A 56124-nucleotide genomic window follows, 5' to 3' on the forward strand; every position below is an offset into this window, starting at 1 on the left:
GACGTTTGCGCCCTTCGCCGCCGGCGTGGCGCTCGCGTGGCTTGTCACGCGCAAAGACCGCGGCTGGCTGATCTGGCTGATCACGATTGTCACGGGGCTCGTGATCTGGGGCTTCTACCGCGGCAAACTGCCCCACTGGTCGTTCGTCCTCGTCGCCTCATCCATGTCCGCGCTGCTCATGCTGGGCTGGCGCGGCGTGGTGAAGCTGGTCGCATCCCGCTAGAAGGACGAGCCCCAGTTGTAGAGGGGATCGCCGGAGATCAGGCCGTTGAAGAACCAGATGACGTAGTTGATCAGGTCGCCTGCGATGTCGAGTGCGCTGGAAAGCATGGTGAGAGCCTTTCTGTGGTGTTCTTAGAGTGGACTGATCGGATGCTTCTTCGGAAGATCCGTCAGGTGCTTCGTGGAAAGCTGGCGCAATGCGCGTCGAAGCGTGATTCTAGTTTCGGACGGCTGGATCATCGAATCGATGTAGCCCCGCTCCGCCGCGACGTACGGTGACGTCATGTTCTCATCGTAGAAATCCATGAACATCTTCTTCATCGCGGCGCGCTGGGCCGGGTCCTCGACGGAGGCCAGCTGCCTTCCCTGAATCATCACCACGGCCGCCGCGGAACCCATCACCGCGATCTGGGCGGTGGGCCAGGCCAGGTTGATGTCCCCGGTGAGGTTCTTCGACCCCATCACGGCGTACGCGCCGCCGTAGGCCTTGCGCACAATCAGCGAGATCTTGGGCACCGTGGAGTTGGCCACCGCGTACCCGAACTTCGCGCCGCGGTGGATCAGGCCCACCTTCTCCTGGTCCACGCCCGGCAGGTAGCCGGGGGTGTCCACCACGAAAATCAGCGGGATGTTGTACGCGTCGCAGACGTGGATGAAACGCGCCCCCTTGTCGGCGGCATCCGCGTCGATGCAGCCCGCGAAGTGCATGGGGTTGTTCGCCACGAATCCGACCGTGCGGCCGTCGATACGCCCGAAGGCGCAGATGAGGTTCTCGGCGTAGTTGGCCTGGATTTCGACCAAGTCCTCGTCGTCGGCGAGCTGGACCAGCAGGTCCATCATGTCGTAGCCCGCGTTGATGTCGTCCGGCATGAACTCGTCCAGCGCGGAGTCATCCAGCTCGTCGTCCGCCGGCGCCCACGCGGTGGGCGCCTCGTCGAAGGTGGAGGTGGGCAGCAGGGACAGCAGCTCGCGCACGTAGTCGAACGCCTCCTCCTCCGTGGCCACCACCGCGGAGACGTTGCCGTTGCGCTCCTGCTGGGCGGCTCCGCCGAGCTCGGCGGAGCTGATGTCCTCGCCCGTGACCTCGCGGATCACGGCGGGTCCCGTGACGTACATCTCGGCCTGCCCGTCCACGGCGACCACGAAGTCGGTGGTCACGGGCGCGTAGACGGCGCCGCCCGCGGACTTGCCCAGCATGATGGAGATCTGCGGGGAGCGCCCGCTCAGCGGAAGCTGGCGGCGCGCGATCTCGGAATACATGGCCAGGGACGTCACGGCGTCCTGGATGCGGGCACCGCCGGAATCCTGAATACCGATGACGGGGCAGCCGATCTTGATCGCCATCTCCATCACCTCGGTCACCTTCCGGCCGAAGGTCACGCCCACGGAGCCGCCGTAGACGGTCTTGTCGTGGGCGTAGATGGCCACGGGGCGGCCGTCGACACGCCCGTAGCCCGTGACCACGCCGTCGGAGTACACGGCGTCCGGGTCGCCCGGGGTGCGGGCGAGCGCGCCGATCTCGACGAAGCTTCCCTCATCGAGCAGCGCCGCGATGCGCTGGCGCGGCGTGGTCTGCCCCGCATCATCGCGCCTCTTGCGGGACTTCTCCGACCCCGGGTCCTGCGCCTTTTCCAGGCGCGCGCGCAGGTCGGCGAGCTTAGCGGCGGTTGACATTGTCGATCCATTCATTCATGTGCTTGCCCACGATGCCGATCGCGGGCTCGTCCACCACGGCGAGGTGGTCGCCGGGCAGGTGAACAATTTCCAGGTCGTCCACGATATCGCCCCAGCCCCCGTCCTCGTCAATGTGGGCGTAGGCCGGCTCGAGCATGATGGCCCCGTCGTGCATGCGTTCCGCGCGGAACAGCAGGACGGGCACGCTCACCCCCGCCCAGCGGGAGAAGTCCAGGTTGGCCAGGATCTGGTTGTCCACGAAGGAGGCGCGCTGGTGCTCGAGCACGCCCGCCGCCAACCCGTGCTGGGAGGCGTCGGTGGTGGCCAGGAACTGACCCAGCATGTCCAGCACCGCCTCCTCGCCGGCAGATTCCAGCAAATCGTAGGGGACGGGGAAGTCGAGCCCGTACGACTCCTTGGCAAACGCCGCGTAGCGCTCCCAGCGCTGCCTCGTCGCCTCCGGGGTGTTCGGGGTCGGCTCGGACGGCTGCGTGGTGTCCAGCAGCGCGATGAACTGCACCGCGTCGTCGCCGAGCTGCCGCGCGACCTCGTAGGCCAGTGCGCCGCCGAAGGACCAGCCGGAGAGAACCACCGGGCGATCGCCCGAGAGCCGCCTGATATCGTCCACGTAGGCCGCCGCGCGCTCCTCCAGGGATCCCTCGAGGCGTTCGATGCCGTAGACGGAGACGTCGCTGTCCAGGCGGCGCGCCAGCGGCTGGTACACGGTGCTCGAGCCGCCCGCCGGGTGGAAGAGGAACACCGCCGGCTTCGTCGTGGACTCCACTTCCCGGAAGACGCGCACGTTGCCGTCGACGGGCGTTTCCAGCCCCTCGCGGACCTTGTTCGCCAGCTCCGCGAGCACGCGGGCAGAGCGCACCTCCTCGGGCGTGACCTCGATGCCGGAGCGGTCCGTCAAGTGCGCGGCGATCTCGGCCGCGACGTCCTCGCCGATCTCGGGCAGCTCGGAGGTCACACCCGCGGCCGCGGCGCCCGAGAACCTCGCCCAGGCGCCGAACACCATGCGCTCAGACGCGTCGCGCGGGGCCACTCCCACGCCGGTAGCGCCACCGGGGGCACCTCCGGTGGCCGTCGCCGCGGCGCGCGCCTTGGCTACCGCCGCCGCCGGGTCGCGGGTCTCCGAGTTGTAGGTCAGAGGCTGCGGGGCATCCGCGTTGCCCGCCACGGCCTGCTCGACGATGGAGATCACGTCGGCCACGGAGGCGTCGCGAAGCGTCTGCACCTGCAGCGGCGGAATCTGGAAGTCATTTTCCACGCGGTTTTTGATGCGCATGCCCATCAGCGAATCCAGGCCGAGGTCAATGAGCGGGAGCTCGCTGGGCAGGTCCTCCGCGTCGTAGCCCATCGTCTCCGACACAATCGCGCGCAGGCGCTGCTCCACCGACTCGCCGGACGCGGGGTCCCAGCGCACGGCTTCAACACCTTCCTCGTGGATCGGGGCCGCGCCCTCCGAGGCCGTGACCTCGGTGACCCCCTGCGGGGAGCGCGGCGAGCCGAGGTCCAGGGTTGTCGCAAAACCCTCGGCCAGCAGCGCATCGCCGGCAAACACCTTCACGCTCGTGCCGCCGACGGAGCGGGAGGCCACGGCCGTCAGCTCGCCGTGGGCCGGGAGCACGCCGTGCTCCTCGGTCGCCACCACCGTCGAGCCCGGGTTGAGGTCCTCCGCCGCGGCCTCGATGAGCTGGTGGGGGCTAAACACCTGGTCCGCCTGCACGGCGTAGGCGACGTCGCCGCCGGGCAGCGCGACCTTGGTGGACAGAAGCGACTCGGCACCGGACACCGGACGCGCCGAGGTCCAGTACTTCGTGCGCTTGAACGTCGTGGCGGGGGCGGCGAGCATCGGCCCCGGCCCGTAGAAGCCGGTGAAGTCCACGTTGGCGCCCTGGACGTACAGCTTCGCGGCGAGGTCGCGGATCGACTCCACCTCGTCGACCCTGCGCTTGGTGGTGAACAGCAGCTGCACGTCCGGCTTGCCCAGTGAGAACGCGGTGTTCATCATGCCCATCACGGCCACGGGGTTCGGGGCGATCTCCACCAGCGTGGTGTGCCCGGCGTTCAGCGCGGCCTCGGTGGCGTCCTGGAAGAAGACGGGCTGGCGGGTCATGCGCAGGAAGTACTCGTCGTTGTGCACGGTCTCACCGGCGGGGTAGACCACACCGCGGTCGACGGAGGAGTACAGCGGGACGCGCAGCGGCTGCCCGGTCAGGCCGGCGAGCTCGCCGGCGAGGTCCCCCATGATCGGGTTTAGCATGCTCGTGTGGCCGGCGCCCTTGACCTGCAGCTTGCGGGCGAACTTCTCCTCGGCCTCCAGCGCGGAGACGAGCACGTCGACGGCCTTGGACGGCCCGCCCACCGTGGTCATGCCGGGGCCGGCGTACACGGCGGGCTCCACGCCCTGGGCGTCCGGGTGGGCGGCGACGAACTCGGCGAGCTCCTCGCGGCCGAGCTCGACGACGGCCATCGCGCCCTCGGCGTCGGTGCCCGCGATCTGCTGCTCGCCCTCGATCATCAGCCGGGCGCGGTGGCAGGCGACGCGTACGGCGTCCTCGCCCGTGAGCCCGCCCGCGCCGTACGCGGCGCCCATCTCGCCCATCGACATGCCCATCGTGGCGGCCGGCGTGATGCCGAAGCTCGCCAGCAGGTCGGTCTGCGCGATCTGGATGGCGGTGATAGTGACTTGGCCGGTCTGGGTGTCGTAGGTCTGCTCGTCGTCCTCGATCAGCTCGATCATGGACCAGCCGGCCTCGAACTTCACCACCTCGTCCAGCTGCTTCATGCGGCGGCGGAAGAGCGGGGACAGCTCGAGCAGCTTTTTCGCCATCTTCCGGTGCTGCGAGCCGAACCCGGAGTAGACGAACACCGGGCCCATCGGGGCCGGGGAATCCGCCACGGCGATCCCCGGTACGGTCTTGCCCGCGGCGACCTTGCGCAGCTTCGTCACGGCGTCGTCGACGGTGGACGCCTGCACCACCGCGGCGCTGCGGCCGTGGTTGCGCTTGGCCAGGGAGCGGGCGACGGGCACGAGGTCCGTCTCGGCGCGTCCTTCGAGGTAGTCCGCGAGGGCGGCGGCGGCGTCTCTGCGTCGCGACGGCAGGTGGCCGGAGACCGGCAGCGCCACCCCGCTGGCGTCGACAAGCTCCGCGCTCGGGCCCGTTGCCTCTGCGGCATCCCCCGTGGCGTAGTCGGCCGGGTCGAAGTCCGTCACCACGACGTGGGCGTTGGTGCCGCCGAAGCCGAAGCCGGACACGCCCGCGACCCGGCGGCCGGAGTAGCGCGGCCACTCGCGCGGGTCCTGTACCACTTCGATGTGGTCGGCGTCGAAGTCGACATACTCGTTGGGCCCGACGTAGTTCACGGACGCGGGGATGGTGTCGTGCTTGAGCGCCTCGACCACCTTGATCAGCCCCGCGGCGCCCGCCGCGGACTCGGCGTGGCCGATGTTGGACTTCGACGAACCGAGCAGCAGGGGCACGGAGTTTTCCCGCCCGCGGCCGAGCACGGCGCCGAGCGCGGTCGTCTCAATGGGGTCGCCGAGCAGCGTGCCGGTGCCGTGGGCCTCCACGAGATCCACCTGGGCGGGGTCGATGCCGGCGTCGGCGTAGGCGCGGCGCAAAACATCCATTTGCGCCTCCGGGTTGGGGGCGGTCAGGCCGTTGGAGTGCCCGTCCGAGTTGGTGGCGGAGCCCTTGATCACCGCGTAGATCGTGTCGCCGTCGGCAAGCGCGTCCTCGACGCGCTTGAGCACGAGCAGGCCGGCCGCCTCGGAACGCACGATGCCGTCGGCGTCGGAGGAGAACGAGTGGATGCGCTGGGACGGGGAAATGACGCCGAGCTCGGAGAACATCAGCGACGCCAGCGGGTTAGCCATGACGTTGACGCCGCCGGCCAGGGCCACGTCGCATTCGCCGTCGCGAAGCGCGCGCACCGCGTGATGGGCGGAGACGAGCGACGCCGAGCATGCGGTGTCGACGTTGACGGACGGGCCGCGGAAGTCGAAGACGTAGGAGATGCGGTTCGGGATGATCGACGACGCCGCCCCCGTCAGCGCGTAGGGGTGGGCCTGCGACGGATCGGAGGAGATCAACATCCCGTAGTCGTTGTTGGAGGATCCGATGAACACACCCACCGCCTCCCCGCGCAGGGAGTTTGCCGGGATGTGCGCGTCTTCCAGGGCCTCGAACGCGAGCTCGAGCATGATCCGCTGCTGCGGGTCCATGTTGACCGACTCAAGCGGGCTGAGCCCGAACATCTCGTTGTCGAAGGACGCGATGTCGCTGAGGTAACCGCCGCCGGTGTTCTCGCTCTCGAGCCGGGCGCGGACGACGGGGTCACCCAGGTACTCGGTCCACCGTTCCTCGGGCAACGGTCCCGTGGTCACCTCACCACGGGCAAGCAGCTCCCAGAACTCCTCAACGCTGTCAGCACCCGGGAACCGGCCGGCTGTGCCCACAATCGCGATGTCGCGGGCGGCCGGGGACGCGCTTGCTTCTCGACGCCCGTATGCGCGTCCCGGAGCCTGCTCCTTGGGCTCCTTGGGTGCGGTGAGGGCGGCGGCCAGCGCGCCGATCGTCGGGTACTGGTAGGCGACGGTCGGGTCGACCCGGGTGCCCAGCAGCGTCTCGAGCTCACCGGACATGATCACGGCGTCACGTGACGACAGGCCGTAGGTCTCGAGCGGTTTGACCGCGTCCACCTCTGCGGCGTCGATTCCAGTCGCCTGCGCCACCCAGGAGCGCAGCCATGTGATCAGTTCGGTTTCATTCATAGGCATTCAGCTTATCGCTCCCCTAACGCTTGAGAAATTTCTGCATGTTGACGCGGCGCGCAATCTTTCCGGACGACGAGCGCGCAATCTCGTTCGGCGCGTAGAACTCGATGACGTCGGGGGAGATTCCGTGCGTGCTGGTCACGGCCGCCCGGATCGTGTCCTCGGCGGCCAGGTCGCCATCGGCCGAGGCCTCGTCAGCGCGCTCGACGAAGAGCACGAGGCGCTCCACGTCGTCGCCGGGCACCGCGAAGGCCGCCACGGAGTCGGGCCGGACGTGATCGGTGGCCTCCATGACCGTCGCCTCGATGTCCTGCGGGTAGTGGTTGCGGCCGGCGATGACGATGAGCTCCTTGAGGCGCCCCGTGATGTAGACCTGGTCGCCGACATTCGCGCCGAGGTCGCCGGTGGCGAGCCAGCCGTCAGACGGCAGCCCCTCGCCCAGCGCCTCGTTGAGGGTGTTACCGAAGGTTTCCCGTGTCTCTTCCTCGCGGTCGAGGTAGCCGCCGGCGACGTTGGCGCCGTGGACCCAGATCTCGCCGATCGTGCCGTCTTCCACCTGGTTGTGGGTCTGCGGGTCGACGATCGCCAGATTCATCCAGGGCACTGGCCGCCCCGTGGACGCCATGGGCAGGCCCTCTGCGGACTCGACGGCCTTGCCTTGGGCGAGCTGTTCACGGTCGAAGCGGGTGAAGCTCGGCGTGTCGGCGACCGAGACGATGAGCGTGGCCTCGGCGAGGCCGTAAGCGGGACGCAGCACGGTGTCGCGCAGCCCGGCGCCGGTGAAGGCGTCCATGAACGCGTCGATGCCGGCCTGCGTGACGGACTCGGAACCGATGATGAGCCCCTCCACAGCGGACAGGTCGAGGTCGTCGTCCTCGGTGAGGCGGGCGTAGCGCGCCGTCAGATCTAGGGCGAAGTTCGGGACGACGGAGAAGATGTGCATGTCCTCCGGGTCGTCCTCACGGCGGGACAGCTGCTGGATGTAGCGCTTAGGCTGCTGAATAAAGTCGCGCGGCGCCATCAGCTCGATCTCGGTGCCCAGGACCACCAGAAGCAGGGCCACGATGATGCCCATGTCGTGGTGCAGCGGCAGCCAGATCGGGGCGCGCATCGGCTGGCTGAGCCCGACCGCGGTGTACATCTGGATCACGTTGGTCACGATGGACTCGTTGGTGAGCACGACGCCGGCCGGCATTCGGGTGGAACCCGAGGTGTACTGCAGGAACGACGTGTCCCGCGACGTATCGGTGCCCTCCGGCATCTCCAGCGGCTCCCAGGACTCGGCGAGCGAGTCGGGCAGCGATTCGACGGATAGGATGCGCGGCCGCTGCGCCGCCGGAAGATCGGCGAAGTACGCGCGGACGGCGGGGGCGCCGTCCTTGTTCGTCAACACGGTGGAGGCGCCCGAGTCCGCCAGGACGGCCCTGAGGTGTTCGCCGTGGCCCGGCTCGTTCGGGTCGTAGAGCGGGATGGGCACCTGTCCCGCGTACAGCGCGCCCACGAAGCCGAAGATGTACTCCGGCGAGTTCGAGGCGAGTATGGCGACGCGGTCGCCCGGCTGGCCCACCTGCATTAGCCGGGCGGCGACAGCCTTGACGCGGGTGTTGACCTGGCGGCGGGAGTACTCCACCAATGTGCCGTCGGCGCTTTCGGAGAAGTCCCAGTAGCGGATGTTCGTGTCGTCGAGCTTGCCCATCTGGGCGCCCATGAAGTGCAGCATCTCGGCCAGCGCCGGGATGGTGAAGTTCTGGGGCAGGACGATGTTGCCGTCTTCGTCGAGGAAACGCTGAATGATCACGCTGAGATCCATGGGACTCCTTTTACGTCGTGTGCGTCAATAGCTGTCTGATGCGGGTCGGGGTTGGTCAGCCCATTACTATATAGTTTTGCTGTTCAAATTGTTACTGATTGTTAATGACACCCCGTGCCCAATCTACCGTCCACTGCGAGGCAGTCGTACCCTCGATCACGTTCGGGTTGGAGGCGTACATGGCGTGCGTGCCGTTGGCCAGCATCAGGTCCCCCGCCCGGGCAATAAGCGTGCCAACGTCCTGGGGGGCGTCGCACACTGAGTCGTTCGGCGCGCAGATCTCGAACGCCCTGTCCGACACCTCGCCGAATCCCCCCTCCCGGGCCCCCGTCATGGTCGCCCCGGGGGTGACGGCGTTGACCACCCCCTGCAGCGGCTTCAGCGCGACCTCCGCGCCCACCCCCGGCACCTGAACGCCTGGGTTGACGCCGACGCCGTTTTCACGCCGGCCGTCCGCGATCATGACGGCGCCGAGCAGCTTCTCCGGCGGCACGGCGTGGTTGCGGGTGCCGATCTGGTTGGCGATGTCGCCGGCGATCACGGCCCCCTGGGAGAAGCCGGCGATGATGAACTTCGTGCTCGGGCACGTCGCATGAACGTACTCGAGCTCGCCGTTGGTGCGCGCGGTGCCCTCCGCGCGTGACTCGTCGTACGTCATCTCGCGGCGGCCCTGCTCGGTCTGGATGTTGCGGAACTGGGCGGTGTACGGCGTGGTCCACACCCGCACGTGACCGATGTCGTAGGACTCCTGCAGCGGACGTGTGATCGACAGCATGAAGCTGTAAGGGTTGGCCTGCGGGTTGAAGGGGTCGTCGTCCCGCGAGCTCTCCCACGTGCCGGGGATGGAGATGAACTGCACCGCCGGGCACCACTCCGGTTCCGCCGGGGGCTGGTCCTGCTGCTCCGTCGGCAGCGCGATCTGCGGCCGGGGCATGTCGGGGACCCCGTCGCCGGCCCGCCATTGCGCGATGCCGGCGGCGATGAGGACGATGACGACAATCGCCGCGCCGGCGATGAGCGGTTTGCGCACTAATACTCCTTGAGCTGCGGCTAGCGTGCGCTAGCAGAGGTGAGCGTGCGCGGTGTCGTCGATAAGCTTCGCTGCGGCGGTGGGGTCGAGATCGGTGCGTCGCTGCTCCACGAGCTGTCCGGCCACCGCGTCACGGGTGATGGTGGCACCCTGGCACACGTTAAAGCCCGTGCCTGTGAGCTGGTCTTCAACACCGTGGACGTTGATTCCCCCGTTCCTGAGGGCTTCCAGGTAGGCGGTTTCCTCCTCCGAGTAGGCGGCCGCCGTCGCGGGCATGGAGTCCACCTCTTTCGCGGGCTGGTCCGCGGGCGCGCCGGCCGGCTCGGACGAGCGCGCCGTGGTCTGGCTGCTGGCCGCGGCCGAGCTCGAGGCCGAGCTCTCAGCGCTTCCGGTGCTTACAGTGCTTGTCGACGTCTGCGTCGACGTTACCTCCGAGCTATCGACAGTGCTCGAGCCACACGCGGACACCGCCAGCCCCGCCGCCGCAATGGTGGCAGCGGCGGCGAGGGGGGCACGGTTCACAGAAATAAAACGCATGCTTCTCCTACTAGCGGGCACGTTCGACGACTCGTCCGTAGACCTCGTCCAGGGTCGCGTGCTGGAAGTCGATGGTCCTGCCGCCTGCAGGGATGTCCCTCATGTCGGTCACCGGCCAGCCCATGCGGCCCTGCTCCCAGCCGTTCTTGCCCCACTCGTCGAAGATCGCGCCGTAGTAGATCACGTGCGCGCCGGTATCGGGCGACCAGTAGATGTTGCCCTTCTCAAACTGTTGGAACGCGCCGCCCGGGATGGCGATCTCGTTGCTCTTGGGGTAGCCCAGCCCGGATGCGGCGGTGTTGACCTCGCCGTATTTCGCCCCGATCGCGCCGTGGACGATGTTGTGGCTGCCGTCCGGGTTGCGGGTGAGGTAGCCGCCCTGGAACTTCTGCACGAAGCCGCCGCCGATCTGCTGCGCCTCGGCCACCGGGTACTTCAGGTCGCCGTTTTCCCAGCCGTTTTCGCCCCAGGCCGTGAACATGTCGCCCGGGATGGCGTAGGCGCCGGTGGACGGGGTCCAGTAGATCGAGCCGTTCTGGAAGTGGACGTAGCGGCCGACGCCGTCCGGCGTGGTCATTTCCCCGGTCGTCGGGAAGCCGAGCCACCCCTGCGCGCCGCCGAGCCCGTTGTACTTGGCCAGGATGGCGCCGAAGAGTGCGTGGGCACCGGTCTCCGGAGTCCAGTACGCGGTGCCGCCGCGGAAGTCCTCGGCCTTTCCTCCAGCGAGGTCGTACTCGTTGTTCACGCAGGAGCCGATGATGCCGGACTTGGTGGCCTCGGCGATGGCGCCGATGGGCGCACAGTCCGCACCGCGGTCAGCCTCGGGCACGCCGAGCGCGTCGGCGATGTACGGCCACGCCTGCGTCATCTCGAACTGCCAGTACTCCCAGGAATGGACACCGGAGGGGCGGAAGATCGCGATCGGCTTGACGTTGGTGCGCGCGGCGTACTCCAGGAAGGTCTGGGTGGACAGGCGGGAAATCACCTCGAGCCCCACACCGGCCATGTTGGCCGGCCCCTTGGCCACGGAGTTCGGGGCGCCGAAGTCGTCCCTGCCGGAGCCGGAGGAAACGTAGACAGTCTTGCCCTCGAGGTTTTTGATACCGAGCTTCGGGTCGTGGTCGATCCAGTCCTGCGAGACCGGCGTGCCCCACATCGCCTCCGAGTCGTAGCCGCCCGCGTCCAACTGCGCGGCCTTGATGGCGGCGGGCATGCCCGCCGTGGTGGTGTCCAGGTAGCCGGAGAAGGAGCCGACGAAGTCGAACAGGTGGGGGTTGCGCTCCGCGAGGTTCATTGCGGCGGTGCCGCCCATGGAGAGGCCGGCCACCGCTCGCTTGCCGTTGGAGCGGAACTCGTTGTCCAGGACGGGGACGAGCTCCTTGGTCAGGAACGTCTCCCACTGGTAGTTCTTGCCGTTGTTGGGGCGCTGCCAGTCCGAGTAGAAGGAGGACTCGCCGCCGACGGGCAGGATGACGTTGACGTTCTTGTCGGCGTAGAACTGCTCGATGTTGGTCTCGATCGTCCACCCGTTTTCGTCGTCACGCGCGCGCAGGCCGTCGAGCGCCCAAACCTCGGGGAACGTCGCCTCCGGGTTGGAGTGCCAGTCGCGGGCGAGCAGGATCTGCACCTGCATGAGCTGCTCCGGCATCGCCGCCGACTTGATAAAGACGGCGACGCGGCGGTTGGTCAGCCACTCGATGCGGTCGACCGACACCCCGGCGGGAAGGCCCGGGATCTGCGGATTCCTGTCCACCTCGATGGGGGTGCGCTTCGGCGGGTCGGACGGGCGGATGTTGTCGGAGAATCCCGCGTTCGAGCTCAACCCCGACAGGCTGCTCTGTCCGGCCGCCGGAATCGCCGTCGCGCCGACGACCACGGCGGTCGGAATGGCGGCTGCAATAAGCCAGTTGCGTCGCGCGGCGCGGCGCGGGGAACGAAGTTCTCTCATGGGAGTCCTGCCTTAATCTTTGTCGGGGTTGTAGAAAACGTCGCATCAACGTCGCATCAACGTCGCAACGTTCCGAGGGTTCCCCTCCCCCGGAACACATACACAACGTCCATATCGGCCACAACGGTGATGTTGTTACCAAGTCGAGATTGTTACTGCGACACGAAGCTTAAGTTTAACTTGAGAGTTTATATGGAAGACACGCCGTGTGGCGGATGTTAAACACGAAAACCGGCGCCGCCCGCTGCACTTTGTTGCGCGAGGCGGCGCCGGTGATGTGGCGAGGTGGCTGTCTACTCGGGCTACCAGGCGTTCATCACGTCGAGGACGCGCGGCTTGGTCGCTTCCAGCTGGCTGCCGAACTGCTTCCAGTTGTGGATGCCGGTCGGGGTGTACACCTCAGTGAAGTTAAGGCCGGTCGCACGAGCCTTGAGCGCCCACAGTCGGGTGGTGAAATTCGAGTACGCCTCCAGCGCGACGCCCGAGGCCACATGCTGCGGGAGGTACTCGGCGTCGGCCGGGCCCGGCGTGGCCGAGCCGGCAGAGACGTAGACGTCCGTGTTGCGCAGCGTGCCCATGTTCAAGAACGGGTCGTTCTCATACCGCCGCGGATTGAGCACGGAACCGTACATCGCGTTGACGTTGAACCCGCCGGCGTCGAGCATGGCGACGCGGAACGCGGTCTGGCCGCCGGGCATCGTCGTGGCGAGGTACCCGGAAAACGAGAGCACCTGGCGGAACTGGTCGGTGTGCTTCGCGGCCAGGTTCATCGCCGCGGTCGCGCCCATGGACAGCCCCAGAATGGAGTTGTTGTTCGGCGCGACGCCGAAGTGCTGCTGCAGGTACGCCGGCAGCTCACTGGTCAGGAAGGTCTCCCACTTGTACACGACAGGGTTGTTGACGTCGTAGGTCGCCGGCGCGTTCCAATCGGCGTAGAAGGACGATTGCCCGCCGACGGGCATCACCAGGGTGATGTTGTGGTCCACGTAGGTCTGGGCCGCATTGACATCGTGCAGCCAGGCGTTGGTGTACTCCGTCGCGCGCAGCCCGTCGAGGAGGTACAGGCCGGCGTTTCCGCCGCGGGCGGCGGGCTGAATCTGCACCTGGATGTTGCGCCCCATCGCGTCCGACCACACGTCGCAGCGCTGGACCCAGTAGGCCACCGCATCCCAGTCGCACGTTCCGGTGGCGTCCGGCCGCAGCCAGTCGCGGTTGGCGGCGTGCGCCTTCGGCGCGGCGAACACCATCGAGGCGGCTACCGCGAAAATGACGAGCAGCGCCGTCGCTGTTCTTTTCATAGAAATGACCGCAGTCACAGGTCCCCCTAAGGAATTGAACACTAAAAGGTGACCATGACGTTATCAAGCCGTTGTTATCGACGCCAATGCCAGGGGGAAATCACCTTCCCTCAGGGCGCTGCCGGCCACGCAATGCGCGGGCCCTCCAAGCCGGCTTCTTCTCCCGCGTTAATCCTGTTCAGCGTTTCGGAATCCAGGTACGTCGCGGGGTCGTCGTCAAGCTCGAGGCTCCTACCCCCGGTGAGCGCAAACTTCAGGTTCGCGGCGAACCGGCCAGGGCTCATGGGCTCGCGCGAGCTCGCCAGCAGCTCGCGGATCTCCGGCGTGCGCAGCGCCGCCCTCGCCTGCACCACTTTCTCGGTGTCCACCCACACCGGCAGGGCGTCGAGTGCGGTGTCGGAGTCGGCAACCTGCCACTCCGTAGCAAGCCACTTGTCGTGACCGATCCGCCCGTCTGGGTCGCGAGGCATCCTCGCCGCCAGCGGGGTGGCCAGCCCGACGGTGTCGAGCACCCGGACGTCCAGGCCCGCGTTCATGCTCGTCATCCCCAGATTGATCCAGTACGCGGTGAGTCGCTGGTGCCGCAGATCGGAGGTGGCAGACATGCGGGGAACGTAGTACCACTGGTACTCCTCCGGGTCTTCCCCAATCAACGCCAGTTGCAGCAGCGCCGCATCCGCCCGGCGGGCCTCCTCGACCGTATCCGGCCACGTCGGCATGGCTTTCCACACAAGGAAGTCCTCCGCGTAGAGGGGGCCGTCGCCCGGCTGCTGCTTCGTGGCCCAGCTCCAGAACTCGCGCTCGTCCACAATGCCCAAGGGCTGCCCGGCGACGAGCGGCCCGCGGTCGATCGGGTGGGCCTTGGCCACCACGGCGCCCGCCCACAGCGCCGCGGCGAGGACGGCCACGCCGACCCGGCGCGTGACGGGCACGGCCATCACCGGCAGGAGCAGGGCGAACAACGGCAGCAGCAGCATCCGGCCGTGCATGAAATCGCCGCCGACGCGCAGCACATACGCCGTGTGCGCCAAACCGCAGCCCACCGCCACAAGGACGATGAGGCGCTCGCGCCCGTGGGAGCCCCACATCAGCCCGACCCCGACCGCCGCGGCCAGGGCGACCGGAACCACCAGGCCGTACGGCCCGGCGAAGTCCCACAGGTAATCGAAGCCCTGGCCCCACGCCGAGTCCCCGGCCGACTTGGCGACGGCCGTGTGGGGAGTGAGCAGGCCGTAATACCCCATCCGGAAAACCTGGTAGGCCGCGGGCACCGGCAGCGCCGCCAGCAGGATGCGCCACCACTTCCCGGGGCTCGAGGCGAGAAGAACGAGGCCGGTGACCCCGCCGTAGAGCGCCAGCTCGGGCCTGACCAGCCACGACAGGCCGCTGGCAAACGCGAGCCAGTACCCGACCTGCGTCGAGCGGACCCCGCCCTCCGGGCGGGCCCATCGCACCAGCAGCGCCCACCACGCCGCGAGCCAGAAGATGGACAGCCCCCACTCCAGCCCCGAGGTGGCGAAGTCGCGCGCCGGGGGAAGAGCGAGGTAGATCAGCACGCCGAAGGGCAGCACCGCGTCCGACCAGAACCGCCCCGCCGCCCACGTGGCCAGGACGCAGGCGGCGACGGTGAAACCCAGCGCCAGCCACATCGCCACGTCCTCGAGCCGCGCCCGGGTGACCCACGCCGCCGCTGTGATGATGTACTGCCAGAGCGTGGACGTGTTCGCCTCCACCCGCTCGCCGGCGTTGAACACCGGCCCGTTGCCGGCCAGGAGGTTGCGCACGGTGCGCAGCACGATGAGGCCGTCGTCGCTCATCCAGCGGCGCGTCCACCCGCCCCAGAACGCGAAAACGCCCGCCACCAGCATGGAAGCCAGAAGAGAGCGGCGGGCGTTGCGGTTCATTCGTGAAAGTGTAGTCAGCTCATGGCCGGGACGACGTAGACGGCCATGACGATGCAGAGAATCCACAGCACCGCCAGCAACTGCAGCACCCTGTCCTCCAGCGCGATCTCGTCGGGGGCGCCGCCGTGGCCGGAATCGACCTTGGCCGCGTAGCGCAAAATCGCGATGACGAAGGGCACCATGGAGATCTGGTACCAGAGGGAGGCCGGCCCGTCGATGGCGTTAGCCAGCTGGAAGCCCCACAGCGCGTAGGACATCACCACGGCCGTGGCGGACAGCGTCCACACAAACCGCAGGTAGGTGGCGGTGTAGCCCTCCAGCGCCTTGCGGATCTTCGCGCCGGTCTCCTGCGCCAGCAGCATCTCGGCGTAGCGCTTGCCGGACGCCATGAACAACGACCCGAAGGCCGCGACAAGCAGAAACCACTGCGACAAATCGATCCCCGCGGCCACGCCGCCTGCCATGGTGCGCAGCATGAAGCCGGAGGACACCAGCGCGATGTCAATCACCGGGATGTGCTTCCAGCCGAAGCAGTAGCCCAGCTGCAACACGATGTACACGCCTATCACCCACGCCAGGGCGGGGTTGGTGGCCAGGAAAGACAGGCCGATGGCCAGTGCGATGAGCACGGCCGCCATGCCGTAGGCCAGGTTGATCGGCAGCATGCCGGAGGCGATCGGCCGGAAGCGCTTGGTCGGGTGCTCGCGGTCCGACTCGACGTCGCGGGCGTCGTTGACCAGGTAGATGGCGGAGGCGCCTAAGCAGAACACCACGAACGCAATGAGGACGTCGACAAGCGAGCGCCCCGTGAGCTCATCCAGGCCGGCGGCGAGCGGGGCGGCCAAAACGAGGACGTTTTTCACCCACTGCTTCGGGCGCAGGCCCTTGATCATCGCGTCACCGAGGTTCTTCGGCGGGGTCTTCTTGCGCGCGACGTCCACGCCCTCGGTGTGGGGCTCGGATTTAAGGAAGGGTTCTTCCTCTATCGGCTGGGGGCTCACCGTGCTCACCGTGTCTCCTTCTCCAGGCCAATGGCCGTTTTTGCCACCCCGGCCCCGATGAGGGACCCAATCAGGGTGTCTGTCGGGTAATGCACGCCAAGCACCATACGCGAAAGCATCATTATCGGAATGCCGACATACGGCACCTTCGAGCCGGAAATATCCGCCAGGTGCACCATGGCGGCCGCCGTCGACGTCGAATGGGAGGAGGGGAAGCTCAGCCTCGACGGCGTTTTCACCCCCACCGCGATGCGCGGATCCGAGGGCCGGTTGCGGCGCACGACGCGCTTGAGCACGACGGAGGCCGCGTGCGCGAAAAATGTGCCCGCGCCCATCGCCAGCCACTTCCGCCGCTTTCGCTTGTCGACGCCCGCGCCCACCCCCGCAACCGCCAACCAGCCCAGGTCGTGCTCGCCAAAGTGGCTGAGCGCGCGCGCCGCGCGTGCAACAGGCTCGTTGAGCAGCGCCCCCTGGACGGCGACGAGGATGTCGGCCTCGAGATTCTTTTTAGGCCTGCGCATCGAAGATCTTTCCCCAGCTCTCGTGGCTCGTCAGCTCGCCCATGGCGGCCGAGTATTCGCGCTGCAGCTCGGCCCAGCGGCGCCGGATCTCCTTGTGCAGCTGCCGGGTCTGCGCCACCAGGTCGTCGGCAAGCTGCTTGTCGCGCTTGCGGAAGGCGACCCCGGTGCCGCCGGCGGTAGACACGGTCGCGGAGTCCACGCGCGAGAGGGTGAACCAGCGCGCCTCCCCGGCGGTGAGGTTGAGCTGCGGCGCCTCCCAGTGCTCACGGTCCTCGCTGTGCGCCATGTGCACCAGCGACTTCGCCACCCACGGCAGCTTCTTCAGCTTCCCCAGCCGGCCGCCGATGTTGGCGGTGGGCACGCCCGGCGCGCCGGTGGCGGCGGGCAGGTCGGCCGCGGACGCGACGACCTGGGCATCGGAATAGTTGCTGCGCACGCCCTGGATGCGTGGCAGGGAGCTCTCCAAGATGTCGAACAGCTGGTCGGGGCCGGCGAGGAAGTCCTTCATCGCCTCGATCTGGATCGCCATGGTGGAGTACTCCATGCACATGGCGTGCTTGGCGGTGGCCTTCAACATGTTGCGCTGGATGCCGCGCGGGTCGTCGGGGCCGTAGATGGCGGCGACGATCAGGCGGTTGCGGACGTGGAAGTAGGCCTGCCAGTCAATCGCGTCGTCCTTGTCGGCCCAGGCCATGTGCCAGATCGCCGCCCCCGGCCACGTCACCGTGGGGTAGCCGGCGGCCTTGGCGCGCAGGGCGTACTCGGTGTCGTCCCACTTGATGAACAACGGCAGGGGCAGCCCGAGCTCCTCTGCGACGACGCGGGGGAAGAGGTTCATCCACCAGCCGTTGTAGTCCACGTCGACGCGGCGGTGCAGTGCGCGCGAGGTGATCTTGCGCGGGTTGGCCTGCTCCTCCGGGGTGCCGAGGTACCCCAGCGGGTAGGCGGCGAAGTCGTGGTCGTAGACGGCGTGGGGGGCGGCGCCCCACATGAAAGTCGCGCGGTCCACCGCCTCGCCCGTGGTGCGCAGCTGGGCACGGTTCTGCAGGTTGAGCATCTGCCCACCCACCAGGATCGGGCTCTTCGCGTACCGCGCCGCCTGCACAGCGCGCAGGATGGAGTCGGGCTCGATGGCGATGTCGTCATCCATGTAGAGGATGTAGGGCGCATCCGTGCTGCCCACCCCCTCGTACATGATGCGGGAGTACCCCCCGGAGCCGCCCAGGTTGCCCTGCGGGAAAATCCGCAGCCGGCCGCCGAGTTTCTCCTCGGCCTCGGCGAAGTCCGGTTCATCCGACGGGTGCTGGTTTCCCTGGTCCGGCATGAGCACGTCGGTGATGGCAGCCAGAACCACCGGGTCCTCCGCGAGCGCGTGGAGCGCGTTGACGGCGTCGCGCGGGCGGTTGAACGTGGGGATTCCGACGGCGACTTTCTTGTCTTCGGGGCCCGTGGTGGAGCCGTCGGCAAGCAGCTGCGGCCCGGGAAGGTGCGGCGCGCACCAGGCGGCGTCGGTGATGGTGACATCGGTTTCGGCGGTGACGTCGAACCACAGCCAGCCGCCGTCCTCGAAGTTACGCAGCTCCAGCGGAATTTCGACGCGGCCACCCGGCGCCTCGACGCTGGTGACGGCGATGCGCTGGCCGTCCTCCTTCGAGCGGTAGACCGAGAGGGTGGCGCGGCCGTCGACCTCCATGGCCAGGACGACGCTGCCGAGCTGCGACCAGCGGCGCCAGTAGGAGGCGGGGAAGGCGTTGAAATACGTCTGCAGGGAGACCTCGGCGCCCTCCGGCACGGTCAGCGTCGTGCGGTCGGGCCACGTGACGCGGGCTTTGTTCAGCTCGCCCTCGAGAAGGTAGAGCATGCGCACGTCATGCGGCTCGCCTTTGCGGGGCATGAGGATGCGTTGGAGGACGTCGACTGCCAGTGTGTCGCTCACAAATCTCACTTTCGACTCATTGATAACGAGATACGTAGTTCAACACTACTGGCACGGCCGGACAAGACGGCGCCTCGACGCGACGGTAGCTACCTGTTCGACCGGAACGCGTTTTCGCGGCCCGAAAAACGGATTTCCGGCGTTCCGGTCGAACACGCGGGCGCGGATGCGCCGCGGCGGCATCTCCGATACGCCGCATCGCGACCCGATACCCTAGAAACTATGCCCACAACACACTTCGCTATCGGCGGCGCGCTCATTGTGGTGGCCGTCGGCTCCTTCGTCTTCCTCGACGGCTCGACCGCCGTCTTCATCGGCATCGCTTCCGCCATCGCGGGCGCGCTCTTCCTTGTCATGGGCGCGCAGGGCCCGAAACAAGACCCGGACGTCGGGCTGCCCTCGCTCGACGGGACGGTCGTTGAGCCCGATCTCTGGGCTCAGTTCGACCGCGAGCACGGCCTGGGACAGGATTTGCCCGATTTCCCCGATATCGACGACGAGCCGCGCCGCAACACGTAACTTTCGCTAGTGCCCGCGCGCCTGCTCCAGCGGCTCGCCGTTTTCAAAGTGGGGGCGCAGGTGGTTGTCGAACAGCGACAGCGCCGCGCCGATGGCCATGTGCATGTCCAGGTACTGGTAGGTACCCAGGCGCCCGCCGAACAGGACGTTGTGCTGTTCGGATTCGGCGGCGGCGAGGCGTCGGTACGCGGTGAGCTTCTCGCGGTCCTCGGGCGTGTTGATCGGGTAGTAGACCTCGTCATCCTCGCCGGCGAAGCGGGAGTACTCCTTGACAATGACGGTCTTGTGGTCGGGGTACTCGGTGCGCTCCGGGTGGAAGTGGCGGAACTCGTGGATGCGGGTGTAGGGCACGTCCGCGTCGTTATAGTTCATCACCGGGGTGCCCTGGAAGTCGCCTGTGTCCAGGACTTCCCGCTCGAAGTCGAGGGTGCGCCAGCCGAGGCGGCCCTCGGAGTAATCGAAGTAGCGGTCCAGCGGGCCGGTGTAAACCACCGGGATGCCCTGGTAGCGCTCGCGCACGTCGAACCAGTCGGTGTTCAGCTCCACGTCGATGAGCTCGTGCTCGGCCATCTTCTCCAGCCAGGCGGCGTAGCCCTCGACAGGCAGGCCCTCCCAGGTGTCGTTGAAGTAGCGGTTGTTGAAGGTGTAGCGCACCGGCAGGCGCGAGATGATCTCCGGCGGCAGGTCGGTCGGGTCGGTCTGCCACTGCTTGGCGGTGTAGTGCTTGACAAAGGCGTCGTACAGCGGCTTGCCGATCAGCGCGATGCCCCGTCCTCCAGAGTGTCGCGATAGGCAAGGAATCTCTTTAGGTTGCGAATGTAGGTGATGTCGAGGAGCTCGGCACCACCGTACCGACCGGAGTCAGCGTTGAAGTCCTCAATGACGCTGACGCAATGAGGGCACTGGTGGTGGACGAAAATTTCATCAGCATGCGTCTGCATGTGCCCGACGATACAAGGAAGTTAAACGCCGAAAATCAACCGCAGGCCGTCGCGGAGGTCCCCGACAACACGATCCGCCTCCGAAGCGGGTGCCCCCAAATTGTCGATCGTCAAGCCGTTCACCAACGCCGTGACCAGTCGCGCCTTTCGCTCAGCTTGGTCCACGTCGCCCAGTGCCTCTACGACCGTTTGCTGGAAGCCGCGGAGCACCTGACTGTAAAGGTCGGCAATCCACTCGCGCGTTGCTGACGCGGAGCCGTAGGTAACCCACATCGCCGCGTCCTCGAGACGCTCGCCGCCAAGGGGGAGAAGTTCAGATAGCCGCACCACCCAGGCCTCGAATTCATCGTCGGGCACTTCTGCCCCGACCACGCGGGCGTTCTGCCGCTGAATGGAGCGGATGAACGCGTGAGCAAGCAGGGTCTCTTTGTTCGGGGCGTGGTACTGCACGGATCCCGCCGCGAATCCGGATTGTTTGGCCACTTCGCGCACGCTGACTGCGTCAAGGCCCCGCGACGCGATGATGCGGATGGTCGCATTCGCAACGGCAGCGGACGATTCCGAGAACTGGTGGTCCAACGAGAACTTGTTCATGGTTGCACACCAGCCTAGCCCGCCGTACATTCGTAAGGGTCCCTTACGTTCGTACGACAAAGAAGGCGCCCGCTATGCAGTCCCTCCTTCCGCTCGTCGGTCTGGCCCTGCTCGACAGTTTGAGCATCGGCACCCTGGTCATCCCGTTGGCACTCATTCTCCTATGGCGAAACGTGCGCGTGCCCGCGCTCGCTGCGTACCTCCTCACCGTCGCGGCAGTGTACTTCGCCCTTGGAGTGGCCATGCTCCTGGGGTTCACCGGCCTCAGCTCGTACGTAGAACGAATCACCGACACCCCCGCTTTTCCCTGGATCACGTTGATCCTCGGCGCGATTCTGGCCGCCTATGGAATCTTCGGACCCGATCCAGTCAAACCTACGCCGGGTGAACTGCCGAAACAGCTGAACAAGCCCATTCAAACCAGCCTGCCCAAGATGGTCCTCTTGGGCTTAGGCGCTTCGCTGACAGAAGCGGCGACGATGCTGCCCTACATCGCAGCGATGGGAATCATCAGCGACTGGGATGCGCCGATGGCGGGACAAGTAGCAGCCATCGCCACATACTGCGGCGTCATGATTGTGCCGACGGTGATTCTGGCGGCGATCGCTCTCGTGGCCGGGCAGAAATTCTTCCCCCGCCTCGAGAAGGCCGTTCCCCGCCTTCAGTACGAGGCCAAGGTGACTCTGCTCTGGATCGCGGCGATCGTCGGCATCTACATGGTCGTCAACAGCGTGGGCGCGCTCCGCTAACCGCTAGTGCCCGCGCGGCTGGTCGATCTCCTTGCCGTCCTCGAAGTACGGCCGGACGTGGTTGTCGAAGACCGCGCCGATGGCCATGTGCATGTCCAGGTACTGGTAGGTGCCCAGACGGCCGCTGAAGAGGACCTTGTTGTGCGCTAGATGTGTTGCGCGGGTTTATCTAGTAACACCGTGGTGGGTTTCGAGTAATGCGATGGTGAGTATCCAGTAACGCCTTGGGGGACGATGCAGGTGACCGCGCGACTACAGGGCGCGCAGCATTGCCAGAGGAGCACGTGCCCGCGAACATGGCTGACACCCGGGGGTTGTGGACGAGTGAGTACTTCCTGCGCGAAGCCTCACGCATAGGCCCTGCCACCAAAGAGGTCATCGCGGAGCTGATCGCCCAGAAAGCGATCCCGGCACAGGCGTACCAGTCGTGCCGCAACGTGCTGACCATGGGCAAGCGCGACAAGCTCGTCTTGGAAGAAGCCTGTTGTCGCCTCATCGACGCCGGCGGTGCTCGCCGGGCGGTGAGCTACACCGCGGTGAAGAACATGATGGCCGCGGTCCGCAAAGACCAAGCCACCCGCCCCACCGGCACTACAACCCCCGCCAGGGACACCATACCAGTACGAAGCACTACTCCGGCGCCGGCTCGTGACACGCGCGGCGCCTACCTCGGCGGTGCCGCCCAGTTCAGCTTGGAAAACCTCACGAAGAAAGGCCCCACCCAATGACCCCGCCACAATCCCTCGACGCACAGGTGAACAAAGCTCGTGCATCGGCAGCTGCCAACCAGGGTCAAAACGGGGCAGCCGGGGCGCCCGTGAACCAAGCCCCCTTTAACCCCGCTGCTCCGCAGCAGTCTTCGAACTCGTGGCAACAGCCGAACCAGCAGAACGCCGGCGGCTGGAACCAGCAGCCGTCCGGCTCAGGCTCGACCAGCTGGAACCAATCGAGCCAGCAGGAAAACGGTTCCAACGACTGGGCTCGTCCTAACGCAAGCTACGACACCGACGGCTCTTCTGGTTCCGCGGATCCCGAAAAGAACCAGTGATCCGGAGCCTGTGGGCGAGAGTTTCGCTGCCGCCCCAGGGCAATCACAGGAGCGACACTCGAATCAGGCGTGCCAGAACTGAAGCGAATTGATCGGGTGAAATTGACGCGTGGGGCTGCACCTGCAGCACATAACGCGACACCAGAGCCCCCAGCAGGACAATCGAGTTCTGCACTACCGCGTCGGCGGTGCTCAGCCGAGGGTGGCCCGGATGCTGTGCCCGTAATCCGAGAAGGAGTTCTTCGGCACTGGCAAGAATTTCACGCTCGAAGTAGCCGGTTACGATTACCCTGGTGTCGTCGTCTTTCATTGCGTATCGAAACGCTGGCAGTACTCGCTCTTGAAAGGGAGACGACTCGCAATAGGCAACGAACGTGCGGGCAAGCAGTTGAGGGAACTGGCCAGGCGGGAGTTCCGGGACCGAACTTACTGAGCGCAATATCGCGGACGCGCTCAACCCATCGAGCACCGCTTCGCAAAACAACGCATCTTTGCTGCCAAAATAATAATTCACCAAAGCGTGATCCACGTCTGCTTCAGCTGCGATTGCTCGAAGCGTCGTGCCTGCATATCCATTCTGGAGAAACTGCATCCTAGCTGCATGAAGAATGAGTTCTCGACGCTCCGATGGTTCGCTCGGGCGACCGCGGCGTTTATTCACCATGCTGGAAACACTAGCTGGCGAACGGTGACACTTTCACTATGAAACCAGACCCAGATACTCCCGCAGTTGCTATGCGGAACGCGCGAGCCCGAATCCTCCAGCCTGTTTCCTTCACCTTGCCTCGAGGTTCGATAAGCGCGCTTGTCGGCCCTTCAGGATCAGGCAAGACCACGTTGATGCGCATGATCGTTGGCACGCAGGCTCGTGTCGACGGCACTGTGCACGTGCTTGGACTGCCCGCAGGTCATCGTCAACTGCGCACCAAGGTCACGTACGCAACCCAGCAAGCTAGCGTGTTCGACGAACTCTCCGTGCGAGAGAACCTTAGCTATGTCGCAGACATTTACGGGCTTCGGCGCAACCGAATCGACGGAGTGGTCGACCAGCTCGATCTGACCGCCAAGATCGACGAGCCGGTGCGCAAGCTCAGCGGTGGTCAACGCAGCCGCGTAAGTCTTGCGGTCGCCCTACTGCCAGATCCGGAACTTGTTGTCCTCGACGAGCCAACGGTCGGCCTCGACCCCATCCTGCGAGCCCAGATGTGGGACCTGTTCAAGGAGCTGGCTCACAAGGGCACCACGCTGATTATCTCGAGCCACATCCTGGATGAAGCCGAGCACTGCGACAACCTATTGTTCATTCGCGACGGCAAGGTGAGCCACACGCACCCGGAAACCATCAAACGCGAAACCGGTGCAGCAACGCTTGAAGCGGCATTCGTGGAGGCGATGACCAAATGAGGGCAAGTTTTGCAGTGGCCAAGCGGGTCGGCAACCAGTTGCGACGGGACCCACGAACTCTCGCACTCATCTTCGTGTTGCCAGCTGTCTTAATGTCCTTGCTGTATTGGATCTTGAGCAACACTGGATTATTTGACCGCATCGCGCACGCAGTCCTCGGGGTGTTTCCGTTCCTCGTCATGTTCCTTGTCGCATCCGTGACCACGCTTCGCGAGCGCAGTTCCGGAACACTGGAACGAGCGCTCACAATGCCGGTGCGCCGGATCGACATCATCGGTGGTTACACGCTGACCTTCAGCCTGGTTGCGGTCGCACAAACGCTGATCACCGTTGTTGTTTGCACCCGGCTACTCGACTTGGATATCGAGGGATCACTCGCTGCGTTCGTTGCGGTCGCTTTGCTCAGCGCTCTTACCGGCACCACCGCAGGATTGTTGGCGTCTGCTTTTGCCCGTACGGAGTTCCAGGTTATGCAATTCGTCCCCGCTGCTATCGTTCCCCAATTCCTGCTCTGTGGCGTTATCGTGCCCCGGGAAGAAATGCCGCATGCCCTCGAGTTGCTCTCGCACACCATGCCGATCAGCTACGTCGTCGACGCGATGCTCGCGTTAAGCAACGCTCCTACCCCGTCTGCGTTTCCCGAAGGCGATCTGGTAACTGATATCGCCATTCTTTCTGGATTCTGCGCGGCATTCGTCGCGCTCGGCGCAGTGAGCCTGCGCCGGAAAACGCCTTAAGAAGTCTGAGCGCCCGAGGTGAACTACGAGAGCGCGTGGATTTCAAGTCACCTTGAACTAGGTCTTGCGCGCGCCTGCTCGGCTCGCTAAGTTTTTAACTATCAGCTGGCCAGGAGGCGTGGTTATTCTCCACAACCTGGTCGGCGCTTCGTTTTTAAGGGGAAAAATGTTCATTGATCCAGCCAGCTATGAGCTCGCGGGGATCTTCGACGGAGCACGGCTGGATCCATTTCTTCACCACACTCAAGGCGACTTAGCTAAGGCCAAGAGGGCATACGTATGGAACGCGAACCTCGCGGCCCGGTACATTGCTCGTACCGGGTTCGTGGAAGTGGGACTAAGAAATATCCTCGATGAGTCCTTAGTCGAGCTCACAGGGTCAGATCGCTGGTGGGACGACCTGTATGACCGCTTAGCCCCTTTAAGTCAAAGAAGCATCGATAAAACGCTAAGGCAGAGAGTTTTCGATGACTGGTAAAGTGTGCAAATCTTCCTTCCAGGCTCTACCTGGAAGGGAATCGACGTAACCAGAGTAAGCCCGCCACGCGGACGGATAGCCAACCGTGAAACGGGTCTCCATCGACGCTAGTGCCCGCGCGGCTGGTCGATCTCCTTGCCGTCCTCGAAGTACGGCCGGACGTGGTTGTCGAAGACGGAGAGCGCAGCGCCGATAGCCATGTGCATGTCCAGGTATTGGTAGGTGCCCAGGCGGCCACCGAAGAGGACCTTGTTGGTGCGGGATTCGTCGGCGGCGAGGCGTCGATACGCTTCGAGCTTGGCTCGGTCTTCCGGGGTGTTGATCGGGTAGTAGACCTCGTCGTCGTCCTCGGCGAAGCGGGAGTACTCCTTGACGATGACCGTCTTGTCGTCGCCGTAGTCGCGCTCCGGGTGGAAGTGGCGGAACTCGTGAATGCGGGTGTACGGGACGTCGGCGTCGTTGTAGTTCATCACCGGGGTGCCCTGGAAGTCGCCGGTGTCCAGCACTTCCTGCTCGAAGTCGAGGGTGCGCCAGCCGAGGCGGCCCTCGGAGTAGTCGAAGTAGCGGTCCAGCGGGCCGGTGTAGACCACCGGGGCATCCGGGGACTCGGCGCGGATTTGCTCGCGGACGTCGAACCAGTCGGTGTCGAGCTTGACGTCGATGAGCTCGTGCTCGGCCATCTTCTCCAGCCAGGCGGCGTAGCCCTCGACAGGCAGGCCCTCCCAGGTGTCGTTGAAGTAGCGGTTGTTGAAGGTGTAGCGCACCGGCAGGCGCGAGATGATCTCCGGCGGCAGGTCGGTCGGGTCGGTCTGCCACTGCTTGGCGGTGTAGTGCTTGACAAAGGCGTCGTACAGCGGCTTGCCGATGAGCGCGATGCCGCGCTCCTCCAGGTTCGTCGCCGCGGCGGGATCCTTGCCTTCGCGCTGCGCCTCGATGAGCGCGCGGGCCTCGTCGGGCGAGTAGTAGCGACCAAAGAACTGGTTGATCAGGCCGAGGCCCATCGGGAACTGGTAGGCGGTGCCGTCGTGCATGGCGAAGACGCGGTGCTGGTAGTCCGTGAAGTCGGTGAAGCGGTTGACGTAGTCCCACACGCGCCGGTTGGAGGTGTGGAACAGGTGGGCGCCGTATTTGTGCACCTCGATGCCGGTGTCGGGGTCCTTTTCGGAGTACGCGTTGCCGCCGATGTGGCCGCGCTTTTCCACCACGAGCACGCGCTTGCCCAGCTCGCTCGCGGCCTGTTCGGCGACGGTGAGCCCGAAGAAGCCGGACCCAACAACGATGAGGTCGTAAGTCATGGCGCTCATTTTCGCACATTCGCGTATCGACGCCCGCCGCCGCGACACGCTGGGAACCCTAAAGTCTCAATACTTCCTTTAAGGTTCTTTCTCCCCTACAATGCCCAGTGATTAACTATTTTCACACTCGCAACAGGAGCCCCTACCGTGCAACAACGTCGACGCCTCACCCGGCCCGCGCCGGGAAAGAACCCGGTCCTGGCCGCCCTGATGTCGGTGGCCCTTATCGCCGCAGCCGCCTTCGGCGGGAATCAGATCATGAATGTCCAGTCCCTCGGGGGCGGTGACGTCTCCGTCGACCTTGCCTCCGAATCCCTGGGCGCCGGCGAGAACATCGCCGTCGACGACGCCGCCGTGATGACCCAGGGCGTCGAGCAGACCGAGCACCGCGTGGTCAAGGAGTTCACCCGCGAGCAGCCCTTCTCCATGGTCGCCCTGACCTGGGAGGGCGAGCGCGACATCGTCGCGTTCGTCCGCGCCGAGCGTGCCGACGGCACGTGGTCCGAGTGGTACCGCATGGATCCGGCCGACAACGAGGTGGACTCGGTGAAGCAGGGCACCGACCCGATTTACGTCGAGCCGACCACCCGCATCCAGGTGTCCACGGGCAACGTCGACCTGCTGGAGGGCGGCCGGACCGAATCCGAGGCCCCGACCACGGCCAACGACATCGAGGCCGTGTTCATCGACGGCGGCGAGGGGACCGTCCAGGGCGACATCTCCCCGGTGGCCAACTATGCGCAGGCCATGCCGAAGGTGGTCACCCGCGCCGCCTGGGGCGCGCAGAACTCCGGCCGGACCCCGTACTACACGGAGCCGACCAAGGCGATCACGGTCCACCACACCGCCGGCTCCAACAACTACACGGAGGCTGCGGCCCCGGGCATCGTGCGCGGCATTCAGGCGTACCACCTCAGCCTGGGCTGGGGCGACGTGGGGTACAACGCCATGGTGGACAAGTACGGCAACATCTACGAGGGCCGCGCGGGCGGTCTCGACCGCGGCCCGATGGGCGCGCACGTCGGGTCCTTCAACAGCAACACGTGGGGCGTGTCCATGCTGGGCAACTACGACACGGTCCAGCCCACCGCGGCGGGCATCCGGGCCATGGGCGAAATCATCGGCTGGAAGGCCGCCCAGGCCAACATCAACCCGCTCGGCACCGTCCGGCTCACCGCCAGCGGCAACTTCTCCGGCAGCCGCTACGCCGCCGGCCAGACCGGCACCTTCCCCACCATCAACGCCCACCGCGACTTCCACTTCAACGCCTGCCCGGGCCAGTACCTGTACAACCAGATGGGCGCGATTCGCACGGCCGCCAACGCCAAGTACATCCAGCTACGTACCGGAGCGGTGGTCAACCAGCCCGCCCCCGTGGACTCCGGAAACAAGAACTCCGGCTCCATCACGGCACCGGACGGAACCCTCACGACGATCACCAGCTCCGAGGGAAGCCCGCTGGCGAAGGTCTCGCTTGAGAAGCTGGCAGCCGGCGACCCGACCGCCATCGCGGCTGCCGCGGGCACCATCGCCGGCGTGGTCATCCTGTACATGCTGCGCTCCGGCGCGACCCCCGAGAGCGTGACCAAGATCGGCGACACCGAGATCATCCCGGGCCTGACACTGTCCTCGCTGCGCCCCTACGTCGGACCGATTCTCAAATTCGTCGGCGGCCAGGACGCCGTGGACACGTGGAAGCAGTTCGAACCCATCCTGGGCGCGCTGGATGGCGTGGCAGCGGGCGTCGGCGGCAACACCTTCGCCTTCTACTCCGGCGGCATCGGCATCCAGAACAACCAGGGCGAGATCTACACCCTGGCCGGCAAGATCGCCGACGCCTGGCTGCAGCAGGGCCTCGACCTCGGCCCGCTCGGCCTGCCGACCTCCCAGGAGTACAACCCCGCCGAGGACCTGGTCAAGGTTGATTTCGAGGGCGGGTCCATCACCTACAACCCGTCGAGCAACGCCATCGACATCGATCTGAGCGCGCTGCGCGAGCAGATCAGCTAACCCAGGTTGTAGGAGCGCGTCACCGCGTTCTCCCATTGCTGCATGAGCCGGTCCCTTACGGGGCCGGCCATTGTGCTGTGCCAGGTTGTCAACTCCCCCAGCGCGAGGGGAGCTGTGACAAGGCCTGCCCCGATGGCGGCGGCGGAGGGTTAAACGACAAAATGTGTGTCCGGATTCATCGATTTGTTTGGGTTGATCAGCGGTAATCCGGAAAGTATATGATCTTGGAGCTTATATCCGTCCCAGGGCGGCGAAATATTGGGGTGTGACAGCAGCGTGTGGTAGGCGCCGGTGTTGGCTTGATCAATGCCGAAGAACCAACCCCGATGCCAGGTGTGCGGCGGCGAGACGAAACGCAACGGGAAGACCTCCGCCAACCGCACCCGGTGGCGGTGCAAAATCTGCGGCGCTTCCACCACCAAGCAGCGCCCCGATATCACCAACTCCGCAGCCTTCGCAGCATTTATCGCCCACCTCACGACCGGTGCGAGCTTGAGAACCGCTGCTGCCGAAGCAGGGTGTCATCCGCGTACCCTGCAACGCCGGTTTGAATACTTCTGGCTAGTTGATGTCCCCGATCCCACGATCGGGCACGAAGGCCGGGTCTACGACCAGGTCTTCATCGACGGCACCTACACCGCCGGCGGGTGTCTCATCGTAGCCGCCACCTTGGATCACGTCATCGCCTGGCACTGGTGCACACGTGAGACCACCGGCGACTACCAAAAGCTCCTCGAACGTATCCCCGCGCCCCTGATCGCTGTCATCGACGGCGGCCAAGGCGCTGCCAGCGCAATCAAGACATGCTGGCCCACAACGAAAGTGCAGCGCTGCCTCGTCCACGCCCAACGCGTGGTACGCCGACACACCACCTCACGCCCACGCACCGATGCAGGACGAGCGATCTACCAGCTCGCGCTCAACCTCACGAAGATCACCGATCTTGACGAGGCGGCCGCGTGGGGTGCGCAGCTACACGAATACGGCAACGTCTACCGCGACTGGATGAACCAGAAAACGTGGACAACCGACCCGGCGACACGGCAACGCACCTGGTCATGGACGCATGAACGCACCCGCAAGGCCTACAACAGCCTCAACCACCTGTGGCGAAACAACCTACTGTTCGTCTACCTCGAACCACCCGACGGTGTCCTCGATGCCAACCGGATCAAATCCACCACCAACAGCCTTGAAGGCGGCATCAACGCCCAACTGAAACTGCTGACCCGCACCCACCGCGGACGATCCGGGGAGCATCAGCGTCGGATGCTGGAGTGGTGGCTGTATCTGCAAACGGAACTGCCTGACGATCCTGTTGAGATCGCCAGGCAGTCCAACTGGGGCCAGGACCAACTCGCCAAAGTATCCACCCTGACCCACAACGAGAACCACGCCGACCACGAAACCGGACGACCAGCCCTCTACGACAACGCTATCGACACCAACTACACACACTCAATCGGCATCCAAAAAGGCCACATCTAACCCCGCGACACGCCGACAACAGACACACATTTTGTCGTTTAACCCGCGGCGGAGGCGGCCCCCATCACGGTGGTCTCGATGTTGGCGGGACGGGCGACGCGCGAATCCAACAGGTCGGCCTGCATCTGCATGAGAAGGGCGTTGTCGGTCATGCCGCCGTCGACACGCAGCTCCGCGATGCGCGTGCGCGCGTCTTTCTGCATGGCGTGCACGACCTCGCACGTCTGAAAACACGTCGCCTCCAGCGCGGCGCGGGCTACGTGTCGACGATCAGTAAACCGCGTCAACCCCGTTATCACCCCACGCGCGTCCGGCCGCCAGCGCGGCGCGAACAGGCCCGAGAACGCCGGGACGATGACAACGCCGGCGCTGTCGTCCACCTGCGCGGCGAGCGTCTCGCTCTCCGCAGCGTTGCGCAGCATCCCGAGTTGATCGCGCAGCCACTGGATCAGGGAACCCCCGACCGCCACCGAGCCCTCCAGCGCGTACACCGGATCCTGGCCCTGCATGTGGTACGCCACCGTCGTCAGCATCCCGTGCCCGCTCCATTGCGGGGTCGAACCCGTGTTGAGCAGCATGAACAGGCCCGTCCCGTAGGTCATCTTCGCGTCGCCCTCATCCAGGCAGCCCTGCCCAAACAGCGCCGCCTGCTGGTCCCCCAGCACCCCGGTGATAGGCACGCCCGAGAGCGGGCCGCGGCGCCGCACCACCCCGAACTCGCCTATCGACGCCCGAATCTCCGGCAACATCACCCTCGGAACACCCACCTCGGCGCACAGCTGCTCATCCCAGTCCAGCGTCTCCAGATCCATCAGCAGGGTGCGACTCGCGTTGGTCGCGTCGGTGACGTGCGTGGCCTCGTGCCCCTCGTCACCGCGCGCCCCGCCCGTTAAGTTCCAGATCAGCCACGTGTCGATCGTCCCGGCAAGCAGCTCACCCTTCTCGGCGCGCTGCCGGGCGCCCGGCACATTGTCCAAGATCCACGCCCACTTCGGCCCCGCCGGATACGAGTTGTTCAGCAGGCCGGTCTTCTTCTGGAACCGCGCCGGATCCCCGTCGTGGTTAGTGCGCGTGTCCTGCCACACGATCGCGTTGTATATCGGCTTGCCCGTGCTCTTCTCCCAGATCACGGCCGTTTCCCGCTGATTTGTCACCCCGAGTGCGGCGATGTCCTCGTCGGTGATGTCCTTGCTCGCCATCGCCTCGACCACGGCCCGGCGCGTGTTGCGCCAGATCTCCATGGGGTCGTGCTCGACCCACCCCTGCCTGGGCATGATCTGCTTGTGCTCGAACTGCGCTTGTGCCACGACCTCGCCTTCGGTCGTTGTCAAGATGAAGCGCGTCGTCGTGGTGCCCTGGTCAATCGCGGCGATGTATGGCATGCGGACAGTGTAGTTTTGATGCCTTTGCGCGGGTTCTGTGCGTTGGTTTTGTGTGGCTGGTTTGTGTGCTTGTTTCTGTGCTGACGTCTAGCAGCTAGACCTCAGCGAAACCGCCCCGGCAAAACCCCAGGTCACGGAGCGCCGCAACCCGCGCAACCACGCTGACGTCTAGCTACTAGACCTCAACGAAACCGAGTTATCCACACCCCACCAGTTATCCACAGCCCCGCACCCGCCGCGCAGGGAATGTCCCCCACGCGTGGCAGAATCCGACGCATGGACTCGGGGGAGGAAACGGCATTCATCAAAAGCGTCGCCGCACGCTGCCGCACGTCGGTGGTCACCGGCCCTGCGGCGCTGCGGCTGCACGGAATCAAGACGTACAGGTGGGTCACCATCGTTGACCTCGCACTGCGCGGCACCGCCCGCGCTTTCGACACCACCACACCGAGCGCCGGCCGCACCTACCGCAGCGGCATTCTCCGCCCGGAGGACATCACGACGGTCGACGGCATCGCCGTCGTCACCGGCATCCGAGCCCTCTTCGACACCTACCGCTATCACCCGCGCACCGACGCCCTCGTCGCCATCGAATCCGCCCGCCACCTGCATAAACTCAGCGCCGAGAACCTCCTCGACCGCGCCCGCCAGCTCCCCCGCGCCAAGGGTCTGCGCGGTTTCCGGGAGCTCATCGGATACTCGGCCGGCACGTCGCAGTCCCCGCTGGAAACTCTCGGCCGCGACGGCATCCTGCGCGCCATCGCCAGCGGCACCCTCACCGGCGTGACAAACCTCGAGTTCCAGGCCGAGCGCACCATCCTCACTGCCCGCGGCGAGCCTCGCCGCGCGCTTGTCGACGCCACCATCAACGCATTCCTCGGCATCGAGTTCGACGGGAAGGTGAAGCTGTCGGGAATCTACGGTGACCCGCACAGGGTCATCGAAGAGGAACGGATGAGGGAGAAGCAGCTCCAAAACCTGGGAATGGTGATCTGCCGCTTCGGGTGGGGGGAGGTGGAAAGCGGAAGCTACATCGCGGTGCTACAAAAGCTTCTGCGGCGGTACCCCGGGACGCGGCCCGCCTAGAACCATTGCTCGAGGACTTTCGCCACGCCGTCCTCGTCGTTGCTCACGGTCACAGTGTCGGCGACGTCGAGCACGACCGGGTTCGCGTTGGCCATAGCCACGCCGAGTCCGGACCACGCCAGCATCTCGCAGTCGTTGGGCATGTCGCCGAACGCCACCACGTCCTCGGCGCTCACTCCGTAGTGCGAGGCGAGGGCGGAGACGCCGGTGGCTTTGGTCACCCCCGGGCTGGAGATTTCTATCAACCCTTCGTCCATGGAATAGGTGATGTGCGCCTCGGAAGTGTCGATGACCGGGGCGATGAGGTCGAACATTTCGGCAGAGTGCATCTCGGCGCACCGGACCAGCAGCTTCGCCGCAGGAACCGAGACGAGTTCTGAGACGGGGGCGACGCCGAAGCGGGGGTCCCACGCATCCGGGTTGTAGTCGGGGGTGACTAGGAACACCTCGTCTTCCGGGTCGAGCGCTGACTGCCCGACGCGTTCGACTCCGTAGCCCCAGCGCACGCCCAGCGGGCGGAATACCGCATCGACGTCGGCGACGACTTGGGCCATCAGCTCGGAGTCGAGCTCGAAGGCGCGCAGCACCTCGTCGCGGGCGGGGTCGTACGTCACAGCGCCGTTCGCGCAGACGCAGACCGGGGAAATGGGGAGCTGGTCCAGCACCGGCATGAGCCAGCGGTGCGGGCGCCCCGTGGCCAGTCCGAAGTGCGCGCCCGAACGCACGGCGCGCATGACCACGTCACGCAAGCGTGGGGTGACGCGTCCGGCGCTGGTGAGGAAGGTTCCGTCGATGTCGCTGATGATGAGCCGTGGCGTCACGTCTGATCCGGCCTACTTTCCGTGCTTTCGGTCGGCGCGCTCGGCTCTCTCCCGCCGGTACATTTCCTTGGCTTCTTCCAGGGTGGGGGCGGCGCCGCCCATAGAGGCCGGGATCCACCGTTCGCCGTCGGGGAAGGGGCCGAAGCGCTCCGCGTACTCCGCGCGGTTGAGCTCGAGGAGCTCTCCCAGCGCCTGCTTCAGGCGAGCCGTCACTTCTTCCGGGGTTCCCTCGAGGGAGACCGGCTCCCCGTACCGGATGATCACGGGAATTTTGGCGCGCCCGAGGTGGCGGGGCAGGTCCTTTGTCCAGATGCGCTGGGAGCCCCAGATGGCGCACGGGATCAGGGGTGCGCCGGCGCGCTGGGCGATGCGCGCCGCGCCCGTCTTGAAGTCGGAGAGCTCGAAGGAGCGGGAGATGGTGCCCTCGGGGAAGATGCCGACGAGTGCGCCTCTGTTTTGAATCCAGTCCACCGCCGAGTCAATGCTGTCTGCCCCCGCCGCGCGGTCCACGGGCACGTGGCGCATCCCGCGCATGAGCGGGCCGATGACGGGTGCGGAGAACACCTCCTTTTTCGCCATGAAGCGCACGAGGCGCTTGCCCGCGACGTGCGGGCCCACGGCGCTGAAAATGAAGTCGAACCAGCCGGTGTGGTTCGCGGCGATGAGCGCCCCGCCGGTCGCGGGGATGTTATCCAAGCCGCGGACCAGCGTGAACGTGCCCTGGGCGCGGAATACCTTCTTGATCGCGCTTTCTATCCACTGATAGAAATAGTCCTTGCGCTCCTCCTCGTGGGGCGGCGGAGGCGAGTAGTCGTCGGGGACCTCGAACAGGCCCTGAATCGTCGTCACCGCTGGACCTCCAGGACGTCTTTGCCCACCCACGGGCGCAGCGCCTCCGGCACAACGACCGAGCCGTCCGCCCGCTGGTTGTTTTCTAGGATGGCGACGAGCCAGCGCGTCGTGGCCAGGGTGCCGTTGAGGGTGGCGGCGGTCTGGGTTTTTCCGGAAGCGTCGCGGTAGCGCGTCGCCAAGCGGCGGGCCTGGAAAGTGGTGCAGTTCGACGTAGAGGTGAGCTCGCGGTAGGTGTTCTGGGAAGGCACCCACGCCTCGGTGTCGAACTTGCGCGCGGCGGAGGAGCCGAGATCGCCCGCGGCGACGTCGATGACGCGGTAGGGAACCTCCACGGCGGAGAGCATGTCGCGTTCGAGCCCGAGCAGTCTGCGGTGCATGTCCTCGGCGTCCTCGGGGGCGCAGTAAACAAACATCTCCAGCTTGTCGAACTGGTGGACGCGCAGGATGCCCTTCGTGTCCTTGCCGTAGGACCCCGCCTCCCGGCGGAAGCAGGAGGACCAGCCGGCGTAGAGCAGCGGGCCGTTGGACAGGTCGATGATCTCGTCCTTGTGGTAGCCGGCGAGCGCCACCTCGGAAGTGCCCACGAGGTACATGTCGTCGCGCTCGAGGTAGTAGATCTCCTCGTCGTGGGCGTCGAGGAACCCGGTGCCCGCCATGATGTCCGGGCGGACCAGCACGGGCGGGATGACCACCGTGAAGCCGGCCTCGCGCGCCTTCTGGGCGGCGAGCATGAGCATGCCGAGCTGGAGCCACGCGCCGTCGCCCACGAGGTAGTAGAACCGGGCGCCGCCGACCTTGGTACCGCGCTTCATGTCGATGATGCCCAGCGCCTCGCCCAGGTCGAGGTGGTCGCGCACCTCGAAGTCGAACTCGGGGATCTCACCGACGTGCTCGAGGACTTCGAAGTCCTCCTCGCCGCCGGCGGGCGCGCCCTGAATGACGTTGGAGATGCGGTACTGCAGCGCCTCCACGGCCTCCTCGGCCTGGGCCTGGGCGGCCTCGGCGTCCCGCACGCGCGCTTTGAGCTCGTTGGACCCCTCCAGCAGCGCCGGGCGATCCTCGGGGGCGGCCTGGCCGATCTTCTTGCCAAACGCCTTCTGCTCGCCGCGCAGCTCATCCGCGGCCGCGATGGCGCTGCGCCGCGCCTCATCCGCCTGGAGCAGCTGGTCGACCAGGGATGGGTCTTCCCCGCGAGCCCGTTGGGACTCGCGGACGACGTCGGGGTTTTCGCGCAGGAACCTGAGATCAATCACAACAATGCACTCTACCTTGCGCATGGGACGTCCCCGCGTCAATTGCTGGTCATAACCACCGGGAGTATGATTTCCCGCATGCACATTTCCGACGGAGCCGTCCCCAAACACGCGCAGCTGCGCGCCATCCTGGAGGACATGTGCGACACCGAGCTCAAGCCGGGCGACCCTTTGCCCGGCGAACGAGCCCTGGAGGAGTGCTACGGGGTCAGCCGCATCACCGTGCGCCGCGCGATCGGCGACCTGGTGGCCGCCGGCCGGCTGCGCCGCGTGCGCGGCAAGGGCACCTTCGTCGCGCCCAGCCCGCTGGTCAGCCGGCTGCACCTGGCATCGTTTTCCGACGAGATGGAGGCCCAGCGGGTCGTCGCCAGCTCCCGCATCCTGCTCTCAGGCCGCGCGGCCCCGCCCGAATTCGTCTCCGAGTTCTTCGGCACCGACCCTTCTACCGCCCACATCCACCTGCGCCGCCTGCGGCTCGGCGACGGCGAGCCCTACGCCATCGACGATGCCTGGTACAACGGCACCCTCGTGCCCGACCTGCTGGAAAACGACGTGTACAAGTCGGTGTACACGCTGCTCGAGCAGGACTACGGCCTCGGCATCACCGAGGCCGACCAGACCGTCAGCGCGGTCACCGCGAGCGAGGCCAACGCCTCGCTTCTCGACGTCTCCCCCGGCGCGGCCGTCCTCCACATCGTGCGCTACGCCCGCAGCGGCAGCCAGAGCGTCGAGCTGTGCTCCTCGGTCTACCGCAGCGACCGCTACCACCTGACCACCCGGGTGGCACGCTCAACCGAGCACACGCAGTAAGGCACAATAGTTCGCATGGTATCTACCGCAGCAAGCGTGCGCTCCGTCCTGCTCGCCGTCGTGGCGGGTGCGGTGGCGGCGGGCTCCTACACGTTCGTCGCCGCGTCGGCGGGCTCCTCCCCGGCGACGTCGGCGCAGGCGTCGACAAGCGCGGGCGCGACCACGGCAACCTCCACCCAGCCGGGTGAGGAAGGCGCGGTGGCCCCGTTCACCACGGCCGACCAAGGCGCGTGCCTGACCTGGCAGGTCGCCGACGACGGGACCATCTCCGGCTTCGAGCAAACCGACTGCACCCAGGAGCACCGCTTCGAGGTCTCCACCCGCGAAGACCTCGCCGCCTTCCCCTCCTCCGAGTTCGGTGCGGACGCGGCGATGCCCAGCCAGACCCGCCAGGCCCAGCTGCGCGAGGAGCTGTGCGGGGCGTCGACCGTGAACTACCTCGAGGGCGTCTACGACCCGAACGGGCGCTACTCCATCGCCTCCATCCTCCCGCCGGCGGACGCGTGGGAGCGCGGCGACCGCACGATGCTGTGCGGTCTCCAGGTCACCGACTCCACGGGCACCCCGGTCGTGACCACCGGGCGTGTGGCCGAGCAGGACCAGGCCCGCGTGCTCGAGCCCGGCCAGTGCGCCGTGACGGACGCATCCAACGCCCTGCGCATGGTCGAGTGCGGCGAGCCCCACCACCTGGAGGTCACCTCGGTGGTGTCCATGGCGGAGACCTTCCCCGACCACACGCCGAGCGTGGAAGAGCAGGATACCTATCTCGGGGACGTCTGTACCGCCGCCGCCCACGACTACCTCGGCGGGGAAGAGAACCTCTACCAAACCGCGCTGCAGCCGTTTTGGACCACGCACTCCCCGGCCGCCTGGGAAGGCGGCAGCCGCAGCGTGAACTGCGCCCTCGTCTACGCCAACAACGGTCAGTTCGCCACACTGACCGGGTCCGCGAAGCAGGGCCGCGACGGTTTGCGTATCGACGGCAACCCGCCCCCCGAGCGGCCCGAGCGCCGCCCCCTGCGCGAGAACCCCGCGAACAACGCCCCCGTCGCCTCGGCGAACCAGGAACCGGGCGCACAGTAAGCGATGCTTTCCACCCAGGAGGAGTTCGAGGGCATGATCAATGACGCCCTCAACGACATCCCGGAGCGATTCGCCCGCGCGATGACGAACCTCGTCGTCCTCGCGCGCGACTTCAATCCGGAGGAGCCCACCATGCTCGGGCTGTTCGAGGGAGTGCCGCTGACTGAGCAGCACGCCAACCACGCCGGATTCCTCCCCAACGCGATCTTCCTCTACAAAGACGCCCACGAGGCGGTGTCCGCGGACGTGGGCGAGCTCCGCGAGCAGGTGCGCATCACCGTGTTCCACGAGGTCGGCCACTACTTCGGGTTCGAGGAGCACCAGCTCCACGAGCTCGGGTGGGGCTAAGCCCCTAGCTCAGCGGGTACGTTCCCCACTGCTCGACGCGCCAGGAGCCGAACTCGCCTTGCGGGTCGATCACCACGTAGTGGCAGTTCGGCAAGTACGCCTGCTCAGCGAAGTCCGGGTCGACGTCGGTGGCGTTGGCGGCGAACGCGCGGATCGCCCCGCCGTGGGAGACCACAACGGTGTCCCCCTCACGGGATACAGGGGTTATAAGGGGCTCGACCGCCGTGCGGTAGCGGGTGAGGAAAACGTCGAGGGAGTCGCCACCGTCGATAAGCGAGTCCAGCTTGCGCCGGTAGAAGCCGCGGAACGCGCCGTGGTAGGCCTCGTGGGCCTCGCGCGTGTTCATCATTTCCCAGCGCCCGGCCTGGACTTCGTGGAGCCCGTCGAGGGCGGGGATGGACTCGAAGTGCTCGCCGAAGGCGATCTCCCCGGTCTGCCGCGCGCGCAGCGCCTGCGAGGTGACCACGCGCGCGGGAGAGAAGCGCTCCATGATCTCGGCGCCGGCGTCGCGCGCCTGGGCGCGGCCGAGGTCGGTCAATTCCGCGCCGGGCAGGGCGGTGTCGAGGTGCCGGCCAACATTCGAGGTGGTTTGGCCATGCCTGAGCAGAATCAGCATTTATGCTCCTTCCCGGGCCGAGTCGACCCACTCTTGCGCGGCCCGCAGCCGGGCGGCGTTATCCCTGGTCCGTGCCGCGCCCGACCCCTTCGCCCGAGGCCACGAACCGAGGAACGTGATCTGACTGGCCCGCAGGTACAGGCTGCGCAGCGCCTCGTAGACGGGGATGTCGTCGATGTGTCCCACGAGGTCCACGAAAAAATTGTAGGTGTTGCGCTCCGCGCGCGTCGGGCGGGACTCAATGCGGCTCAAGTCCACGCCGCGGTAGGCGAATTCCTGCAGGGCGCCGACCAGGGTGCCGGGCTCGTTGGGTAGCTGGAACACCACGAAGGTGCGGTCGTTGCCCGTGCGCGCCGGCGGCGCCCCGGTCCGGCCGGCCAGCACGAAGCGGGTGCGGGCCGCGGTGATGTCGGCGACGCGGTCGGCGTGGACCTCCAGGCCGAAAAGCTCGGCCGCCCGGCGCGGGGCCGCCGCCACGTCGACCTCGCCGTGCGCGACGAGCTCGGCCGCCGCCGCGTTGGACGCCGCCGCCTTATACTCCGCGCCGGGCACGTTGGCCGCCATCCACTTCTTCACCTGCTGGTAGCCCACGGGGTGGGTGGCAAACGTCGCGGCATCCTCCAGCGAGGCGCCGGGGCGCGTCATGATGGCGAAGGAGATCTCGAGCTCGGTCTCGCCGTAGATCTGGATGCCGGGGGATTCGATCAGCGCGTCGGTGGTCGAGGTCACCGCCCCGTCGACGGAGTTCTCGATGGCCACAACAGCCCACCGCACGCGGCCGTCGCGCACGGCATCCAGCGCTTCGGCGGGCGAGGCCACGGGCACCAGCTCCACGTCCGCAAGCCCGAACTCCCCCACCGCCTGCTCTGTAAACGTGCCGTGCGGACCAAGGAATGCGACGCGGTTCATGCCTTAAAGTTACTGCATGCGCACCACGCCCGAGCGGATCCGGCTGGAGATCCTCATCGTCTTAGCCGTCACCTTCGGCCTGTCCGGGGTGCGCTCGATTCTCAGGCTTATCGACGCCCTCGCAGCCGCCCCGGCCCTCAACGAACAGCAGGTCACTCTCAACGACACCACCTCGACGGTCACGTGGCTGGACCTGGCGCTGCAGCTGTGCTCCGCGGGCATGCTGTTCGCGTGGGGCGCGCTCGCCCTGTTCCTCCTCGGCCAGCGCCTGGCACTCCCGCGCGTGGGCGATTGGGGGCGCGGGGCGGTGCTCGCGGCCGTGATCGGGCTGCCCGGCCTGGCGCTCTACGTCGTCTCCCTGCACTTCGGGTGGACGAAGGAAGTGGTCCCCGCCACCGAGGCGGTGCAGGTGCCCACGCTTCTGCTGTGGTCCTTCGCCAACGCCTTCGGCGAGGAGGTCGTGGTGGTGATGTGGTTTGTCACCCGCCTACGCCAGCTGGGCTGGGCGCCGTGGGCGGCGATCGCCGCGTCCTCGGTGTTGCGCGGCAGCTACCACCTGTACCAGGGGGTTTCCGCCGGGTTCGGCAACATTGTCATGGGGGTGGTCTTCGGCGCGTATTACCACCGCACCGGCAAGGTGTGGCCGCTGATACTCGGCCACTTTCTCATCGACGCGTTCGCGTTCGTCGGCTACCAGTACCTCGACTTGTCGTGGCTGGGGCTAGGCACACGCGCTGGGTAAGCTTTCGACCATGCCAACGACTCCTCACTCGAACGACCCGAGGGACAACCTGGGCGACTACCTGCTGGGCAAGGACGGCAAGCCCATCGTGGACCGCTACGGTCGCCCCGTCCGCCGCAGGGCCGCGCGCGTCGAGCGAGTCGAGCGGCCTGTGGAACGGCCTGCAGACAGGCCTGTGGAACGGCCCCGCCAGTACGTGCCGCCGCAGGAGACGCGCCAGTACGAGCCGCGCCGCACGCCTCAGCGCCCCGCGAACACGCAGCGCCCGCCCGTGCGCCGTCCGCGCCGGGCGGAACCCGCGCCGATGGCGGTGTCGCGCTCCCGCGTCGCCGCCCCTGCCCCCGCGCCCGTGGCGCGCAGGCGCAGGAAAGCCCCGGGCTGTGTCGCCGTGCTCGCCCTCCTCCTTGTCATCGTCGTCGCCGCAGTACTGCTTGCCGACGCCCGCCTCAACCGCGTCGACGCCCTGCCCGATCAGCGCATCGGCAACACCGCGGGCACCAACTGGCTGCTGGTCGGTTCCGATTCCCGCTCCGGGCTCAGCGAGGAGGACATCGCGCGCTACGGCACCGGGGGCGATCTGGGCGTCGGGCGCACCGACACGGTCATGCTGCTGCACCTGCCGCTATCCGGCCCCGCGACCCTGGTCTCCATCCCGCGCGACTCCTATGTGGAGGTGCCCGGGTACGGGATGGACAAGATCAACGCCGCCTTCGCCTACGGCGGGCCGAAGCTGCTGGCAGAGACGGTGGAGCACAACACGGGCTTGCGCGTGGACCGCTACATGGAGATCGGCATGGGAGGCCTCGCCGGGGTTGTCGACGCCATCGGCGGGGTGGAGATCTGCGTCGTCGAGCCGATCGACGACCCGCTGGCCAACCTCAACGTCGCACCCGGCTGCCAGATGATGGACGGGGCGACCGGGCTGGGATACGTGCGCACCCGCGCCACCGCGCTGGGCGACCTCGACCGCGTCGGGCGCCAGCGCGAGTTCCTCAGCGCTGTCGTGGACAAGGTCACCTCGCCGGCGGTGCTGGCCAACCCGTTCCGCGTGATCCCGCTGATATGGGCAGCCCCGGAGCTGTTCACCGTGAACAAGAACGACCACATCTGGAACCTGGCCCGCGTCGCCCTCGCGATGCGCGGCGGGTTGCAGACCGAGACGGTGCCGCTCGGCGGGTTCGCCGACACTGAGGTGGGCAACGTCATGCTGTGGGACGACGCCGGCGCTGAGGCGCTGTTCGCCTCGCTGCGCTAAACCGCGGAGGGCAGGCCCGGAAGACCTCAGCGCTAAAATCGCCCGAAAAACGGCCCGAAAATACGCTGAGGTCTTCCGCTTTAGCTGATCAACGCGCCTGCCACGTCCCCGCGGCGACCATGTCACGCTTGCGCTGCTCCCAGAAGTCGGCGCCGCGGATGCCCAGTGCTTCCGGGTCGAACTGCGGGTCGAGGCCGGCCTTCTTCTGCCGGCGGTAGTCCCACAGGCACTTCAGCGCCGGGCCCTGAATGACCAGGATGGCCAGGATGTTCAGCCAGGCGGTGGTGCCCACGCCGATGTCGCCGAGCGCCCAGGCCGTGCCCGGGGTGGTGGTCGCGCCGACAAAGACGGAGACGAGGATCAGGGCGCGCAGCACCCAGATCATCGCCCGGCGCGCGGTGTCGTTGTGCACCCAGCGGTTGAGGTAGGCGAAGTTGACCTCCGCCAGGTAGTAGTACGCCAGAACGGTGGTGAACGCGAAGAACGCGATCGCGAGCGCGACGAAGGAGGGGCCCACGCCCGGCGCGACGGTGTTCATGCCCTCCTGGACAAATCCGGGTCCGACCGCGATGCCGTCGGCAAGCGAGCCCGCGTAGCGCACCGCGCCGTCCTCCGACTGGTCCTCGAACACCTTGTACATGTCGGTGGAGATGATGATGAAGGCGGTGGCGGAGCAGACGAACAGCGTATCGACGTACACCGCAAACGCCTGCACGAATCCCTGCTTGGCCGGGTGGGAGACCTCGGCGGCCGCGGCGGACTGCGGGCCGGTCCCCTGGCCCGCCTCGTTGGAGTAGATGCCGCGCTTGACACCCCACATAATGGCGGCGCCGAGCATGCCGGAGAACATGGCCTCCCGGTCGAAGGCGGAGCGGAAGATCAGTCCGAAGACCTCGGGGATTTCGTTCACGTTGGCCAGCATGATCCAGATGGAGGCCAGGATGTAGAACACCGCCATCACGGGAACGACCAGGGAGGCGAAGGTGGCGATGCGCTTGACGCCGCCGATGATGATGACGCCCAGCAAGGCGACCATGACGATAGCTGAGACCCAGGTGGGTACGGCCCAGGCGTTGTTGACAGCTGCGGCCACGCCGTTGGCCTGGATGCCGGGCAGGAAGTAGGACGTGGCCAAAATCATGCAGACCGCGAAGATAACGGCGTAGACCAGTGCGAAGGTCCGCGCGCGGGTGTGTGCGCCGGCGCGCTCAATGTAGAAGGCCGGGCCGCCGCGGTATTCGCCGGTGTCGCGGTCCTTCTCCTTGTAAATCTGCGCCAGGGTGCACTCCACAAACGACGTGGCGGAACCGAGCAACGCCATCACCCACATCCAGAACACCGCACCGGGCCCGCCGAAGGCGATCGCCGTGGCGACGCCGGCGACATTGCCCACGCCGACGCGCCCGGCGAGCGAAATCATCAGCGACTGGAACGAGGAAATGCCGGACTCGGACTTCTCGCCCTGCACGATCTGCTTGAGCATGTCGGGGATGCACCGGATCTGCAGGAACAGGGTGACAATGGTGAAGTAGGCGCCTGCTCCGAGGCACAAGTAGACGAGCCAGTTCGACCAGATCAGGCCGTTGAGTGTGTCGATGAACCCTTCCATGGCGGGCACCTCCCGGGAGATTCATAAGCCTCTCCCGCTTAGCGACGATGCACCGCGCCGGAAAGACCTTACGTGTCAGGTTGAATGTTGCGGTTCATCTTAGGCTATATACCTGTCGCTTGAAAGGCACTTTGCGGAGAAATTGCGCACACCGGGTGCTATTGGCCCTGAGCTGCGGGAACGTACCCGCCCGGGACCGGGTCGTCCACGCCGTCGATGCGGTTGCGACCGGTGAGGTAGTACAAGGCAACGCAGCCGATGCTGAAGACCATGCCCACGGCCAGCGGCACCCGGAAGTCCGGCAGCCACGCCATCACCCCGAAGGTGAACAGGATGAATGCGATGGCGAAGTATTGGCCGTACGGCCACAGGGGTACCCGGTATGCCAGTGAGGTTACATCCTGGGGCGTCATGTGGCGTCGAGAAGCAAGATGCGCGAGCAGAATCATCAGCCAGACGAAGACGGTGGCAAACGTGGCCAGCGACGCGACCACGGCGAAGACGGACTCCGGAATCAGCGCGTTGAGCACCACGCCGACCACGAGCACACCGAGCAAGATGAGCGTCGTCATCACCGGCACACCCCGAAACGTCTTTGTCATCGCGGCCGGCGCGAGACGCTGGGTGGCCAGGCCCGAGAGCACACGGCCCGCGCCGAAAATGTCGGCGTTGATGGCCGAGAGCGCGGCGGTGATCACGATGACGTTGAGCAGCGCCGCCGCCCAGTTCACGCCGAGCGCGGTGAAGATCTGCACGAACGGGGACTCGTCGCCGGTGATCGTGTGCCACGGGTTGATCATGAGGATGATCAGGATGGACAGGACGTAGAACAGCAAAATGCGGGCCGGCACCGTATTAATCGCCGTGGGGATCGCGCGGGACGGGTCCTCCGCCTCGCTGCCGGCCACGCCGATGATCTCCGTGCCGCCGAAGGCGAAGAGCACGAGGATGAAGGACGCGACCATGCCGGACACCCCGTTGGGGAAGAACCCGCCGTGGTTGACCAGGTTCTGCGGGCCGGTGGTCTCGGCCGCGGACAAGCCGAAAACCAGCACCGCGGCGCCGGCGAGGATCATGGCGACCACGGCGCCGACCTTGACAATGGTGAACCAGAATTCAAGCTCGCCAAAGACGCGTGTTGACGCCACATTGGCCGCGCCGACCACCAGCAACGCCACCACGATCCACACCCAGCGGGAGACGTCCGGGAACCAGAAACCCATGTAGATGCCGATCGCCGTGAGGTCCGCGAGCGCGACGATGATCATCTCGAAAGCGAACATCCAGCCGGTGAGGAAGCCGGCCGCGCCGCCGAGGTGGGCGCGGGTGTACTCGGCGAAGGAGCCGCGCACCGGGTGTCGCACCGCCATCTCGCCAAGAGCGCGGAGCATGAAGTACACCACCGCGCCACCCAAGAGGTAGACCAGCAGCACGGACGGGCCAGCCGCCTGAATGGCACCGGCGGAGCCATAGAACAGCCCGGTGCCAATGGCGGAGCCGAGCGCGATGAAGTGGAGGTGGCGCGAGGTAAGCCCGCGCGGCCGGTCGTGGGCCGGAGCCCCACTGGGCTGAGTTGTTGTCATAGACGGGAAGTCTAGGACACGCTTAAATCGTCACCTGGCGCGAATTGATGTTGTCCAGCTGCTTGCGCTCCTCGGCGGACAGCTGGGCGTCGTTTGCGTACTCGGCGGCGATCTTCGCCTCCAGCTCCTCCAGCGCGCCGGCGTAGGTAGCGGCGTCGACGGACGGGTCGACGTCCCACACCGGAACCACGACGCCGTGCGTGCGAAACGCCCCGGCGAACTTGCTGCCCTCGCCCACGTGCAGCTCGCCGCGGGCGGCGATGCGCGCCAAGGCGACGAGTATCTGGCTCTCGTTGTCGTCCGTGCGCACCCAGCGGATGTGGCCCTTGCCGCCGCCCGGGTTGACCCACCAGACGGAGCCGGGAACGTCGGCGGTGATCTGGGTGGATGGAATCACCGCGTCATTGGCGCGCGCCAGCGCCTGCTGCACCTCCGCCGGCACCACGGCATCGGCGGTAAACCACCAGGAGAAGTCCTGGTGTTCGGTGATGGACAGCGTCGCGGAGGCGTCGATAAGCGAAGAAAGCTCGGGCTGGGTGCCGTCCGCGACGGTCGACTGGAGTGACTGCCCCGGCTCGGCGCCAAGCACCCAGCTCAGCGCGTACGCCAGGTCGCGGCCGGGGTTCTGGGAATGCGACCCCACCTGCAGGGCGACGAAGCGCTCGCCGCCGTCGGCCGCGGAGCGTCGCAAAGCGGCGCCCGCGCCGGGAAGCACCGTCACAAGATTCACCAGCTCGCCGCCGGCCTTCACCTGGGCCACGGCAGAAGGGACGAACTCCTGCAGGGCGATGAGGTCCGCCTCTGCGGCCAGGCCGGCGTACGGGCGGGGGTCCTTGGCCAGCGCCTCGCGCTCGGCGGCGCGGGCGGCGAGCTTGGCCTGGCGGCGGCTCATGCCCTCCGGCAGGTCGGCCTCTTGCTTCTTGCGGTTCTTCTTTGCCATGGGCCGTAATGCTACCCGACCAGCGGGGCGGCGCCGCCCTGCGAGGGAGAAGCGGCGAACGTGTCCAGCGCCAGGTGCGGCAGGTCGGTGGCGAAGACATCCACCCCGTTGTCGCGGCACCACAGCATCTGCTTCGGCAGGTTCACCGTCCACGTGTACGTCTTGAGCCCCCTAAACCCCAGCAGCTCCGTCTTGGACTGCAGGTGGGAGATGGCCGGGCCCACGCCGTAGGGGCGCGAGAGCATGCGGTTGCCCTTGTTCCACTTCTTCTCCCGCAGGCGGAAGAGGTAGAACGTCTCCAGCTCGGGGGCGAACTCGGTGAAGTAGCGCATCGCGCGGTGGGAGAATGAGATCAGGTGCACGCGCTCGGACTCGCGCAGGCCGGCGTAATGCAGCACGCGCAGGGTCTGCTCGTCCACCTCCGGGCCGTAGCGGGTGGGGTGCTTCGTTTCCACGTAGATGTGCTTGTCGGGGTGGTCCTGCATGAGTTCGAGTAGCTCCGCCAGGCGCAGGATGCGCTGCGGGTTGTCCTTCGTTCCCGCGTTGAGCGTGCGCAGCTCCGACCAGTCGCTCGCCGAGACCCTGCCGCGGCCGTTCGTGGTGCGGTTCAGAATCGGGTCGTGGAACACCACCAGCTGGTTGTCCCTGGTCAAGCGCACGTCGCACTCGATGCCGTGGATCGGCAGCTTCAGCGCCTCGTCGAACGCCTGAAAGGTTTGCTCCGGGTAGAGTCCCGACGCCCCGCGGTGCGCCACGATGCGTGGCTCGGTGCGCGGTTTACGGTGGTGAGCTGCGGTGCTCCTCGTCAGGATGGTCACGACTGTTTAACCTACAACCGCTCGGACGGTTCCGCGACCGGAGAAAGACCGGAGCACGCCCGGCGCTGCGGGGCCGGCCGCCTTTTGGAACAATGCTCTCTATGCCCCTGCACCTGCCGCGGTTCCCGCTCGCCGACACCCTGCGCTCCCGCGCACACACCTCCCCGACGTTGGATGAGGCGATTCAGAACGCGAGGGGCCGCTTCACGTTCAGCAGGCACGGCATTTTCACCGTCCCGCTCATGGTGGTCGAGGTCTGGGCGGATCTCACCCCGGGGCTTCGCCTGCGGGGCTTGCGCAGGCTGCCCAAGAATTACGGGCCCGGCATGCTGGGCGCCGAGGTGGCCACGTGGGGCGCGGTCTCCCCGTCTCTGCTGCCGCACAGCTGGTGGGCCGTCGCGGCCAACGTCGCCATTTGCCAGGGCGTCGGCCACGCCGCGGGCAACGTGATCAACCAGACCGTCGCGCGCGGGGTGCGCTCGAGCGGCGCGGTGCGCGATGAGAGGGTGGGCCGGTACGCCAACACGGCGCTGCACTGGGTGATGAGCGCGGCCACCGTGGCCACGTTCATCCAGTCCGCCCACCGCCACGCCACCCAGGTGGGCATGGTGGAGGGCGACAACGAGTTCACGGTCACTGAGTCCCTCATCGGCATCACCGTGGGCACCCTGGGCTACGGGGCGATCCTGGCCGTCGGCGAGGCCCTGCAGTCGGTGGTGGACACCGCCGCGGAGCTGCTCGGAAAAAAGCTTCCCCCGGTGACGTCGTGGCCGCTGGCGGTGCTCGCGGCCGGTTCACTCGTTACCGTGTTCACCGACAGGCTGGTCATCCGCAGTTTCTTCGCCCGCGCCTACAAGCGGGCCGAGCAGTTAGATCGCGAGTTCTTGCCGGGCGCGGACAGGCCCACCGAGCCGGAGCGCGCAGGCTCCATCCACTCCGAGGAGAGATGGGCCACGATAGGCCGCCAGGGCCGGGCGGTCGTTGCGGGAGGCCCGCGGCGGCGCGACATCGAGCTGGTCTTGCGCGAGCGGGCGAAAGAGCCCATCCGGGTCTTCATCGGGCTTGACGACGACCGCTCCTATGACGACATGGTCTCCGCCGCCCTGCGCGAGATGGACCGGACGGATGCGTGGTCCCGGGGCCACATCGCCGTCATGTCCGCCGCCGGCACCGGGTGGATCAACGACTTCCTCACCTCGGGCTTCGAGTTCATCGGCCGCGGGGACACCGCCATCGTGGCGATGCAGTACTCCTACCTGCCGTCGGCGTTTTCCTACCTCGCGGACCACGAGTCCCCGGTGCGGTCCTCGCGCCTGCTCATCGAGGCGATTCGTGCCAGGTTGCTCGACATCCCCGAAGACGCCCGCCCGAAGCTGTACGTCGCTGGCGAGTCCCTCGGCGCCTACGGCGTGACCGACGCCTTCACCAGCATCGACGAGTTCCTGGGCGGCGTGGCCGGCGGGGTGTTCACCGGCGTGCCGGGGTTCGCGCGCAGCCACTCCGAGCTCACGCGGGGCCGCGACGAGGGCAGCCCGCAGCGCCTGCCGATTGTCGACGGCGGGCGGCACATCCGCTTCGTCGCCCACCCGAGCCACATCACCCACGACTTCGAGGGCAAGCCCTATGCGAATGCGTGGGAGGAACCGCGCGCGGTGTTCGCTCAGCACGCGTCGGACCCCGTGGTGTGGTGGGACTGGAAGCTGATTTTCCGGGTGCCCGACTGGCTCAAGGAGCCGGGGTCGCGCGGTGTGCCCGCTCCCCCCGCACAGCACCTCGACGTCCCGGATACCCTGCGGTGGGCACCGTTCATCACCTTCTGGCAGGTCGGGGTGGATCAGTTGGCATCGCAGGGGTTTCCATCACCCCACGGGCACAACTACCACGACGAGACGGTTGCGTACTGGTCGGCGGTGATGGGCAGCGGCGACTCCCCGGAGCGGCTAGAGGATATCTCCAACTGGATCCACCGCGACGCCACCAAGCTGCGCCGTCCCCCCGGCGGCTTCCGCAACCGCCACAGCTACTAGCTGCACTAAATACCGCAGGGGATTCCGGTGGAGTGGTGCGGGCAGTAGCCGTTGGGCACCTTGTGCAGGTACTGCTGGTGCTCGTCCTCGGCGAGGTAGTAGTCAACCCCGGAGCGCACCTCGGTGGTGATCGGTCCCAGCCCCGCTTCGGCGAGCTGCGCGCCGTACTGCTCCACCCAGCCGCGGACCTGCTCGGCCTCTTCCTCGGTATCGGTGTAGAACGCGGAGCGGTACTGCGTGCCCACGTCGTTGCCCTGCCGGTAGCCCTGGGTCGGGTCGTGCGCCTCCAGGCCGGCGCGCACCAGGTCCTTCAGGGTCACCTTCTCGGGGTCGTAGACCACCTCGACCAGCTCGACCTGGTTGGTCATGCCGCTGCATACTTCGCCGTACGTCGGGTTCGGGGTGATGCCACCGCCGTAACCCACCGAGGTCGACTCAACCCCGTCCATTTGCCAATACATCTTCTCTACGCCCCAGAAGCAGCCGAGTCCGATGAGGACCCGCTTCTGCCCCTCGCGCCACGGTCCGGTAATCGGCGTGCCCAGCACCGCGTGCGGCTTGGGCCGTGCGAGAACCGGTTCCGTGCGTCCAGGCAGAGCGCGTTGCCCATCGACGAGTTCGGGGCGGCGTCCAATCAAAAATCCCATACACCCACCAACGAGGTGTCGTGCGCTTTTGTTCCCTGCCGCCCGTCGGCGACCCGTCCCGGAATTTTTCCCTATCATGGGACACGTAACTCAAAACCAATCGAAAGGACGATGGTAATCATGGCTGTTTACGAGCTTCCTGATCTGCCCTACGCTTACGACGCACTCGAGCCGCACATCTCGGCCGAGATTATGGAGCTGCACCACACCAAGCACCACGCCAACTACGTCAAGGGCGCCAACGCCGCGCTCGAGGCCCTCGAGGCGGAGCGCGCTGGCGAGGCTAACCCGGACACGCTGCGCGCGCTGTCGAAGAACCTCGCCTTCAACCTGGGTGGCCACACCAACCACTCCATCTTCTGGAAGAACATGGCGCCCAACGCCGGTGGCGCCCCGACCGGTGAGATCGCCGACGCCATCAACCGCGACTTCGGCTCCTTTGAGAAGTTCCAGGCGCACTTCGAGGGTGTCGCCAACGGCCTGCAGGGCTCCGGCTGGGCAGTCCTGGGTTATGACCACATCGCCGGCCGCCTCATCATCCAGCAGATGACGGACCAGCAGGGCAACATCTCCGTGGACTTCACCCCGGTGCTCATGCTCGACATGTGGGAGCACGCCTTCTACCTGCAGTACAAGAACGTCAAGGCTGACTACGTCAAGGCGTTCTGGAACGTTGTCAACTGGGATGACGTGAACGAGCGCTACACGGCGGCAGCTAAGTAGCCTTAAAGCCCCGGCTTTCTCTCAAGGGCCCCCGCCCCGGCACGATGCGCCGGCGGCGGGGGCCTAAGCTTGTCTGTGTGGAAAAGGGCAGCAGGCAGTACAGGCGTGCGACGCTTGCCATGCTGGCCGTGGGGCTAGCCATCTTCAACTCGCTCTACGTCACCCAGGCGCTGCTGCCTGTCCTGACCGCAGAGCTGGGCGTGGCGCCGTCGACCGCGGCGCTGACCGTCTCCGCAGCGACGGGGGCGCTGGCGTTGTGCGTGGTGCCGCTGTCAATCCTCTCGGAAAAGTACGGCCGCGGGCGCATCCTCATCATCTCCGCGCTGGCGGCGACCCTGATCGGCGTGGCGCTGCCGCTCGCCCAGACGGCGGGCCAGCTCATTGCCCTGCGCGCCCTGCAGGGGGTGATGATCGCCGGGGCGCCCGCGGTGGCGATGACGTGGCTGTCGGAGGAGCTGGACAACAAGGACGTCCCCGGCGCCATGGGGCTCTACGTCGCCGGCACCTCGGTGGGCGGGCTCACGGGGCGCCTGATCCCCTCCGCGGTGCTCGAGTTCGCCTCCTGGCGCTGGGCGCTGCTCATCTCTTCGCTCTTCGCGGTGGCGCTCGCCGTGGCGGTGGCGGTGCTTCTGCCCCCGCAGCGCAACTTCACGCCGAAGGAGTCGATCAACCCGGCGGCGGAGGCTCGGGCGGCGCTGTCCCACCTGCGCAACCCCAGTCTGCTCGGGCTGTACGCCACCGCTTTTCTGGGCATGGGCGTGTTCGTGTCCATGTACAACTACTTCGGTTACCGCGCGACCGACCACTTCGGGCTCCCCGCGTCGTTGGCGGGTCTGGTCTTTGTGATGTATTTGTCGGGCACGTGGTCGTCTGCACGCGCGGGCGCGATGGTGGGCCGGTACGGCAGCGGCCGGGTGGTGCTGGCGGGCGCGGCGCTCATGTTGGCCGGCGCGCTGGCCGCGGCGAGCTCCCTGCTGGCGGTGGCGCTGGCCGGCCTGTTCGTGTTCACCGCGAGCTTCTTCGCCCTGCACTCGACCGCCTCGGGGTGGGTGGGCCTGATTGCGGACCACGACCGCGCCGAGGCGTCCAGCCTGTACCTGTTCGCCTACTACATGGGGTCCTCCATCATCGGCGCCGCCACGGGCGCGGCGTTCGAGTCGCTGCCGTGGTGGGGGTTCATCGCCGTGCTGGCCGCCTTGTTGTTGCTGCTCGTGGCCGTCGCCGCCGGGCTGGCGCTCAAGGAGAGAGCTCGGAGAGGAGCCTGAGCCCGGGCGCGCCCGCGGACAGGAATTCGCGCACCGCACGCGTGGCGCGGCAGTCATCCTCGTTGTAGCGCAGCAGCATCTCCCGCGCCGCCGCGTCCCCCAGCCGCGCCGCGCGCCGCAGGGCGACGGAGCGCTCCCCGTCCACGTCATCGTCCTCCCACGCGAAGCCGACGACTGGGCCGAGCACCTTCAACCCCAGCCCGTCGGTGCCCACCAGCTGGTGCCGGACATGGGCGAACACGTCGACCCACTCCTCGGACGCGATGAACTCGCGCACCTCGCGCTCGTCCACCGAGCTAAAGCGGCGCGCCGAGGATTTCAGCCAATGGTTCTCCCCGCCGGAGGCGTAGCAGTAGGCGGCGAACGTCTTGCCCGCGGCGTGGGCCGCGGCGCGCACGCCGGTGAGCCACTCCCAGAAGTCGGCGAAGTTCGCCTCCTCCCACGCGCCGCCGACCTCGTCCCAGGTGGCGAAGGCGCGGTACGTCTCCCCGTCGAAGGTGCCCCACAGGTAGGCGCCTTGGTCCAGGTAGGCCTCCATGTCAATGTCGATTTCGACGTCGGCCCGGGGGACGGAGGTCGTTTCTGTGCGTTTGAGCACCCCGATGCCCTGGCGCCAGGCGTTGGCGATGGCGGAGGGTTCGCCCACGCGGGCGTCGATAAGCGCCTGCACCGTCTCAATCCCCCGCTCGCGCAACCCGTCCGCGCGGCCGCCGGGGAGGACCAGCGAGATGTCGTCCATTTCCTCCAGCCGCGGCTCGCACAGCGGCCAGAAGCGGCAGGATGCGCATTGCTTCAGGCGGCGCGGCTCGGTCGGGACGGGCGCGTTGAGGGCCTCGATCAGCGGCGGCACGAAGCGCTCCACCGGGGTGAGGTAGGCCCGGGAGCGGTCCTGGCCGACGAGGGCGGCGCGGCCGTCGGCACGCTCGCCGAGCAGCAGGTGAGCCATGGCGAGGCGGTAGCCGTCGGCGGTGTGGTGGCGCAGCTTGGCGCCCGTGGCCAGCGGGGACCCCAGCGAGAGGCGGTGCGTGGGCACGAAGAGGAGCTTCTCGCTTGTCGACGCCCGCGCGACGCGGTGGTTCGACACCATGACCGGCATGTACGTGCGTTCGCCCGTCTCTGCGCGCACGAGGACATCGATCTCCGCCAGGATCTCCACCCCGGCGACGGCGCCGGTGAGCACGGCGTTGGTGATCAGGTGCGCGCCGGCCTTCATCGCGGCCCGGGTGCGCCGCTCCGACTGGGCAATCGGGTCGGTCGGGTCGAGGTCGACCCGGGTGAACGCCTTTCCGCGGCCGTCGCCCAGCGCCCGCTCGACGGGCAGCGCCGAGAACACGGCGGCGCGGCCCGCGTCGATCTGCGGTTGCCGGGCCACGGCTTCGGGCAGGGGCGGCACGTCCGGGTGCGCCAGGCGCTGGCGCAGGCGGTAGCGGCACCCCACCAGGTCGGACGCGCGGATCAGATCAATTTCGCTCACAGCGTCGCCAATCTTATCGTCCGCCAGCCAGGTAAGGTGGGTCACATGGGAATCATCGAAACGATCCGCAAGAACCGCGCGAAGACGAAGGCGGAAATCAAGGCTGCCGAGGTCCGGGCTCGGCAACTGGCCAAGAACGAGGCGAAGCAGGAGCGCCGCACCGCGAAGCTGCTGGAGAAGGCCGAGAAGCGCCTGATCAATGAGGAGAAGAAGGGCCTCAAGCGAAAGCGCAAGCACGAGAAGAAGCTCGCCGAGACCCACCTCAAGCGCATTGAGCAGTCGGGCCTGACGCAGAAGAAGGCCAAGAACTACGTCGGCGCCGCCCGCGTCCTTATCCCCGTGCTGCTGCCGCTGGCGTACAAGGCCATGACCTCGTACCAGCAGCGCCGCATCGAGTCGCGAGCGTCCTCCCTCGGCCTGAGTTCCCAGGACCTCTCGCGCTACTCCGGCCGCGGCGCCGAGCTGCGGGCCCGCATTGACGCGCTGCGCGGCCGCACCGACAAGCTGCACGACGATTCCGCCCTGTCCTCCAGCTTTATCAAGGACGTCGAGGTCCGCCTCGACGAGCTGGAGCAGGCAGTGCGCAACGCCGAGCGCCTCAACCCGGAGCAGCAGCGCCTCGCCCACATGTCCATTGAGAAGGAGCTCAATGACGTCACAGGTGAGATCCAGGAGAAGTCCAGCCGCTAGAGCACTCCCCGCTCCCGCGCCGACGCCACCGCCGACGTGCGCGAGCGCACCCCCAGCTTGTCGTAGATGTGCACGAGGTGGCTCTTCACCGTCGCCTCCGACAGCATCAGCTCGAGGCCGATCTCGCGGTTCGACGCGCCCGAGGCGACATGCTGGAGGACCTCGAGCTCGCGCGGAGTGAGAGAGAACTTGGGGGCTCGGTCGCGCGTTTCCAGGCGGGTGCGCACGACCGGGGACAGCGCCACGTCGCCGCGGGCGGCGGAGCGCACCGCCGCCACCAGCTCCGCCGGCGGCGCGTCCTTGAGCAGGTAACCCACCGCGCCGGCCTCGATAGCGCCGAGGATGTCGGCGTCCGTGTCGTAGTTGGTCACCACCAGCACCTGGGGCGGGGTGTCCATCGTGCGGCGGATCTCGGCGGTGGCCTTCGCCCCCGTGGTCACCTTCGAACCTTCGGCGCCGGCGCCGAAACGCAGGTCCATGAGGACGACGTCGATGCCGCCGGCCTGCGCCGTCGATATCGCCCCCTCGGCGGTGGCCACCTCGCCGACGACCATGATGTCGTCCGCCTCCTCCAGCACGGCGCGGAGGCCGAGCCTGACAATCTGGTGGTCGTCCGCCAGCAGCACCCGAATCATTCGCCCTCCTCCATCTTTCGATTGATATTACCCGGCACCGCCACGGAGACCGCGGTCGGCCCGCCTGGAGACGACTCCACCACGAGCTCCCCACCCAACTCCTCGGCCCGCGAGCGCATGGCGTTTAGCCCGATGTGGCCCAGCCCGGTCGGCTCGCTGCTCGCCTCCTCCGGGGTAAAGCCGCGCCCGTTGTCCACCACATCGAGGCGCACCTCGTTGGGGCTGTAGGTCAGCGTGACGCGGATTTTCGACGCGCCGGAGTGCTGCACCGCATTCGACACCGCGCCCTGCGCGATGCGCAGCAAACCGGCCTCGCTGCGCATCGGCAGCACCGCCGGCTCCCCGTCCGATTCCACTTCGATCTGGGCGCCGCCGGCCTGCGCGTAATCCTGCGCGATCCGCTCCAGCGCCCGGTGCAGGGACGCCTCCGTCAGCGGGGCCGGGGTGAGCGCGGCGATCATCGCGCGCGTTTCCGCGAGGTTGTTCGACGCCGCCCGGCGCGCCGTCTCAATGCGCCGTCTCGCGGGCGCGAGCTCCGACTCGCTGAGCCCGGTTGCGCCCAGGTCTCGGTCCGCTGCGTGCAGCAGCATCTGGATGCTGGACAACCCCTGGGCCACGGTGTCGTGGATCTCGTGCGCCAAGCGCTCGCGCTCCTGCGCCACGCCGGCCTGGCGCTCCGTGGCCGCGAGTTGCTTGCGCGTGGCCAAAAGCTCGTCGATAAGCGCCTCCCGCTCCTTGCTCACGCGCTCGATGGTGGTGAACGCGTAGTTGGTGGCCATGACCACCAGCGCGGCGAGGACCGGGCCGATGACGCTGCCGACGGTGAGCCCGGTGGGCACCTGGGCGCCGATGGCGATGCCGAGCCCGAGGACGACCCAGACCACACCCCGCCAGTCGTTGAAGGTGCGCAGGTAGACAAAAAAGAGGATGAACACCCAGTACACCGCCAACGGGGTGACCATCATGTCGGCGATCCACAGACCCGTCATGGCCATCAGCCACCCCGCCTGCGACACTCTGCCCCAGCGCGGCATCTCCACCAGCCCGTAGAACAGGAGGAAGGAAAAGCCCGTGACCAGAACGATGTGCAGCAGCGCCGAGTTCAACGGCATGCGCACGAGCGCGGCCAGCGAGATGAGCAGCAGCGACACCGACAGCACGGTGATCCCGGTGTCCAGCGCGTTTTTGCCGTGGGACTCGTTGCGGCCCGCCGTCTCCCCGCCCACCACAACTAATCTGGAGCTCATGCGCTTTACCCTACCCAGAGCCGCCGCGGCGCTCGTAGCCGTCGGCTTCCTCGCCGGCTGCTCCGCGGACGAGCCCGCCCAACCGCCCACTCCCGTCGGAGAAGCCGTCCCCGCCCTCGATCAGGGCTTGCCTCACGACGCCCTGCCGGACGCTTCACCCGACCCGGCGGGGGCGTGCCCGTACCTGGATGCGCCATGGGTCGCGGAGGCGAACGGGCAGCGGGTGACAGCCGTCGGGGTCGACCAGCGCTTCGACACCCCCGCGTGCGTGTTCTGGTCCTACCAGGATGCTCCCCAGCTGACGGTGCTGGTGCGGCACATGCCCACCCCGGCAGACGCGATGGCCGTGGTGGATTGGGCGGCGCCGATCGAATACACCGAGCCGGCTAGCGATCCGGAGGGGTGGGACGGCGGGCGCCACGGCGGCGGCGCCGTCCCCGGCCGGGTCGGGGCGGCGTACTCCGTGGCCAAGGGTCCCGTCGCAGTCACCGTGTTCACCGACCAGGACGAGTCGGTCAAGGCTCAGGTTGTCGCGGAGCAAGTAATCACTACCCTGGGGTTGTGACCATCCCCCAGCCCATCCGCGTCGCGGCGCTCGTGCTCCGCGACGCCGCCGGGCGCGTCCTGTGCGTGCGCAAGGTGGGCAGCGGGCGCTTCCAGCTCCCGGGCGGCAAGCCGGAGCGCGGGGAGACGCCGCTGGAGGCGGCGCTGCGCGAGACGCGCGAGGAGACAAGTCTCGACGTCTGCGCTGACGAGGTGGGCTTTCTCGGGGAGTTCGCGGCACCGGCGGCGAATGAGCCCGGTTTCCAGGTCAGCGCGGCGGTCTTTGCCGGTACGGCGGTGTTCGCCAAGGCGCTAGCCGCCGTTCCCGCCACCGCCTCCGGGGAGATCGAGCAGCTCGCCTGGATCGACCCCCACGCCCCGGCCGGTTACGAGCTCGCCCCTCTGCTGTCGGCCGAGGTCTTCCCCGCGCTGCGGGAACGGGAGCTGACCGCGGTGGCGGTGTTCGCTGGGGCGAACCCGGGCACGAACCCCGCAAACCTGACGCTGGCGGACGAGCTCGGCGCGGAGCTGGCCTCGCGCGGCATCACCCTGGTCTACGGGGGCTCGCGCCTCGGCGTCATGGGCCGGGTCGCGACTGCCGTCAGCGCGGCCGGCGGGCAGTCCATCGGGGTGCTCACCCATCGCCTGGCCGGCCACGAGCTGCAGTACGAGGGCCTGACCAGGGTGGAAATGGTGGACACCCTGGCGCAGCGCAAGGCCCGCATGGGCGAGCTTTCCGACGCCATCATCGCCCTGCCCGGCGGTACCGGCACCCTCGACGAATTATTTGACCAGTGGACGGCCCAGCAGCTCGGCTACCACAACACCCCCATCGG

General features: G+C 67.0%; 52 protein-coding genes and 2 pseudogenes (2 of these 54 cut by a window edge). 22 read left to right on the plus strand and 32 right to left on the minus strand.

The window, feature by feature from the left end; genetic code table 11:
- Window positions 1-223: the 3' portion of a DUF3054 domain-containing protein gene (locus tag BLS40_RS07075; RefSeq protein ID WP_172808009.1), read on the plus strand. It extends 119 nt beyond the left edge of the window; 223 of the gene's 342 nt are visible here — the last part of the coding sequence; its start codon lies beyond the left edge, outside the window; its stop codon occupies window positions 221-223.
- A gap of 131 nt (window positions 224-354) precedes the next feature.
- On the opposite strand, the gene BLS40_RS07080 is transcribed toward BLS40_RS07075, so the two are convergent.
- From BLS40_RS07080 to BLS40_RS07130, 11 genes are all read right to left on the minus strand, one after another.
- The gene (locus tag BLS40_RS07080; RefSeq protein WP_092150594.1) at window positions 355-1896 is read right to left on the minus strand and encodes an acyl-CoA carboxylase subunit beta; all 1542 of its coding nucleotides are present in this window, start codon (window positions 1894-1896) and stop codon (window positions 355-357) included.
- Window positions 1880-6679 (minus strand): polyketide synthase Pks13, encoded by a 4800-nt coding sequence (pks13, locus tag BLS40_RS07085; RefSeq protein ID WP_172808010.1) that lies wholly within the window; start codon window positions 6677-6679, stop codon window positions 1880-1882. Before pks13 ends, BLS40_RS07080 begins: the two co-directional genes overlap by 17 nt.
- A gap of 22 nt (window positions 6680-6701) precedes the next feature.
- Window positions 6702-8492, minus strand: a complete 1791-nt coding sequence (locus BLS40_RS07090; RefSeq protein WP_092150599.1) for a FadD32-like long-chain-fatty-acid--AMP ligase — start codon at window positions 8490-8492, stop codon at window positions 6702-6704.
- 91 nt (window positions 8493-8583) lie between these two features.
- Window positions 8584-9522, minus strand: coding sequence for a cutinase family protein (locus BLS40_RS07095; RefSeq protein ID WP_092150602.1), 939 nt, complete (start codon window positions 9520-9522; stop codon window positions 8584-8586).
- 30 nt (window positions 9523-9552) lie between these two features.
- Window positions 9553-10059 (minus strand): hypothetical protein, encoded by a 507-nt coding sequence (locus BLS40_RS07100; RefSeq protein ID WP_231908411.1) that lies wholly within the window; start codon window positions 10057-10059, stop codon window positions 9553-9555.
- A gap of 10 nt (window positions 10060-10069) precedes the next feature.
- The gene (locus BLS40_RS07105) at window positions 10070-12007 is read right to left on the minus strand and encodes an alpha/beta hydrolase-fold protein (RefSeq protein WP_092150605.1); all 1938 of its coding nucleotides are present in this window, start codon (window positions 12005-12007) and stop codon (window positions 10070-10072) included.
- Between the two features lie 302 nt (window positions 12008-12309).
- A complete protein-coding gene (locus BLS40_RS07110; RefSeq protein ID WP_092150608.1) occupies window positions 12310-13305 on the minus strand; it encodes an alpha/beta hydrolase in 996 nt (331 codons plus the stop codon).
- A 110-nt stretch (window positions 13306-13415) separates the two neighbouring features.
- On the minus strand, window positions 13416-15209 hold the full coding sequence (locus BLS40_RS07115) for a hypothetical protein (protein WP_092150610.1): 1794 nt from the start codon (window positions 15207-15209) through the stop codon (window positions 13416-13418).
- 14 nt (window positions 15210-15223) lie between these two features.
- Window positions 15224-16219 (minus strand): decaprenyl-phosphate phosphoribosyltransferase, encoded by a 996-nt coding sequence (locus BLS40_RS07120; protein WP_092150613.1) that lies wholly within the window; start codon window positions 16217-16219, stop codon window positions 15224-15226.
- Window positions 16216-16731, minus strand: a complete 516-nt coding sequence (locus BLS40_RS07125; protein WP_092150616.1) for a phosphatase PAP2 family protein — start codon at window positions 16729-16731, stop codon at window positions 16216-16218. The genes BLS40_RS07120 and BLS40_RS07125 overlap by 4 nt, the downstream gene beginning before the upstream one ends.
- Window positions 16718-18625, minus strand: coding sequence for a glycosyltransferase (locus BLS40_RS07130; RefSeq protein ID WP_092152220.1), 1908 nt, complete (start codon window positions 18623-18625; stop codon window positions 16718-16720). Before BLS40_RS07130 ends, BLS40_RS07125 begins: the two co-directional genes overlap by 14 nt.
- A gap of 264 nt (window positions 18626-18889) precedes the next feature.
- Between BLS40_RS07130 and BLS40_RS07135 the strand changes: the two genes are divergently transcribed.
- The gene (locus tag BLS40_RS07135; RefSeq protein ID WP_006840429.1) at window positions 18890-19186 is read left to right on the plus strand and encodes a hypothetical protein; all 297 of its coding nucleotides are present in this window, start codon (window positions 18890-18892) and stop codon (window positions 19184-19186) included.
- 6 nt (window positions 19187-19192) lie between these two features.
- Here BLS40_RS07135 and BLS40_RS07140 read toward each other — a convergent pair.
- The 3 genes and pseudogenes from BLS40_RS07140 to BLS40_RS07150 all read right to left on the minus strand — a co-directional run.
- Window positions 19193-19957 (minus strand): annotated as a pseudogene (locus BLS40_RS07140) (UDP-galactopyranose mutase); the annotation flags it as partial.
- Window positions 19942-20127 carry a hypothetical protein gene (locus BLS40_RS07145; RefSeq protein ID WP_006840427.1) on the minus strand — a complete coding sequence of 62 codons (186 nt, stop codon included), beginning with the start codon at window positions 20125-20127 and terminating at the stop codon, window positions 19942-19944. The gene BLS40_RS07145 and the pseudogene BLS40_RS07140, both read right to left, overlap by 16 nt.
- A gap of 21 nt (window positions 20128-20148) precedes the next feature.
- The gene (locus tag BLS40_RS07150; RefSeq protein WP_092150619.1) at window positions 20149-20721 is read right to left on the minus strand and encodes a TetR/AcrR family transcriptional regulator; all 573 of its coding nucleotides are present in this window, start codon (window positions 20719-20721) and stop codon (window positions 20149-20151) included.
- A gap of 74 nt (window positions 20722-20795) precedes the next feature.
- Here BLS40_RS07150 and BLS40_RS07155 point away from each other — a divergent pair, with 74 nt between their 5' ends.
- Window positions 20796-21470, plus strand: a complete 675-nt coding sequence (locus BLS40_RS07155) for a GAP family protein (RefSeq protein WP_092150622.1) — start codon at window positions 20796-20798, stop codon at window positions 21468-21470.
- Between the two features lie 3 nt (window positions 21471-21473).
- Here BLS40_RS07155 and BLS40_RS10975 read toward each other — a convergent pair.
- Window positions 21474-21614, minus strand: a pseudogene (locus BLS40_RS10975) (UDP-galactopyranose mutase); the annotation flags it as partial.
- 152 nt (window positions 21615-21766) lie between these two features.
- Here BLS40_RS10975 and BLS40_RS07160 point away from each other — a divergent pair.
- Together BLS40_RS07160 and BLS40_RS10980 are read left to right on the plus strand one after the other, a co-directional pair.
- Entirely contained in the window at window positions 21767-22198 is a 432-nt protein-coding gene (locus BLS40_RS07160) for a hypothetical protein (RefSeq protein WP_157672457.1), read from the plus strand.
- Entirely contained in the window at window positions 22195-22518 is a 324-nt protein-coding gene (locus BLS40_RS10980) for a hypothetical protein (protein ID WP_157672458.1), read from the plus strand. The genes BLS40_RS07160 and BLS40_RS10980 overlap by 4 nt, the downstream gene beginning before the upstream one ends.
- A 43-nt stretch (window positions 22519-22561) precedes the next feature.
- Here the strand turns inward: BLS40_RS10980 and BLS40_RS07165 are convergent, their stop codons facing one another.
- Window positions 22562-23182: a TetR/AcrR family transcriptional regulator gene (locus tag BLS40_RS07165; protein WP_092150628.1), complete on the minus strand. Its 621-nt coding sequence runs from the start codon at window positions 23180-23182 to the stop codon at window positions 22562-22564.
- Between the two features lie 71 nt (window positions 23183-23253).
- Between BLS40_RS07165 and BLS40_RS07170 the strand changes: the two genes are divergently transcribed.
- The 3 genes from BLS40_RS07170 (at window position 23254) to BLS40_RS07180 (ending at window position 25137) form a co-directional block, all read left to right on the plus strand.
- Window positions 23254-23922 carry an ABC transporter ATP-binding protein gene (locus BLS40_RS07170; RefSeq protein WP_231908554.1) on the plus strand — a complete coding sequence of 223 codons (669 nt, stop codon included), beginning with the start codon at window positions 23254-23256 and terminating at the stop codon, window positions 23920-23922.
- A complete protein-coding gene (locus BLS40_RS07175; protein WP_231908412.1) occupies window positions 23919-24659 on the plus strand; it encodes an ABC transporter permease in 741 nt (246 codons plus the stop codon). Before BLS40_RS07170 ends, BLS40_RS07175 begins: the two co-directional genes overlap by 4 nt.
- A gap of 118 nt (window positions 24660-24777) precedes the next feature.
- Window positions 24778-25137 carry a hypothetical protein gene (locus BLS40_RS07180; RefSeq protein WP_092150637.1) on the plus strand — a complete coding sequence of 120 codons (360 nt, stop codon included), beginning with the start codon at window positions 24778-24780 and terminating at the stop codon, window positions 25135-25137.
- Window positions 25138-25244: 107 nt separating this feature from the next.
- Here BLS40_RS07180 and glf read toward each other — a convergent pair whose 3' ends face one another.
- Window positions 25245-26432 carry a UDP-galactopyranose mutase gene (glf, locus tag BLS40_RS07185; protein WP_092152221.1) on the minus strand — a complete coding sequence of 396 codons (1188 nt, stop codon included), beginning with the start codon at window positions 26430-26432 and terminating at the stop codon, window positions 25245-25247.
- 147 nt (window positions 26433-26579) lie between these two features.
- Here glf and BLS40_RS07190 point away from each other — a divergent pair, with 147 nt between their 5' ends.
- Window positions 26580-28442, plus strand: a complete 1863-nt coding sequence (locus BLS40_RS07190; protein ID WP_231908413.1) for an N-acetylmuramoyl-L-alanine amidase — start codon at window positions 26580-26582, stop codon at window positions 28440-28442.
- Window positions 28443-28591: 149 nt separating this feature from the next.
- Here the strand turns inward: BLS40_RS07190 and BLS40_RS11080 are convergent, their stop codons facing one another.
- Window positions 28592-28864, minus strand: coding sequence for a hypothetical protein (locus BLS40_RS11080; RefSeq protein WP_172807979.1), 273 nt, complete (start codon window positions 28862-28864; stop codon window positions 28592-28594).
- Between BLS40_RS11080 and BLS40_RS07195 the strand changes: the two genes are divergently transcribed.
- Window positions 28749-29930 (plus strand): IS1249 family transposase, encoded by a 1182-nt coding sequence (locus BLS40_RS07195; protein WP_092148108.1) that lies wholly within the window; start codon window positions 28749-28751, stop codon window positions 29928-29930. The two genes, BLS40_RS11080 and BLS40_RS07195, sit on opposite strands and share 116 nt — an antisense overlap.
- Before the next feature lie 38 nt (window positions 29931-29968).
- Here BLS40_RS07195 and glpK read toward each other — a convergent pair whose 3' ends face one another.
- The gene (gene glpK, locus BLS40_RS07200) at window positions 29969-31312 is read right to left on the minus strand and encodes a glycerol kinase GlpK (protein WP_231908414.1); all 1344 of its coding nucleotides are present in this window, start codon (window positions 31310-31312) and stop codon (window positions 29969-29971) included.
- 276 nt (window positions 31313-31588) lie between these two features.
- Here glpK and BLS40_RS07205 point away from each other — a divergent pair, with 276 nt between their 5' ends.
- The gene (locus tag BLS40_RS07205; protein WP_092150643.1) at window positions 31589-32398 is read left to right on the plus strand and encodes a hypothetical protein; all 810 of its coding nucleotides are present in this window, start codon (window positions 31589-31591) and stop codon (window positions 32396-32398) included.
- On the opposite strand, the gene BLS40_RS07210 is transcribed toward BLS40_RS07205, so the two are convergent.
- From BLS40_RS07210 to serS, 3 genes are read right to left on the minus strand one after another with little or no spacing between them, the layout of a single operon-like run.
- On the minus strand, window positions 32395-33219 hold the full coding sequence (locus BLS40_RS07210) for a Cof-type HAD-IIB family hydrolase (protein WP_092150646.1): 825 nt from the start codon (window positions 33217-33219) through the stop codon (window positions 32395-32397). The genes BLS40_RS07205 and BLS40_RS07210 overlap by 4 nt on opposite strands.
- Window positions 33220-33231: 12 nt before the next feature.
- Window positions 33232-34068 carry a lysophospholipid acyltransferase family protein gene (locus BLS40_RS07215; RefSeq protein ID WP_006840407.1) on the minus strand — a complete coding sequence of 279 codons (837 nt, stop codon included), beginning with the start codon at window positions 34066-34068 and terminating at the stop codon, window positions 33232-33234.
- The gene (gene serS / locus BLS40_RS07220; protein ID WP_092150648.1) at window positions 34065-35324 is read right to left on the minus strand and encodes a serine--tRNA ligase; all 1260 of its coding nucleotides are present in this window, start codon (window positions 35322-35324) and stop codon (window positions 34065-34067) included. The genes BLS40_RS07215 and serS overlap by 4 nt, the downstream gene beginning before the upstream one ends.
- Window positions 35325-35402: 78 nt before the next feature.
- On the opposite strand from serS, the gene BLS40_RS07225 reads away from it, so the two are divergent.
- Genes BLS40_RS07225 through BLS40_RS07235 form a run of 3 tightly spaced genes read left to right on the plus strand, consistent with a single transcriptional unit; the run spans window position 35403 to window position 37565 of the window.
- The gene (locus BLS40_RS07225) at window positions 35403-36134 is read left to right on the plus strand and encodes a GntR family transcriptional regulator (protein ID WP_092152222.1); all 732 of its coding nucleotides are present in this window, start codon (window positions 35403-35405) and stop codon (window positions 36132-36134) included.
- Between the two features lie 15 nt (window positions 36135-36149).
- Window positions 36150-37217, plus strand: coding sequence for a septum formation family protein (locus BLS40_RS07230; RefSeq protein ID WP_172808011.1), 1068 nt, complete (start codon window positions 36150-36152; stop codon window positions 37215-37217).
- 3 nt (window positions 37218-37220) lie between these two features.
- The gene (locus tag BLS40_RS07235) at window positions 37221-37565 is read left to right on the plus strand and encodes a metallopeptidase family protein (RefSeq protein ID WP_092150651.1); all 345 of its coding nucleotides are present in this window, start codon (window positions 37221-37223) and stop codon (window positions 37563-37565) included.
- Between the two features lie 4 nt (window positions 37566-37569).
- Here BLS40_RS07235 and BLS40_RS07240 read toward each other — a convergent pair whose 3' ends face one another.
- Together BLS40_RS07240 and pheA are read right to left on the minus strand one after the other, a co-directional pair.
- Window positions 37570-38181, minus strand: a complete 612-nt coding sequence (locus BLS40_RS07240; RefSeq protein WP_092150654.1) for a histidine phosphatase family protein — start codon at window positions 38179-38181, stop codon at window positions 37570-37572.
- Window positions 38182-39090 carry a prephenate dehydratase gene (pheA, locus tag BLS40_RS07245; protein ID WP_092150657.1) on the minus strand — a complete coding sequence of 303 codons (909 nt, stop codon included), beginning with the start codon at window positions 39088-39090 and terminating at the stop codon, window positions 38182-38184. It lies immediately after the preceding gene.
- 16 nt (window positions 39091-39106) lie between these two features.
- On the opposite strand from pheA, the gene BLS40_RS07250 reads away from it, so the two are divergent.
- Complete coding sequence (locus BLS40_RS07250; RefSeq protein WP_092150660.1) at window positions 39107-39832, plus strand: CPBP family intramembrane glutamic endopeptidase; 726 nt, start codon at window positions 39107-39109, stop codon at window positions 39830-39832.
- A 10-nt stretch (window positions 39833-39842) separates the two neighbouring features.
- Window positions 39843-41087, plus strand: coding sequence for an LCP family protein (locus BLS40_RS07255; RefSeq protein ID WP_092150663.1), 1245 nt, complete (start codon window positions 39843-39845; stop codon window positions 41085-41087).
- Window positions 41088-41175: 88 nt separating this feature from the next.
- On the opposite strand, the gene BLS40_RS07260 is transcribed toward BLS40_RS07255, so the two are convergent.
- From BLS40_RS07260 to BLS40_RS07275, 4 genes are all read right to left on the minus strand, one after another.
- Window positions 41176-42696 carry an alanine/glycine:cation symporter family protein gene (locus tag BLS40_RS07260; protein WP_092150666.1) on the minus strand — a complete coding sequence of 507 codons (1521 nt, stop codon included), beginning with the start codon at window positions 42694-42696 and terminating at the stop codon, window positions 41176-41178.
- Between the two features lie 158 nt (window positions 42697-42854).
- A complete protein-coding gene (locus tag BLS40_RS07265; protein ID WP_092150669.1) occupies window positions 42855-44279 on the minus strand; it encodes an amino acid permease in 1425 nt (474 codons plus the stop codon).
- Window positions 44280-44301: 22 nt separating this feature from the next.
- Window positions 44302-45219, minus strand: a complete 918-nt coding sequence (locus tag BLS40_RS07270; RefSeq protein WP_092150672.1) for a DUF5926 family protein — start codon at window positions 45217-45219, stop codon at window positions 44302-44304.
- A gap of 11 nt (window positions 45220-45230) precedes the next feature.
- Window positions 45231-46037, minus strand: a complete 807-nt coding sequence (locus BLS40_RS07275) for a glycerophosphodiester phosphodiesterase family protein (RefSeq protein ID WP_092150675.1) — start codon at window positions 46035-46037, stop codon at window positions 45231-45233.
- A gap of 101 nt (window positions 46038-46138) precedes the next feature.
- Between BLS40_RS07275 and BLS40_RS07280 the strand changes: the two genes are divergently transcribed.
- Complete coding sequence (locus BLS40_RS07280) at window positions 46139-48064, plus strand: alpha/beta-hydrolase family protein (RefSeq protein WP_231908415.1); 1926 nt, start codon at window positions 46139-46141, stop codon at window positions 48062-48064.
- Between the two features lie 5 nt (window positions 48065-48069).
- Here BLS40_RS07280 and msrA read toward each other — a convergent pair whose 3' ends face one another.
- Window positions 48070-48711, minus strand: coding sequence for a peptide-methionine (S)-S-oxide reductase MsrA (gene msrA / locus BLS40_RS07285; protein WP_092150681.1), 642 nt, complete (start codon window positions 48709-48711; stop codon window positions 48070-48072).
- Window positions 48712-48831: 120 nt separating this feature from the next.
- Between msrA and BLS40_RS07290 the strand changes: the two genes are divergently transcribed.
- Window positions 48832-49434: a superoxide dismutase gene (locus BLS40_RS07290; RefSeq protein ID WP_092152224.1), complete on the plus strand. Its 603-nt coding sequence runs from the start codon at window positions 48832-48834 to the stop codon at window positions 49432-49434.
- Window positions 49435-49553: 119 nt separating this feature from the next.
- Window positions 49554-50699 carry an MFS transporter gene (locus BLS40_RS07295; protein ID WP_092150684.1) on the plus strand — a complete coding sequence of 382 codons (1146 nt, stop codon included), beginning with the start codon at window positions 49554-49556 and terminating at the stop codon, window positions 50697-50699.
- On the opposite strand, the gene BLS40_RS07300 is transcribed toward BLS40_RS07295, so the two are convergent.
- On the minus strand, window positions 50671-52173 hold the full coding sequence (locus tag BLS40_RS07300; RefSeq protein WP_231908416.1) for a TM0106 family RecB-like putative nuclease: 1503 nt from the start codon (window positions 52171-52173) through the stop codon (window positions 50671-50673). The two genes, BLS40_RS07295 and BLS40_RS07300, sit on opposite strands and share 29 nt — an antisense overlap.
- A gap of 45 nt (window positions 52174-52218) precedes the next feature.
- Here BLS40_RS07300 and BLS40_RS07305 point away from each other — a divergent pair, with 45 nt between their 5' ends.
- Window positions 52219-52863, plus strand: a complete 645-nt coding sequence (locus BLS40_RS07305; RefSeq protein ID WP_092150686.1) for a DUF6474 family protein — start codon at window positions 52219-52221, stop codon at window positions 52861-52863.
- Here the strand turns inward: BLS40_RS07305 and BLS40_RS07310 are convergent.
- Both BLS40_RS07310 and BLS40_RS07315 read right to left on the minus strand, forming a co-directional pair.
- Window positions 52860-53498, minus strand: a complete 639-nt coding sequence (locus BLS40_RS07310; protein ID WP_092150689.1) for a response regulator — start codon at window positions 53496-53498, stop codon at window positions 52860-52862. The two genes, BLS40_RS07305 and BLS40_RS07310, sit on opposite strands and share 4 nt — an antisense overlap.
- Complete coding sequence (locus BLS40_RS07315; RefSeq protein ID WP_092150692.1) at window positions 53495-54745, minus strand: sensor histidine kinase; 1251 nt, start codon at window positions 54743-54745, stop codon at window positions 53495-53497. Before BLS40_RS07315 ends, BLS40_RS07310 begins: the two co-directional genes overlap by 4 nt.
- Here BLS40_RS07315 and BLS40_RS07320 point away from each other — a divergent pair.
- On the plus strand, window positions 54744-55310 hold the full coding sequence (locus tag BLS40_RS07320) for a DUF2020 domain-containing protein (protein ID WP_092150695.1): 567 nt from the start codon (window positions 54744-54746) through the stop codon (window positions 55308-55310). The two genes, BLS40_RS07315 and BLS40_RS07320, sit on opposite strands and share 2 nt — an antisense overlap.
- Window positions 55307-56124: the 5' portion of a TIGR00730 family Rossman fold protein gene (locus BLS40_RS11230; RefSeq protein ID WP_092150698.1), read on the plus strand. The gene runs 169 nt beyond the window's last position; only the first 818 of its 987 coding nucleotides appear in the window; it begins with the start codon at window positions 55307-55309; its stop codon lies beyond the right edge, outside the window. Before BLS40_RS07320 ends, BLS40_RS11230 begins: the two co-directional genes overlap by 4 nt.

This window comes from Corynebacterium mycetoides (assembly GCF_900103625.1).
GTDB lineage: Bacteria > Actinomycetota > Actinomycetes > Mycobacteriales > Mycobacteriaceae > Corynebacterium > Corynebacterium mycetoides.

Coding starts and splice junctions, on each gene's coding strand:
- BLS40_RS07080 (WP_092150594.1), bottom strand. CDS start 1,896: ATGTCAACCGCCGCTAAGCTCGCCGACCTGCGCGCGCGCCTGGAAAAG.
- pks13 (WP_172808010.1), bottom strand. CDS start 6,679: ATGAATGAAACCGAACTGATCACATGGCTGCGCTCCTGGGTGGCGCAG.
- BLS40_RS07090 (WP_092150599.1), bottom strand. CDS start 8,492: ATGGATCTCAGCGTGATCATTCAGCGTTTCCTCGACGAAGACGGCAAC.
- BLS40_RS07100 (WP_231908411.1), bottom strand. CDS start 10,059: ATGCGTTTTATTTCTGTGAACCGTGCCCCCCTCGCCGCCGCTGCCACC.
- BLS40_RS07105 (WP_092150605.1), bottom strand. CDS start 12,007: ATGAGAGAACTTCGTTCCCCGCGCCGCGCCGCGCGACGCAACTGGCTT.
- BLS40_RS07110 (WP_092150608.1), bottom strand. CDS start 13,305: ATGAAAAGAACAGCGACGGCGCTGCTCGTCATTTTCGCGGTAGCCGCC.
- BLS40_RS07115 (WP_092150610.1), bottom strand. CDS start 15,209: ATGAACCGCAACGCCCGCCGCTCTCTTCTGGCTTCCATGCTGGTGGCG.
- BLS40_RS07125 (WP_092150616.1), bottom strand. CDS start 16,731: ATGCGCAGGCCTAAAAAGAATCTCGAGGCCGACATCCTCGTCGCCGTC.
- BLS40_RS07130 (WP_092152220.1), bottom strand. CDS start 18,625: ATGCCCCGCAAAGGCGAGCCGCATGACGTGCGCATGCTCTACCTTCTC.
- BLS40_RS07135 (WP_006840429.1), top strand. CDS start 18,890: ATGCCCACAACACACTTCGCTATCGGCGGCGCGCTCATTGTGGTGGCC.
- BLS40_RS07145 (WP_006840427.1), bottom strand. CDS start 20,127: ATGCAGACGCATGCTGATGAAATTTTCGTCCACCACCAGTGCCCTCAT.
- BLS40_RS07150 (WP_092150619.1), bottom strand. CDS start 20,721: ATGAACAAGTTCTCGTTGGACCACCAGTTCTCGGAATCGTCCGCTGCC.
- BLS40_RS07155 (WP_092150622.1), top strand. CDS start 20,796: ATGCAGTCCCTCCTTCCGCTCGTCGGTCTGGCCCTGCTCGACAGTTTG.
- BLS40_RS07160 (WP_157672457.1), top strand. CDS start 21,767: ATGGCTGACACCCGGGGGTTGTGGACGAGTGAGTACTTCCTGCGCGAA.
- BLS40_RS10980 (WP_157672458.1), top strand. CDS start 22,195: ATGACCCCGCCACAATCCCTCGACGCACAGGTGAACAAAGCTCGTGCA.
- BLS40_RS07165 (WP_092150628.1), bottom strand. CDS start 23,182: ATGGTGAATAAACGCCGCGGTCGCCCGAGCGAACCATCGGAGCGTCGA.
- BLS40_RS07170 (WP_231908554.1), top strand. CDS start 23,254: ATGCGGAACGCGCGAGCCCGAATCCTCCAGCCTGTTTCCTTCACCTTG.
- BLS40_RS07175 (WP_231908412.1), top strand. CDS start 23,919: ATGAGGGCAAGTTTTGCAGTGGCCAAGCGGGTCGGCAACCAGTTGCGA.
- glf (WP_092152221.1), bottom strand. CDS start 26,432: ATGACTTACGACCTCATCGTTGTTGGGTCCGGCTTCTTCGGGCTCACC.
- BLS40_RS07195 (WP_092148108.1), top strand. CDS start 28,749: ATGCCGAAGAACCAACCCCGATGCCAGGTGTGCGGCGGCGAGACGAAA.
- glpK (WP_231908414.1), bottom strand. CDS start 31,312: ATGCCATACATCGCCGCGATTGACCAGGGCACCACGACGACGCGCTTC.
- BLS40_RS07205 (WP_092150643.1), top strand. CDS start 31,589: ATGGACTCGGGGGAGGAAACGGCATTCATCAAAAGCGTCGCCGCACGC.
- BLS40_RS07225 (WP_092152222.1), top strand. CDS start 35,403: ATGCACATTTCCGACGGAGCCGTCCCCAAACACGCGCAGCTGCGCGCC.
- BLS40_RS07230 (WP_172808011.1), top strand. CDS start 36,150: ATGGTATCTACCGCAGCAAGCGTGCGCTCCGTCCTGCTCGCCGTCGTG.
- BLS40_RS07235 (WP_092150651.1), top strand. CDS start 37,221: ATGCTTTCCACCCAGGAGGAGTTCGAGGGCATGATCAATGACGCCCTC.
- BLS40_RS07240 (WP_092150654.1), bottom strand. CDS start 38,181: ATGCTGATTCTGCTCAGGCATGGCCAAACCACCTCGAATGTTGGCCGG.
- pheA (WP_092150657.1), bottom strand. CDS start 39,090: ATGAACCGCGTCGCATTCCTTGGTCCGCACGGCACGTTTACAGAGCAG.
- BLS40_RS07250 (WP_092150660.1), top strand. CDS start 39,107: ATGCGCACCACGCCCGAGCGGATCCGGCTGGAGATCCTCATCGTCTTA.
- BLS40_RS07255 (WP_092150663.1), top strand. CDS start 39,843: ATGCCAACGACTCCTCACTCGAACGACCCGAGGGACAACCTGGGCGAC.
- BLS40_RS07260 (WP_092150666.1), bottom strand. CDS start 42,696: ATGGAAGGGTTCATCGACACACTCAACGGCCTGATCTGGTCGAACTGG.
- BLS40_RS07265 (WP_092150669.1), bottom strand. CDS start 44,279: ATGACAACAACTCAGCCCAGTGGGGCTCCGGCCCACGACCGGCCGCGC.
- BLS40_RS07270 (WP_092150672.1), bottom strand. CDS start 45,219: ATGGCAAAGAAGAACCGCAAGAAGCAAGAGGCCGACCTGCCGGAGGGC.
- BLS40_RS07280 (WP_231908415.1), top strand. CDS start 46,139: ATGCCCCTGCACCTGCCGCGGTTCCCGCTCGCCGACACCCTGCGCTCC.
- msrA (WP_092150681.1), bottom strand. CDS start 48,711: ATGGGATTTTTGATTGGACGCCGCCCCGAACTCGTCGATGGGCAACGC.
- BLS40_RS07290 (WP_092152224.1), top strand. CDS start 48,832: ATGGCTGTTTACGAGCTTCCTGATCTGCCCTACGCTTACGACGCACTC.
- BLS40_RS07295 (WP_092150684.1), top strand. CDS start 49,554: ATGCTGGCCGTGGGGCTAGCCATCTTCAACTCGCTCTACGTCACCCAG.
- BLS40_RS07305 (WP_092150686.1), top strand. CDS start 52,219: ATGGGAATCATCGAAACGATCCGCAAGAACCGCGCGAAGACGAAGGCG.
- BLS40_RS07310 (WP_092150689.1), bottom strand. CDS start 53,498: ATGATTCGGGTGCTGCTGGCGGACGACCACCAGATTGTCAGGCTCGGC.
- BLS40_RS07320 (WP_092150695.1), top strand. CDS start 54,744: ATGCGCTTTACCCTACCCAGAGCCGCCGCGGCGCTCGTAGCCGTCGGC.
- BLS40_RS07315 (WP_092150692.1), bottom strand. CDS start 54,745: ATGAGCTCCAGATTAGTTGTGGTGGGCGGGGAGACGGCGGGCCGCAAC.